Origin of the sequence: Pseudoalteromonas sp. UBA2102 (genome assembly GCF_002331165.1) — a bacterium.
Taxonomy (GTDB): domain Bacteria; phylum Pseudomonadota; class Gammaproteobacteria; order Enterobacterales; family Alteromonadaceae; genus Pseudoalteromonas; species Pseudoalteromonas atlantica.
The window spans coordinates 1-57671 of sequence record NZ_DCYU01000036.1 but is presented as its reverse complement, the minus strand read 5'-3'; the positions used below and the strand labels follow the sequence as shown (position 1 = coordinate 57671).

Genomic DNA, 57671 nt, shown 5'->3' with positions numbered 1-57671 from the left:
AAGAGCGCAACGCGATTTAGAAAACTGCGATATAAAAGCACCTTACGATGCGCTTGTTATAAGCCGCAATGTGGGGGTGGGCCAGTTTGTGGCTATGGGCGCACAAGTGGCCGATTTAAATAATATAGAAACAGCAGAGGTTATTATTCCTATTGCTGGTTTTGATAGCGTATTTTTACCGGAGCGAATTAAGGGCATTAAGGCCACTATTATTCAAAAAGGTTTAAACAGTTTTACACGTGAAGGCGTGATTGACCGCGACCTAGGTATTGTAGATAACGCGACGCGTATGAGCAGCTTAGTGGTACGTATTGAAGACCCATACGGCTTAAAAACACAGCAACCGGCTATTAAATTTGGCAGCTACGTGCAGGTTAATTTTGCAGGCGCCATGCTTAATAATATTTACCGCTTGCCGCAATCATTAGTTAATAACCAAACGGTGTGGATAGTTAACGAAAACCAAGAGCTTGAACCGCGCAAAGTAACCGTAGTGAGAGAAGAAGGCGAGTACTTTTATATTAGCAGCGGACTTAACGCCGATGATAAGTTGGTTACCACGTTACCTGAGTACCCACAAAAAGGCATGCAGGTTAAAGTGGCTGGCATGGGCGAGCCAAGTAACGCTAATACAAACACCGAAAGTAGCGCTGATGCGCAACAGTTGTAAGGTGTAAATTAATGAGCGAATCAATTGAAAAAAAACAAACCGGGTTAATAGCTTATTTTGCTAAAAACTCTGTTGCAGCCAACCTAATGATGGTTTTTATCATCATCATGGGGATTATTAGTTACTTAACCATTCAGCGCCAAATGTTTCCTAATGTAGAAATTAACTACATTAATGTTGAGGCAAATTACCCCGGTGCCTCACCACAAGAAATTGAAGAAAGCATTCTTATAAAAATTGAAGAATCACTAAAGGATGTGACCGAAATTAAAAAGGGCGTGTACCGCGCCTTTAGAAATGGCGGTAGAGCAAGCCTTGAAATTAACACCGATGCAGAGCTTACCGATGTACTTGATAAGGTAAAGCTGCGCGTTGATGGTATTGCAACCTTTCCTGCGGGCATGGAACCGGTCACCATAAGTCAGATTGAGTTTAGGCAAGATGTTATAGGGATGACCTTAGTTGCCGATTTGCCGCTGACAGAACTCAAACCAATTGCCAATCAAATTGAAGATGAGCTATTACAGCTATCAAACGTGTCGTTGGTAGAAAACGATGTGCCGCTTGATGAAATAGCCATTGAAATCGAACCAGACACTTTGCGCCAATACAACTTAACCCTAAGCGATGTAATGACCGCTGTGCGTAATTACTCTGCTAATTTTTCGGCGGGGCAACTAACAACAGATGCAGGGATTATTTCTGTTCGGGTTGAAAACCAGTATTACTCCGGCGATGAGTTTAGGCAAATTCCGGTAAAAATAGGCGACTACGGCGCTAAGGTATTGCTTCAAGACATTGCTGTTATTAAAGACCAATTTACCGAAGGCGAGCGCTACTTTAAATTTAATGGCGAAAACGCAGTGTATATGTCGGTAAAGGCAACGCAAGATCAAAACATGATCCCCGTTGCCGATTCGGTTAAAGCATTTATTGAGCAAAAAAATACCCAGCTGCCACCGGGCGTTAGGTTAGAGCCATTAATGGACATGACATACTACCTAAATGCGCGCCTTGATATGATGAAAGCTAACTTGTTTCAAGGGGCAATATTAGTCGCTATTATGCTTTCGTTATTCTTGCGCTTTAAATTAGCGCTTTGGGTAATGATTGGCTTACCAGTGTGCTTTTTAGGCGCCATGATGCTAATGCCTTTATTTGGTATAAGCATTAATATTATTTCGTTGTTTGCTTTTATTATGGTGCTCGGGATTGTGGTAGATGACGCCATAGTAATAGGAGAGGCCGCCTATACTGAGGTTGAAAAAAGCGGAGGTGGAGTTGAAAACGTCGTCCGTGGTGCTAACCGTGTAGCAACCCCTGCTACATTTGGCGTACTAACAACCATTGCGGTGTTTGCCCCGTTTACACTTTCGAGCGGGCCAGAAAGCGCCTTCTTTTACGGTATTGCTGTAGTAGTTATGCTGTGTTTAGTATTTAGCTTAGTTGAATCAAAACTTATTTTACCGGCGCACATTGCCCACACGCACTTTTCACCTATTAAAAAAGGGGGCTGGCGCGATAGGTTTAATACCCGCTTTTTTGGTTTTGTAAATGGCCCTTATAAGCGTTTTATATCGCGTTGTGTAGATTGGCGTTGGACAGTATTGTTTGGCTTTATTGCTATGTTTTTTATAAGCATTGCGCTGATCACATCAAATAAAGTACGCACTGTACCCACTCCTAAAGTGCCGCATGATTTTCCGCAAATTCAAATAGAAATGAATGACAATGTGTCTGATTTACAAACTATTGCAGCTATTCGTGAAGTAGAAGCCATGGTGTTAAGAGTTGATGAAGAAACAGAGCGTGAATTTGGCCAAAAAATAATTCGTGATGTACTGGTATTTAACCAAGGCAGAACGGAGTCTCAGTTACTTGCGCCGTTGGTTGATGAAGACTTACGCCCTTATAACGCGTTTGAGCTTTCGCGCCGCTGGCGAGAAGCTATGCCAACCATTGCCGGTATTAAATCACTCACTATTGAAGATGATGTTGGCGGCGGTGGCGGCACCGGCGAAGGCGAATTTGGTTATTTACTGTTTGGCTCTGATATAGAAACGCTTAATGCGGCAGGCCGTCGTTTTATTCAGCTATTGCAGCAACAAAAAGGCTTGTTTGATATAAGCTCAACCATTGACCCTGCTAGCAAAGAAGTGCAAATGAGCTTAAAACCTGTAGCTTACGATTTAGGGCTCGACCTTGCTAACATTGCAAACCAAGTAGGCGCTAGTTTTTATGGTGGCGAAGCGCAGCGTGTAATACGTAACGGCGAAGAAGTAAGAGTAATGGTACGTTACCCTAAACTGACTCGCGAAGCGTTTTCATCGCTAAAACACACTGTAGTTACTACACCGCAAGGGCGTGAAGTACTTTTAGGCGATGTGGTCGAATTAACCGAAACGCCGGGTATTAGCTATATTCGCCGTGAGGGCGGTTATCGTACTGTTTATGTGTACGGCAGTATTGATGAAGAAGTTATAGAGCCAGGCGAAGTGGTTTCGCAAGTAAAAGAAAACTTACTGCCGCAACTTAAAGAAGAATACCCAAGTGTAAAATCAGAGCTAGGTGGCGCAATAGAAGAGCAACAAGCGCAAGCTAATGAGCAGCTGCTGTTTTTTGTAGGCGGCATGATTTTAGTTTATATATTGCTTGCTGTACCACTTAAAAGTTATGCCCAGCCGCTTATTGTTATGTCGGTTATTCCGTTTAGTTTAACGGGGGCTATTTGGGGACACTTTTGGTTTGATTTAGACATTAGCTTAATGTCGGGCTTTGGTTTAATAGCCGCGGCCGGCGTAGTAATAAACGACTCGCTGGTAATGACCGACTACGTAAACCAAGTACGCCGAGAGGGTGTAACCGTTAAAAACGCGGTAATAGAAGCCGGTTGTGCACGCTTTAGAGCAATATTATTAACCTCTATTACAACCTTTGCAGGGGTTCTGCCCATAATGTTTGAAACCAGCTTACAAGCTAAGTTTGTAATCCCTATGGCAGTAGCGCTAGGCTTTGCGGTAATGTTTGCAACACTAATCACCCTTATATTGGTGCCGTGCTTGTACATTATTTTAGGCGATATTGGCGGCGTGTTTAAAATGGCTTTTCGAAAAGTATTTAGGCGAAAAGTCCCTATAAACCAAACCTCTTAAACTATTAAAAGCCAACTTTAACAAGTTGGCTTTTTAGTTATTTAGGGTTATATAAAAATCTCGGTTACATTCTTTTGTTTGAATAAGCTTTGCGCACGTTTTATAATCACTTTTTTCTGTTGGCAAATTAGTCGAAAGGCTAAGACGCAAAGTTTCCGGTCTAAGGTGTAAACTACGATAGCGGGGCTGCTGCATAATTTTTATACGGTATTGCTTGCCCTCAGTGTCGTTTTTGTGTATCCATATGATATGGATAAAATTTTGTGACTCTTAAGGTGTTACTGTGTTTATGCATACGTCGTTGGCCTGTGGAAAATGGTCAACTATAGGTTGTTTAAACCATCATACTCAATTGTTCATTGGGGATGTGGTTAGTGTAACCTTTTCAGACATGCAAGGAGTGCTTGTTGATTTATCGTTTGATTATAAAATTACCTCTTTAGAACAAGGTGAGCCTCATGCTTGGCCACGCTTAGTTGCTGAGTATATAAACGTGCATGTGCCCCTGGTAAGTGCAGGTAGAATGACCAAGCAAGGGTTGGTTGTTGGCTATCGAGATAACGAAATATTTGCCCTAGAAAGTAGCGGTATTAATAAGGCAAAGGTTGATTTTCATTGCATTGCAAAGTGCGATACCCCCGCTAAGTGCACCAACCAAGCATATGATTTTGTATACCCTAATGGGGGCGAACAATATAACGCGGGGACTCGCGTACTGCAGCCTAAAACAGGTTATATATACCAATGTAAGGCATGGCCATTTAGCCAATTTTGCAGAACCAATAATGATAAAGACCCAAGCTTTGAACCTGGTATCGGAAAAAGCTGGGCAATGGCCTGGACTAAGGTCTCTTAACGCTTTTAAAATAAAAACCATCTTCCCATGGGTGTAATGACAAGAATAAAATTGCAGTAATTTTAAAATTTGGACTTATACCTCAAGCCCACTCTCTATGAGTGGGCTTTTTTATTTTTATGATAAACTGCCTGCATTGTTATTTTTTATACGGTTTTGTTGTGTCTTTAAGTGAATTTTCTTCTCAATCATTAGCTCGTTTTCCTGTTGCTAAAAAGCAACCTTATCAATTAACTATGCACAATAAAACGCGCACCGATAACTACTACTGGATGCGCGATGATGAGCGCGAAAACCCAGAAATACTCGCCCATTTAGCGGCCGAAAATACATACTGCGATGAGCAACTAGCCGCAATAAAACCACTTCAAAGCAGTGTTTTTGAAGAACTAAAAGGGCGCATCGTAAAAGATGACAACACAGTGCCGGTTAAAGATGGCAAGTACTGGTATCACTCAGAGGTACGTGGTGACGATGAGTATTCGCGCCATTTTAGAAGCATAAGTATTAACACCGATAACAAGCAGTTACTTCTTGATGTGAATGCTTTAGCTCAAAACCATGAATTTTACGAACTAGGTGAAGTCGCGCTAAGCCCATGCGAGCAATTAATGGCATACAGCGAAGACACCGAAGGGCGCAGAATTTACAGCGTACATTTTAAAAACCTGCAAACAGGTGAAATGCTCAGCGATGTTTTAGAAAACACTGAAGGGCAAATTGTTTGGGCTAACGACAATAAAACCGTATTTTACGTTAAAAAAGACTTACAAACGTTACTGGGTTTTCAGGTGTTTAGGCATGAACTAGGCACAGCGCAAAGCCAAGATGTCATGGTGTATGAAGAGCACGATAAAAGCTTTTTTATGGGCTTGGGTAAAAGCCGAGACGAGAGCCTTATTATTATAGATTTGGCCACCACCGAAACAAACGATACCTGGGTGCTTGATGCCAATAACCCGCAGGGAGAATTTTACGCATTACTACCGCGCGAAGAAGGGCATGAGTTTGATATAGATAAACACGGTGATACTTATTACATAGTAACCAACTGGCAAGCTAAAAATTTCAGACTGATGACGGCAACAAGCGAAACGATTGCAGATAAAACGCAGTGGCAAGAGCACACCGCGCACCGTGAGCATGTGTTGCTTGAAGGCGTAGAGATATTTGACGACTTTTTAGTATTAACTGAGCGCGAGCAAGGTCAAGCTCGCTTTGTTGTTATTAACCAAGCTCAAGAGCGCATGGCGCTTGAATTTAGCGACCCATGTTACTATGCCGCTGTGGCGATGAACCCCGAGCCACAGGCGCGTTCGGTACGTATTTATTATTCAAGTCTAACCACGCCTGGAACGTTGTACGATGTTGATTTAGCCACGGGCAAAAAAACATTGTTAAAACAGCAGCAAGTACTGGGCGGGTTTGATAGTGCACTTTATGCCTCTGAGCGCTTATTCGTGACAGCACGCGATGGCGTGCAAGTACCTGTTTCGTTAGTTTATAGAAAAGACACCTTTACCAAGGATGGCACTAACCCACTGTTTCAATATGGCTATGGTGCATATGGTTACACGATAGATCCGAGCTTTTCGAGTACCTCATTGAGTTTGCTAGATCGCGGTTTTGTGTATGCGATTGCACATGTAAGAGGCTCCGAAATGCTAGGACGCCATTGGTACGAGCAAGGTAAAAAAGAGCATAAACAAAATAGCTTTAGCGACTTTATTGATATTACAAAGGCTCTTGTAGAGCAAGGCTACGGTGATAAAAACAAAGTATTTGCCTCTGGCGGCAGTGCAGGTGGTTTGTTAATGGGCGCTGTATTAAACCAAGCGCCAGGGCTTTACTTAGGTGTAGGGTGTCATGTGCCATTTTTAGATGTGTTAACCACCATGCTAGATGAAAGTATTCCACTTACCACTAACGAGTATGATGAATGGGGCAACCCAAACGATGAGCACTTTTATGATGTAATAGCCGCGTACTCACCGTACGATAATATTAGCGCCCAAGACTACCCGCATATTTTAGTCACCACAGGCCTGCACGACTCTCAAGTACAATATTGGGAGCCTATGAAGTGGGTAGCAAAAATGCGAGAACTCAAAACCGATAACAATATACTGGTATTCAAAACCGACATGGATGCTGGGCATGGCGGCGCATCTGGGCGTTTTAAAAGCCTTGAAGAAAAAGCCCTCGAAATGGCCTTTTTTATCGCGCTTATAAATTAACTGCAAAATACGCAAAATGTATTAAGCTTTAATGAAGCACTGATATATAAAAGGTTATTTATGTTTGGAGCACATGGAGAGTTTTATATTTGCTCTCAGCCACCCACCATGTATTTAAAGCTAATGGGTAGTTTTAATAATGAAGGAATTACTTTACTAACTAATGGCGTGGTGAACGAACTAAGTATGCACCCCAAAGGAGCGGTAAAGTGTGTTGTGGTTAATTTAGAAGAATTTGAGTTAATAACTGTAGATAGCATGGACTCGTTAGAGGCGTACTTTGCCAGCGTAAAAGAGCGTGGCTACGAACGCGTAGATTACTTATATGCAAACATTATTGCTAAAAATATGTTCGAGAAGGTCTGGAACAACAGCGATATTGAAGTTAACTTTTATAAAGACTCAGAAAGTTACCTACATCAACACCCAGACGATGAATACATTAAAACTCACTGGTAAATAGAATTACAAGCCCCTATGCTACGGGGCTTATAATGCTCTCTAGGCAGTTTTTGTACCTTCTTGATAAATTTAACGAGATATTGTTTTTAAGCTTCACTTTATAGTCGCCGCTGTCTGTTGGCATAAGCTCTTTTATGGCATGTTTTCTAACAAGCGTGGAGCGGTGAATACGTATAAAACCTTCAGGCTCTAGCTGTTGCTCAATGTTTTTCATGGTTTCACGGTGTAAAACGGGGGCGCTGTTACCATTAAAGTGCAGCTCTACATAATTACCCGCACCGTTTATCCATACAATATCGTTAATATCTATTAAACGTACCTTTCCTACATCTTTAACAACAATATGTGCAGCAATGGGTTGCTCGTTTTCAGATGCGGCTTTAAACAAGCGCTCGGCTTGTGTGGCTAATGGGCATAAATGAATAAGCTTATCGAAGCATTTTTCAAGCCTTGAAGCGGTTGCATCGACTGTTAAAAAATCGACTGCGCCGACTTCAAACGCAAAATTAGCAAATTCAGCCGACCTAGCAATCACCACCACTTTCATTGTTTTAGCCAATTCAGTTAGGTGCACTATTTGAGTAGGATCATTTAAATTAGATAATTCGTAAAAAAGCACATTAAAACGAGAGGTATCTATTTGATCTAAACGCTGCTCGGGCAGTTGCGTTTGCGAATCAAAGTGACGGTGAGCTTGCACCTGCTGAGTTAAGAATGTTGCAAATTTGCTCGTGCTAACTCTAATTAGTGCATGAAAGTAAGTAATCATAAAAAATCCATCTCTAGAGTGTGTAGTTATAAAGACCGTGTATTTAATAAAAAATGTTAAAAAAATTTAATCTAATTTATAACAATCTGGGATAAGTACCTTCATCCCATATATCCTGCTGTTTGTACCTGACTAAGTGCCTATTAAATAATGCGCATAGTGTCTTAAAATTATTCCACTTAATGTTGAAATGTTTGTAACCAACCAGTTACAAAAATAACATTTCAGGGACATTATAGTATGAAAAAAATAAATAACTTAGATAGTCGTACATTTAAAAAATCTTCATTGTCTTTAGCACTTAGTGCGACAGTGCTTGCTGGCTTTTCTTTTCAAGGTATAGCCGCAGAAGAAGACGAACTAGAAAAAATAGAACGCGTGCAAGTAACGGGTTCTCGTATTCGTTCAGCCGAGGCGATGTCATCTGCACCTATACAGGTTGTAAGTGGCGAGGCAATTGATGCATCGGGTTCTTTAAACATTCAAAACCTACTGCTAGAAAACCCAGCATTTGGTTCTCCAGCTATTAGCCGTACTAACTCTAACTTTTCAACTGCAAGCGCGGGTGTAGCTACTGTTGATTTGCGTAACTTAGGTTCAAACCGTACTTTAGTACTTGTGAATGGGCGCCGTTATGTATCGGGTGTACCTGGTAGCTCGGCAGTTGATTTAAATACCATTCCTAGTCAATTTATTGAGCGCGTGGAAATTATGACCGGTGGCGCATCATCAGTATATGGCTCTGATGCGGTTGCAGGTGTAGTTAACTTTGTACTAAAAGATGACTTTGAAGGCGTAGAGTTTGAAGGCCAATACGGCGAATCAAGCGAAGGCGATGATGAATCGCGCCAGTTTTCTTTTACCTCGGGTTTAACTACGGGTGATGGCAAAGGTCAAGCCATGTTCCACTTAGGCTACTCAGACCAAGGAGCTGTGTTTTCACGCGATCGTGAGCGCTCTGCAGTAGACCAATTTTCAGGTATTTATTTTGAAGACGATCCGGCGGCAAATCCGGGCTCTATTTTTGAAGCCGTTAACCCGTTTTTCTCATCATTTCCGCCACAAGGGCGTTTTGATGCAGGCGATACACGCTTTACTTACGATCCAAACAACAACTTACAAGACTCGTTTAGCACCAATGGCGGTGACGGTATAGATGCCAACGGCTTTAACCGAAGCGGCGTACGTACCATTGCTATACCAACAGAGCGCTACTTATTTGCCTCAAATGGTAGTTACGAGTTAACAGATAAACACAGCTTCTTTTTTGAAGGGACGTATGCATCTAGTACCACTATTTCAGAGTTAGAGCCTTTTCCGTTTGCCTCAGATGACATTTATGCCAATGGCCGCGTGCCAATTGAGTTTGACGTAAATGGTGAAATGCTCAGAAATGCCTTTGTGCCAGATGATATTTACAATGCAGCAACAGACACCGACGGTGATGGTGCTAGAGATATCTTTTTTGCAAAACGTTTAAGTGACGTAGGTAACCGTGGTGCCCGTGCAGAGCGTGATACATTCCGCTTAGCTGTGGGCTTTCAGGGTGAGATTAACGACAGCTGGTTTTACGATACCTACTATGTGTACGGTAAAACGAAAGAGTCGCAAGTATCAGGTGGCTTAGTAAATGTACAAAGCTTTCGCCAAGGTTTAGAGGCGGTAATTGATAGCCAAGATTTAGATGCGGATGGCATTACCGATGAAGCGATTTGTATTGATGCAACAGCGCGTGGCTTTAATTGTGCGCCAGTAAACATTTACGGATTTAATTCACTATTGCAAGGTGCAATTGATTTTGTAAGTGCGCCAAGTACGCTTTCTACGTCGGTAGAGCAAGAAATTATTGGCGGTAATGTCTCAGGTGATTTATTTGAGCTGCCTGCGGGTATGGTAGGTATTGCGGCTGGTTTTGAATACCGCGAAGAGTTTTCTCGCAGTGAATTTGATGCCCTACAGCAAGCAGGCTTAAATGCCGGTAATGCAATTCCTGCAACCGAAGGTTCTTTTGATGTAACTGAATACTATGTTGAGGCTAACATTCCTGTGCTGGATGCGGTAACAATGAACGCCGCAGTCCGTTTATCTGACTACTCAACAGTAGGTAATACAGAAAGCTGGAACGTAGGTGTTGATTGGGAAGTGATGGATAGCTTACGCCTTCGTGCTACCCGTGCTCGTTCTACACGTGCGCCTAATATTGATGAGTTATTTTCACCGCCTTCGCAAACATTCCCAAGTGGTTTAAACGATCCATGTATAGGTGTTACAAACAGTGGCGGTGGCGCTGTAGGTGATGCGTGTCGTGCCGATGCGGGTGTTGCAAATAATATTGCATCAAACGGTGAGTTTACCCTTAACCAGTCTGATTTACAGGGTATTAGTGGTTTTAACCGTGGTAACCCAGACTTAAAAGAAGAAGTGGGCGACTCTGTGACTGTGGGTGTGGTATTTACCCCAGAGGAGCTAATTTCGGGCCTTGACGTTACCCTTGATTACTTTGATATAGAAATCACAGATGCGATTGTATCTACACCGCGCCAATTTATTTTAGACCAATGTTATGGCGGTGGTGACGATAGCTTCTGTAGCTTTATAACTCGTCGTAGCGGCCCTTCTGGTAATAATAGTGCAGGTTCACTTGAGTTTATTGACAGTGGTGTATCAAATAGTGGTGGTTTAGGAACTGAAGGTGTTGATTTAACACTAACTTACTCTGCCGATATTGGCCCAGGCGCATTTAGAACTCGCCTTGCATACACTTACTTGATTGACGGTTACACTATTCCGTTACCGGGTGCGGATAAAGATGAGTTTGCAGGTGAAATTGGCGCATCTGAGCACAAAGCTAACTGGAACTTAGGCTATAAGCTTGATGACTTTGATTTTAACTGGAGCATGACCTACATAGGGGCTGCTGACTTTGATGATCAATTCTTAAGTGGCTTTGGTATACCTGCTGGCGGCGTGGGTATTGGCTCAGTAACCTACCATGATGTACAAGCAAGCTATCATATAAGTGACGCGGTAGAGCTATACGCCGGCGCTAACAATTTATTTGATAAAGAGCCTCCACGTATACTTTCAGGTGTTAGTGGCTCAAGCACAGGTACTGAAACCGACGCAGGTACGTATGACCCAATCGGACAAACCTTCTATATTGGTTTTAGAAGTAAATTTTAAGCAGTTAATACTGCACAATTGTCGTTTTTCCAGCTTCACTTAATTAAGGAGCTGGTATTAACAAAAGCCCCAGCCGTTGCTGGGGCTTTTTAATGCCAGCGCGAAAAGGGTGGGCTTGTTTGCTTTAAAATTATTTATGCTCCGCTTAAACCAAAAACAACGCCACTGGTAACAGTGGCGTTGTTTAGTCAATAGGGGGCGCTAATATAGTATCCGAATCGCAAAGAAATTTACGATTCTCCCTATTTGTAGCCCTCCCCTTTTGAGGGCTTATTTTTTAGCTTAGTCTAAGTACGCTTTTAACATCCATACTAGTTTTTCTTGCTCTGAAATATAATCACCCATTAATGACGCTGTACCTTCATCATCTGCATCACCTGCTTGAGTAAGTACTTCACGTTGCATTTTAATTAGTGTGCTGTAGCCAGCTAATAGGTTTTCTACGGCTGCCGTACCATCGCTAATGTTTTTAGCTTCTTTAATTTCACTTACTTCTAAGTAATCAGAAAACGCATGAAGTGGCGCGCCATCTAACGTTAAAATACGTTCAGCAATTTCATCTACTTTTTCAAGCAGAAGATTGTAAATCTCTTCAAATTTAATGTGTAATTCAAAAAAGTTACGGCCTTTAATATTCCAATGAAAACCACGCGCATTCATGTATTGAATTTGGTAGCTGCTCAATAATGTATTGAGTGACTTAACAATGTCTTCGCTTTTTGCGCTGTTTAAACCAATTGCATTTACCTGTGACATACCTTGCTCCTTGATGAACCGTTTATTTATGAACTGATGATCATTATTGCTCAGTGCTATTAATTAGTAAAATTGTTTAAACCAGTCAATGCAATAGGTTTTAACTATTAATAACGTGCAGCGCAATAAATCACTCATACAATATAGATGGGTTGAATTTATTAAAATTCTACCCCTTAACAATAAAATAAAGACAAAACATGGATAAATTATGATCTAAAACAAGTTTTCTACAAGGTTGAATATTAGCTATTTGATGTATTGATCTAAATCAGTAAATGCTTATAGCTGTAGCGCATAATTCACTCAAGAAAAATAAATATCTTAAATTTATTGGAGAGCGATTATGGATGCAAAAACAGTAAAACAAAATAAAGCAGAGTTAATTGTGGTAGGTATAGCCGTTATAGCATTTGTATTGGGGCTGGTGGCGCATTTAGCAGGCGCAAGTTTTGCTAATGCCGACACGTTTGGCTACATTGCCGCACCCATGCCACTTATTTTAGGGGTGATATTTTTAATCAGTTATAAAATAGCAGAGGCGGGCGAAGACTAGGCTGCTTCGTTAAGGCACTTAATAATGTACTCAAGCACTTGGCGAGAGTAAATCATACTGGTATGGCTTAAATGAAATACTTTATGCTCAGCCATGCCTTTAAGCTTGGTTTCGTCTAGTAAAACGGTGCCATCGGACTGACTGCCTTTGACAATTAACGGCATTAACCCAATGGGCAAATCGCCAGCAATACTGTAAAGCTTGGCCTTAAACGGCCAGTTACCATTTTTAGTGAGTAAAAACTCGACGCTGTTTTTTAAAAAGGTTTCAAACCCTTTTTGCTTCATCTTTTGCGCTATGTGGCTGCCTTGATGGGGTGTGCCAAGCGTAATCACTTTAGTGACATGGTGACTCGCTGGCGTGCCTGCCTCTAAGTAGGCGCGGGCAATTAATCCGCCCATAGAGTGACATACTAATGCAGAGGGCTCATCACCAATAAACTCATCTATTTGTTTAAATATGGTGCTTAAGTTTGGGTCGAGCGTATTGTAAGTGAGATTAAGTACTTTAACTCCAGACTGTTCAAGACGAGAGCAGAGCGGGCGCATAACAAAGCCCGACATATAAAGGCCGTGTAATACAATAACGTGGTTTATTTTCATACGCCCTTACCTACAATTTACATTAACCGTTGCGGTTTTATTTCGATATTAGCCGTATCAGAACTGACCCACACATCACCATCTTGAACGGTAATGGTAAGTTTTATATTGCGGTCGGCTAAATCTGCAAGTGCCTGAGTAGCGGCGTAATCAAGGCTAAAAATACTTAAGTTTTTAAAATCGTACAACTTAGGTTGATGTTTTTGCCACCAAATAGCTTGGTTGTTTTCGCCATAGGTATAAAGCACCACTTTTTTAGCTTTATTGCAGGCTTTTTTAAGACGCTTTTCATCTGGCAGGCCCAGCTCAATCCACAGCTCTATCTCTTCACTGTAGTTTACATGCCAAAGCTCAGGTTCATCGTCGGCACTTAAGCCTTTGGTAAACTCTAAGCCATCACAACTATTTAGTGCATAGGCTAATAAGCGAATCATCAGGCGTTGCTCGGTTTCAGAGGGATGCTGTGCCAACGTTAAATTAAAATCTTGGTACACGTGGCGGTCCATATCGCTTAACGATAATTGCGCTTTAATAATGGTAGATTTAAGAGCCATAATATCTAATCTAAAAAAATTTGCGCCAGTATAGCGCAATTAAATGAATTGCCAGTTAAAATAGCGTCAAATTATATGTTAGGAGTTAAAAATGGCTATCCAGTGGTTCCCTGGGCACATGAATAAAGCCCGTAATGAGATTAAAGAAATAATGCCGCAAATGGATGTGATCATTGAAGTGCTTGATGCACGCATTCCTTACAGTAGTGAAAACCCTATGGTAACTACGCTTCGTGAAGGCAAGCCGGTCATCAAAATTTTAAATAAGGCTGATTTAGCCGACCCTAAAATGACCCAAGCGTGGAAAGACTATTTTGAGCAAGAAAGTGGCGTTAAAGCCATTGCGTTTGGTCATGATAAAGCCGCTGAGGTGCACCGCATTAATGAGCTTTGTAAAAAGTTGGTGCCACATAAAGTGGGCGCCGATAAGCAAATTAAAGCCATGATCATGGGTATTCCAAATGTGGGCAAATCAACGTTAATTAACGTATTAGCTGGCCGCATAGTTGCAAAAACGGGTAACGAGCCTGCGGTAACAAAAGCGCAGCAACGTATTAAGCTTGAAGATGGCATTATGCTTTACGACACACCAGGTATGCTGTGGCCTAAAGTAGAAAACGAGAACTCGGGTTATCGTTTAGGTGCCACCGGTGCAATACGTGATACAGCACTTGAATACGAAGATGTGGCAAGTTATACCGCAGAGTATTTATTAAAAGCCTACCCAGAGCTTTTAAAAGCACGCTATAAAATAGATGAACTGCCAGAAAGTGACTGGGAGTTTGTAGAAATGGCCGGTAAAAAGCGTGGCTGTATTCGTGGCGGTAACCAAATAGACACCTATAAAATGTCTGAAATACTGATTAACGAATTACGTGATGGGATTATCGGCCGTATTACCATGGAAACCCCAGCCATGCGTGAGGAAGAAGAAATTATGGTAGCTGGCTTACGCGCCGCTGCAGAGGCCAAAAAAGCCGCTAAAGAAGAAGAGAAAAAACAGCGCCGTGCACGTGCACGTAAAAACCGCCGTTAATATGTGAATTTATGTGAGTATGTTACTTACTAAATTACAGACATAAAAAAAGCCCGTAAGGGCTTTTTTAGTTTCATATCTACCGTCACCGATATGAGCAATGTAGCAAGTAAAATAGTAGGGCGGTTACTTATCATCAACATCAAGGGGCGTTGCGGTTCATAACAAGTAACCATAGCTGTTTACGTGCGCCACACGTTGTTTCAGGGTCGAGAAACAAATTAGTTCATTCCGTCACAAGTGGGTATGCATTCCCGTCTTGTTGATATTGATTATCAGTTAGATCTAATAAACTGTCAACACCTAAATGCAAATAATTCTTATTTTATTAAGTGCGTTTTTTAGTCATCGCATAGGTGTACTTCACTACCCTTCTTATTAATTTTTGTTTATGTCTATTTTGTTCATGGTTTTTATGAACAAAATGTACTTTACCGTCATCAATGCACCTTTCCCTCAAAATATTTCGTTAATTTCACGTTAACAATAAGCTGTGCTTTAGATAGCAGTTTGTCGTCGCTTATCTACCTGACAATAAAGATACAAACACAGCGTGGAGAAAATAATGAAAGCAAGTAACACACAGCTCGCTTTAGCAATTACAGCAGCGTTGGCTAGCACATCAGCTTTAGCCGATAACGATACTCAAAAACTACAAGCACAATTAGATGCATTGCAAAAAGAAGTTAACTCTTTAAAAACATCAAGTGGCTTTAATTTGGAGTTTGGAGGACGAGTACAGCTTGATTACAACTATTTTGAAGGTGCCTATAACGCAGGCAATGATGGCTCAGGTGGGAGCGACTTCTTCCCTCGTCGTATTCGTACCTACGTAGAGAGCGAGCATGGAAACTGGGATCACAAATTACTTTTAGAATTTGGCGAAGGGGATGCCGAAATTGTACTTGCCCGCGTGCGTTACGCCTTTGAAAACGGTCTTAAAATTAAAGCGGGTAAAATCCGTGAAGACATGTCGCTAAACGCACTTACTAGCTCAAAGCACATTAATACTATTGAGCGTAGTACGCTTGCTAATACTTTCTCGCCTTTTTTCCGTTGGGGCGTATCTGCTTATCAATACTTTAAAGGCTCAGGTTTTCGATATGCCGTTGGGGTTTATAAAAATGATGCCTTTGGTGCAACGGGTAACGATGAAAACGACCGTCTAACGCTTGCTATTACAGGGCGTGCTACGTGGTCAAGTGCAGCACCTGGTGACGTGATTCATTTAGGTGCATGGCATTCATACCGTGATATGGGTGGCAATGAACTAGGCGAGCGTTTTGCGCGTGGTGAAGTGCGCGAAACTAATGTACGCCTTGTTAATTATACTACAGGCGGTACAGCGGTAGCACTGGATAGCTTATCGCAGTCTGGGCTTGAATTTGCTTTTCAGGCTGACTCTTTAACATTAGAGGCAGAATATGCAAGCCGTGCTTTAGATGCGCTCAATAGCAGCGATGATCTAGATGGCGAACGTTTTGACGGCTTTCATATCTCAGCAAGTTACTTTTTAGGGGGTGAGCAACGACAGTATAAAGCTGGCTCTGCTCTATTTGTACAACCTAAAAATATAAAAAATGCATGGGAGTTAGTTGCTCGAGTTTCGCAAATGGATGCAACGAGTAAAAACCAAGGTAGCGAAGTAACTACCTACACACTTGGTACAAGCTATTACGTTAGTAGTGACATTAAATTTATGGGCAATCTTATCTACAGCGATGTAGATGGCCCAGGTACCGCTGCGCTTGTAGGTGATGAAGACTCTGGTATGGGCTTTAGTGCACGTATGCAGTATTTATTTTAAGGGGACACACAATGAAATTATTTAAGTCAGTTAAAACAACATTATTAGCGGCATCATTAGTACTAAGCAGCCCTATGGCATTGGCCGATATTCACTTTTTAGTACCAGCAGGCCCAGGTGGCGGATGGGATACAACTGCGCGCGGTGTAGGTGAAGGTTTAGTAAAGGCAGGCATTGATAATAATGCGTCTTTTCAGAATATGTCGGGCGGTGGCGGCGGGCGCGCCATTGCCTACTTAATAGAATCAGGTACTAAAAAAGGCGATATATTAATGGTTAATTCAACGCCTATTGTATTGCGAGCCTTAACGGGGAAAATTCCCTATAGCTACCGAGATTTAACACCCGTAGCCAATATGATTGCTGATTTTGGTGCCTTTGTTGTTCGTAACGATTCGCCCTATAAAACCTGGCAGGATGTTATTAAAGCGCTTAAAGAAGACCCAAGCTCAATTAAAGTAGCGGGTGGTTCTGCCCGTGGCAGTATGGATCACTTAGTTGCTGCACAAGCGGCTAAAGCAGGCGGGGTTGATGGCCGCAGAATTCGTTACATTCCTTACGATGGCGGTGGTAAAGCAAAAGCTGGTTTACTCTCTGGTGAAGTAAACTTACTTTCTACCGGTTTAAGCGAGGCGTTAGAAGTTGCAAATGGCGGGCAGGCGAGGGTGTTAGCAGTTACATCGCCAGAAGCTTTAGCGGATTACCCTAAAATACCTACGTTAAAGTCGATGGGTTACGATATGGAGTTTGTTAATTGGCGCGGCTTTTTTGCTGCTCCTAATTTACCTGCCGATAAACTTGCTCAATACACCGAGAAACTTCGTAAATTACAATCAACTCCTGAGTGGGAAACTGTTCGCGCACGAAATGGCTGGTTAAATCTCTTTCAAGAAAAAGATGAATTTATCCAGTCACTCGAAAAACAAGAAGCGCAGCTTAAAGTGGCAATGCAAGAGCTTGGCTTTATTCGTAAAGCGGATTAATCGAGGTTTTTTATGATGAATCGCGAACTACTAGGGCCAAGTTTATTCTTGGCGCTATTTACACTCTACGCCATTGTGGCGTGGCAAATTCCACTATTACCATTTGAAGAATACGAAACGGTTACTTCTGCTACATTACCAAAAGTATACGCAGCTTTTGGCATTGTGGTGTGCTTGCTTTCTATCGGTTCTACTTTGCTTAAGCCAAACGAAAAAGCGGCAGAAAACCAGCCTCTAGAAAAGTCGCATGTCGTACGAACTTTAGGCTTATTAGTTTTAATGGTGATTTATAGTGCAATGTTGGAGCCTGTTGGCTTTTTAATCTCGACCAGCGCCTTTTTATTAGCGGGTTTTTTTGTAATGGGTGAAAGGCGCAAGAAGATTCTATTGTTTGCCTCTCTTCCTGTTGCCGTAGTGTTTTGGTTTTTGATGACTCAAGTATTAGGTATTTACTTGGTTCCGGGCGATTTATGGAGTTAAGTTATGTTTGATGGAATTATGCTTGGTTTGTCGACCGTGCTCGACTTTAATAATTTAATGTACGTGATAGCAGGCTGTTTGGTGGGTACATTTATTGGTATGTTACCTGGGCTTGGGCCAATAACTGCTATTGCATTGATGATCCCTATTACTTACAGCATAGGTGCTGATTCAGGGATGATTTTAATGGCTGGGGTTTATTATGGCGCTATTTTTGGTGGCTCTACATCATCCATTTTAATAAATGCGCCAGGGGTGGCGGGTACGGTGGCTTCATCTTTTGATGGCTATCCGTTAGCAAAGCAAGGGCATGCTGGTAAAGCCTTGGCTATTGCCGCTTACTCCTCATTTATAGGTGGAACTATAGGCGCCATACTACTTATGGTTGCCGCACCTCTACTAGCAAAGGTGTCATTGAGTTTTCAATCTCCTGATTATGTTGTGCTAATGTTTTTAGGTTTAACAGCTATTGCTGCATTTTCAAATAAAGGCCAATTTTTAAAAGCAATGATGATGACAGTATTTGGTTTAATGCTGGCAACGGTAGGTATAGATCCATCCTCGGGAACCGAGCGATTTACCTTTGGACAAGCCGACTTACTCGATGGTATTAGCTTTTTATTAATTGCAATGGCAACGTTTGCACTTGCTGAGGCATTAATTAATGTTGTTAAGCCAGAGAAGAAAGACGCTAAAAGTCTTAATGATTCAGATACGCCGCAAATAGGTTCAACTAAATTAACAAAAGACGAAGTTAAAGATATGGCGCCGGTTGTTGGCCGTTCGTCATTTTTAGGATTTATTGTTGGTGTTTTACCTGGCGCAGGAGCCACTATTGCAAGCTTTATGGCCTATGCCACTGAGCGAAATTTGGCACCTAAAGGCCTAAAAGAAAAATTTGGAAAAGGCTCTTTACGTGGTCTTGCCGCTCCTGAGTCTGCAAATAATGCAGCATGCACAGGTTCATTTGTACCTTTATTAACATTGGGGATTCCTGGCTCTGGCACGACGGCCATAATGCTAGGAGCATTAATAGCATATGGTATTCAGCCAGGCCCTATGCTCATGCAAGAAAACCCAAGTGTATTTTGGTCTGTCATTGTAAGCATGTATTTTGGCAACATTGTTTTATTGATTTTAAACTTACCTCTCATTCCTTATTTTGCAAAAGTATTGGCAATGCCAAAGTCGGTATTAACCATTATGATTTTGTTCTTTAGTTTAATAGGCGTGTACTTGGTGTCGTTTAACACATTCGACTTATTTATGATGGTTGGTGTTGCCTTGGTTGCGTTAATATTACGCCTATTGGCCTTTCCAATGGCTCCTTTGTTACTTGGCTTTATTTTAGGCGATATGATTGAGCGAAACTTTCGTCGTTCAATGATGATTTCGGATGGCTCTTTAAGCTTTTTATGGGATAGGCCACTCACATTAAGTATTTTTATACTTTCTATTTTAGTGTTGTTGTTCCCATTAAAAGATTATTTGAAGCAGCGCCGTGCGGATAAAACAGCTTCTAGGTTACAGCAAGAGCAAGCTTAATAAGGACGTTAATGACAAACACCAACAAACCAAGCCCATTGCAGAGCATGGTAAAAAAACCTAAACGATTAGAAACACGTTTAATTATTTGGGTAACTGGGCTATGTGTTTTACAAGCAATATTGTTTGGGGCGTTGGTGTATCAGCTTACGGCGCAAAGTTTACATAATCACATAGGTGATAAAGCACTCGCTGTAGCAAGTAGTATCGCAACACGAACTGATGTAATAAATGCGTTAGAGGGAAAAGGTGATTTAACAGCATTTAATTTGCAAATAGAGAGCCTTACGGAGCTAACAAGCGCTGATTTTATAGTAGTTGGCGATATTAATGCACTGCGTATTATACACCCTGATGAGCACAAAGTTGGCAAACCTATGGTTGGAGGTGATAGTCAGGAGGCCCTTCAAGGCGAGCGCTATATATCGGTAGCTCATGGCAGCATGGGGGAGTCAATTCGCGGTAAAGTACCTGTATATAATGCTAACAATGAAATTATAGGCCTAGTGTCTGTTGGTTTTTTGGTGCAATCAATTGATCCGCTTATTTTATCTCGTAGTGCTGAAATACTTATTTGGGGGCTGATGCTTGTTGGTTTAAGTATTATTGCCGCGGTTTATATTGGTCAACGAGTACGTAATGCTATATTTGGTTTGCAACCAGATGAAATAGCAAGATTATTTTCAGAGCAGGATGCTATTTTAAATACTGTGCGTAGCGGCATTATTGCACTGGAGCCTGATGGAACCGTGCGTAAACTAAATCAACGTGCCTGCGAAATTCTTGATAAGCCTACATCTACAATCCATAAAAACCTTACTCTAGAAGACCTATTGCCTGAGCATGCTGAGTTTTTACTGCGCAATCAAAGCCGCACAATTGTTGGGTTTGAGTTATTTGCTGCAGATAAACGAATTATTTTGTCGCGGTTTTCTTTACAAGTTCAAGGTCAGGATGATGGTATTTTGCTCAGTATGCGCCCGTCTGATGAACTGGAATATTTAAGTCAGCAGCTAACAAAAGTACAAGCATTTGCTGAGTTACTTCGTGTTCAAACACATGATTACTCGAATAAATTAAACCTAATTGGTGCTTTAGTTCAAATGGGCAAAAACGAGCAAGCAATTGAACTTATAGGGCAAGAAAGTCAGGGTTCTCAAGCACAAATTCACAACTTACTTGAGCGGATTCAAGACCCCGTATTAGCTGGTTTATTAGTGGGAAAATACCACAAAGCACGAGAGCTTAATGTTGCTCTTGAGCTTAACCAAGATAGTTTGCTTGGTGTTATAGAACGTAAGGATATGCTTGAACGAGTGGTTTCTATTTTAGGCAATTTAATAGATAACGCCATTGAAGCTGCTATTAGAGCATCTGATACTCGCCCTGCTAAAGTAAGGGTAACAGTTGACGAAACCAGTCAAACTTTATTGTTTGACGTGGAAGATACAGGGTTTGGTTTAGGCTCTGATCATGAAGTCATTTTTACGCCTCAATTTAGTTCTAAGTCTGGGGCGCAACACGGTATTGGTTTGTACTTAGTAAAAACCAATTTAGACTCCTGCCGTGGTAGTTTAGAGATTGGTGAGTCGGATTTATTAGGGGCGCGGTTAAGTGTTTATATTCCAAAATAATAAGAGTAATTAAGCAATGACCTATTCTGTAATTATAATTGAAGACGAAGTTGAAGTTGCACAGCTAATTGCCCAGTATTTATTACTGCCGGGGGGCGCTGCGGGAAGTCAAATTGCAAAACAGAGTTTACGCCAAGGACAGTACCAAGTGGTTGGAATTGCAGGTAATTTAAGTACTGCAACAGCTCTGTTGCAAGCGATAGAGGCAGATCTTATTTTACTCGATATACATTTACCTGATGGTAACGGACTCGATTTATTATCAGATTTACGGCGTCGTGAAATTAAGAGCGAAGTGATGCTACTAACGGCTGCCAAAGAAGTTGAAACACTTGAAAAAGCAATGCAACTTGGTGCCTGTGACTTTTTAGTTAAACCGTTAATGTTAAATAGATTAGACCAAGCTCTTTCGCGCTTTGAGGCGCGTCAACAGTGTTTTTCTGATGCAAACGAAGTGACCCAATCAATGGTTGATGTGTTATTCGGTTCAAAAGAGAAAAAGCAGGGTGCTATTAGGCTGCCCAAAGGCGTTGACCAGCTTACATTGCAAAAAATCCATGATGCATTCGTACAGCATGATTCAAGTGCATTTACTGCTCAGCAAATGGGCGATTTAGTGGGGGTAAGCCGCTCAACTGCTCGTCGCTATTTAGAGTTTTTATTAGAGTCTGAAAAGTTAAGTGCTGATCAAAGCTACGGTAGTATTGGCAGGCCAGAGCGTTGTTACAAAATAATTAAGTAACTGAGTGCTCTTCAGATTACGAGAATAAAACATAATCTTTTTAATGGGTTACATAATAATCAGTGCTATTTAACCAGTGCTTGATGTAAATCTAGAAAAATTTTATTGAATTGATTGCATTTTAAGCGACTTGTATGGTGATGTTCGCTTTAAGTAATGCTATACTCCCGCCGAATAATTTTTCGACTTTATTAAGAGTAAAATAATGGCAGATTTATCGAAGTACAGAAACATTGGTATTTTCGCGCACGTTGATGCGGGTAAAACCACTACTACTGAGCGTATCCTGAAGCTTACAGGTACTATCCATAAAACAGGTGAGGTTCATGATGGTGAATCTACTACTGACTTCATGGATCAAGAAGCTGAGCGCGGTATTACTATCCAGTCTGCGGCAGTAAGCTGTTTCTGGAAAGATCACCGTTTCAACGTTATCGATACTCCTGGACACGTTGACTTCACAGTTGAAGTTTACCGTTCACTTAAAGTATTAGACGGCGGTGTTGGTGTATTCTGTGGTTCTGGTGGTGTTGAGCCACAATCAGAAACTAACTGGCGTTACGCTAACGAATCAGAAGTTGCACGTATTATCTTCGTAAACAAATTAGACCGTATGGGTGCTGATTTTTACCGTGTAACTGAGCAAGTACGTAAAGTACTTGGTGCTGTACCACTAGTTATGACTTTACCAATCGGTATTGAAGATGACTTCGTTGGTGTTGTAGACGTTCTTACTAAAAAAGCATACGTTTGGGATGACACTGGTCTTCCTGAAAACTACGAAATCACAGACGTTCCTGCAGACATGGTTGACAAAGTAGACGAATACCATGAAATGCTTATCGAAACTGCTGTAGAGCAAGACGATGACCTAATGGAAGCGTACATGGAAGGTGAAGTACCTTCTTTAGAAGATATCAAGCGTTGTATCCGTAAAGGTACTCGTGACCTTGCTTTCTTCCCTACATTCTGTGGTTCTGCATTCAAAAACAAAGGTGTTCAACTAGTACTTGACGCTGTTGTTGATTACTTACCATCTCCTACAGAAGTTGACCCTCAACCTCTTATGGATGAAGAAGGTAACGAAACTGGCGAGCATGCAATCGTATCTGCTGATGAGTCTTTCAAAGCATTAGCATTTAAGATCATGGATGACCGTTTTGGTGCATTAACATTCGTACGTATTTACTCAGGTAAACTTAACAAGGGTGACACTATCCTTAACTCGTTTACTGGTAAAACAGAGCGTGTTGGCCGTATGGTTGAGATGCAAGCTGACGAACGTAAAGAGTTAACTAGCGCACAAGCTGGTGACATCATTGCAATCGTAGGTATGAAAAACGTTCAAACTGGTCACACTCTATGTGATCCGAAAGACAAAGTAACTCTAGAGCCAATGGTATTCCCAACTCCAGTAATCTCGATTGCTGTACAGCCTAAAGATAAAGGCGGTAATGAGAAAATGGGTATTGCTATCGGTAAAATGGTTGCAGAAGATCCGTCTTTCCAAGTTGAGACTGATGAAGATTCAGGCGAAACTATCCTTAAAGGTATGGGTGAGCTTCACTTAGATATCAAAGTAGATATCCTTAAGCGTACTTACGGCGTAGACCTTATTGTTGGTCAACCACAGGTTGCTTACCGTGAAACTATCACTCGTGAAATCGAAGATAGCTACACGCATAAGAAACAATCTGGTGGTTCTGGTCAGTTCGGTAAAATTGATTACCGCATCAAGCCAGGCGAAGCGAATTCAGGCTTCACGTTCACTTCATCAGTTGTTGGTGGTAACGTACCGAAAGAATTCTGGCCTGCAGTTGAGAAAGGCTTCAAGTCAATGATGAACGAAGGTGTTCTAGCTGGCTTCCCAGTACTTGACGTTGAAGTAGAACTTTTCGACGGTGGCTTCCACGCCGTGGATTCATCTGCAATCGCATTCGAAATCGCTGCTAAAGGCGCTTTCCGTCAATCGATCCCTAAAGCGGGCGCACAACTTCTTGAGCCAATCATGAAAGTTGACGTGTTCACTCCAGAAGATCACGTTGGTGACGTAATCGGTGACCTTAACCGTCGTCGTGGTATGCTAAGCGACCAAGAAGCTGGTTTAACTGGCGTTCGCATTAAAGCAGACGTTCCGTTATCAGAAATGTTTGGTTACATCGGTTCACTACGTACAATGACATCAGGTCGTGGTCAGTTCTCTATGGAGTTCTCACACTACGCAGCATGTCCACAAAACGTAGCTGACACTGTAATCGCTGCAGAAAAAGAGAAAAAAGCAGCTAAGTAATTAGCTCTGTAACTCTTTAAAAAAACCCGCACATGTTGCGGGTTTTTTATTGCCTACGATTTAATTACTCTTTGAGTTAGCGTCTCTCAAAAACAGTAATACCAACATTAGAAGCCTAAATAAAAGGCTGCTTAAAGCGGTGCGCAATATATGGTATTTAAAGCTGAAGTGACCGTAGGAGCAATGGCTGCTTAGCTTCGCACAGAGTGCGTAAGAGCGCTCACTTAATACAGTAAGTTACACATGGGTTAGTGAGGCGCAGTTATGAAAGGGAAGTTGTATAGCGGCTTATTTTAGGTATAAAAAAAGGAGCAATTATGCTCCTTTTTGTATTTAGTGCGTGCCCATTGCGCTAATTAAACTTCTTAATTGCTTTAGCTCTTAGCGCTTTCATCTTTGGCAAGCGAGGCTTATTAAAGCTTTGTATTGGCATAACCACTAAATGCTCTTGTGGCAGGGCTGGCACCGTTTTAGGGTATTGCCCAGGCTCTGGTACCGAAATCTCTTTTAAATGCACTTTAAGGTTGTTTAGCATAGGGTCGTTATCAACTTCGCTAGGGCAAATAAATATTCCCATTTTACGCAGTTGCACACCTAACTTAATGCTACTGGTGTAGCGTATTATTGGCGCTCCAAGTAATAGACCGAGTAATATAGGCGATAACCACCAAAAGAACACTGGCGTAAAGTAATAGGCTGTAGCGCCCCATACTATGGCAACCAAGGTAGAAAATAGTGTGTAATTAAACGCTTCTTTCCACGGTACCATGCGGCCTTCGCGCGGTTGTGCATCCCACTTAACTTTTTTACCCAAAAATACACACACTACAAAGTAAGCATGAAACACCATCATAAGTGGTGCCACAATAATGGCAAATACAGTCTCTATTATTGAGCCTAATATTAATTTAAACGAGCCGCCAAAGCGCTTATTTCTGTGCACTAGCGTAACAATTACACCCATTAATTTAGGCACCAATAATATAATAATGGTTAAATAAAGTAGTGAATCAATTAGGTCTGTTTTAGCTATTTGCCACGTTGGGAATAACTGATAAACCCGATTAAAGTACACATCGCTATTTAATGCACGTGTTACCGCATCTATGGTGCTTAGTGCCAGCATAGATAACCAAATAAGCGATGAAATATAAGCGGTTGCGCCTAATAAAAAGTGAAACTTACTCATTAACTTTAATTTAGACGAGCCTAATAAACCAAGATGCTGAATGTTACCTTGCACCCAACGTCTGTCGCGTATGGCATAATCTAAAATGTTACTTGGTACTTCTTCGTAGCTACCTTCAATATCGCTAAGTAATAGAACATCCCAGCCTGCACTGTGCAGTAGTGAAGCTTCTACAAAGTCATGACTTAAAATTTCGCCACCAAAGGGGGCATTGCCTTCAAGCGTAGGTAAACCACAATAGTTAATAAATGCTTCAACACGAATAATGGCATTGTGGCCCCAATAATTAGCTTTGTCGGTTTGCCAAAAAGCAGACCCCGTTGCCAGCATTGGGCTGTAAAGCACAGAGGCAAATTGTAAAAAACGACCAAAGTAGGTGTCTTGACGAACTGGAATAGGGATAGTTTGAATTAAGCCAGCTTGCGGGTTGTTGATCATGCTTGTGGTCAGCTCTAGCATACATTTGCCCGTCATTACGCTGTCGGCATCAAGTACAATCATGTGATCGTATTGGCTGCCCCAGCGCTCGCAAAAGTCGGTTAAGTTACCTACTTTACGGTGTTTATTATCTTCGCGGCGACGATAGAAAACCTGTTTTGCAGTATCGCCTAAACGCTCACATAAAGCATGCCATGCGCTTAGCTCGTTTTGTGCTATTTCAGGATCTTGCGTGTCGCTAAGTAAATAAAAGTCAAAATTGGCAAGTTGCCCAGTCTCTTTTAGCGATTGTAAGCTCACTTCAAAGCCGGCAATAACACGGTGCGTGTCTTCGTTATAGATAGGCATAACTACCGCGGTTTTTTGCTGTGCAAGCGCGGTATTGTCAAACTCAATAGGCTTAATGCGTCTTAGGGTGAGCGGGTCAATACGAAATAATTGCAGTACAAATCCTATCGTGCCGCTACAAAATGCCGTAACAATCCATGCAAAGGTTATTGAAAATAAAACCAATAGCGCGTATTCAAGCAAGGTCATTCCGTTTGAGCTTAAAATTTCAAACATAATGGAGATGCCGTACCCTGAAACAGTGAGTGCAGCAATAGCAAATAACCATACGCGCAGTGTTTTGAATGGCATGGGTGTGCCCTTTACTTTATTACTTGATGTCATTTGGGTACCAAACATAGCTCCATACCTCACTAATTTCTTTATCACGAAGTTTTAACGATAAACGCATATCTACGGGTTGATCGTCCTGTGGTGCAATTTTAAACGCTACTCGCCAACCAAGAGATTTAGGAAGTTTTTGCACTGTTACATCCCTTACTTCACCTGTTGTAAGCTGAATGTCGGCTTCAAGTGTTAGCTTTTCAGACAGGTTGTTTAAATCGGGGCCTGCAAAGTCAACGGTAAACTGGCGATGGCTTTGCGGTGGTGGATTATCTTCACCTGGCAGTGCTGCGCTACCAATACGTGTGCGTGTTACACGCGCCTTTTGGTGTTGAGTTAAATGGGCGTTAAAGGTGCTCATTTTGTAGCTTAGCTTTAATGAATCACCAGCTTTCATTGGCTTTTCAGGCACCCAGTAACTCACTATATTGTCGTTTGTTTCTGTGTCTGTTGGTATTTCTACTAGCTCAACCCGGCCATTTCCCCATTCACCTTTTGGCTCTATCCACAGACTTGGACGGTCGTGGTAGTGCGCTTCAGTGTCTAGGTAATTGTTAAAGTCACGGTCACGCTGTGCTAAACCAAACCCCTTAGGGTTGGTGTACGAAAACGAAGTAACGCTTAACTGTGTTGGGTTGTTAAGCGGGCGCCATACCCATTTGTTATCGGCTGACTGTGTTAACAAGCCGTCTGAGTCATGCACTTCTGGGCGGTAGTCATCAAAAAACTTAGTGCTGTTTTCACCGTGGTAAAACATACTTGTTAAAGGGGCTACGCCTAGCTTTTTAATATCTTTACGGGCAAAAATTTGCATATCAACTTCAACTAACATGCTGGTTGTTGGGTCAATATCAAATTTGTAAGCGCCTGATACCGAAGGGCTATCAAGCAATGCAAAAATAGTGATGTTAGTTTGCTCAGCCTGGGGCTTAACAAGCCAAAACTCTTTAAACATAGGGAACTCTTCACCCGATGTTTCCGCGGTATCGATTGCTAATCCGCGTGCTGATAAACCATATACTTGATTAGGACCAACAACTCTAAAATAAGAGGCCCCTTGAAACACCATTACCTCATCTTTGTATTCGTTTGTGTTAATTGGGTAATGTAAGCGAAAGCCTGCATGGCCTAGTTGTGTGCCGGCTACGCTTTTTGCTATTTCGTCTTTTAAAGGGGCGGCTGTGCCATCGTATTGATAAAAATCAGTACTAAAAGGTAGGCGGTTACGTTTTGAGTCGCCTTCTACGGTATTAATTGTTACCGGTGTTTTATATAAAAAACCAGGGTGAAAGAGTTGTAGCTCATACAGGCCTTCATCTTTCCACACTGATTTGTCCTGCTTAAATCGAATTGAGCGGTAATCTTGGTAATCAATGTTATTTAATGCTTCTAGCTCTATATTTTTTGGAGGTGCATATTCTTGTTCGGCTAGTTTTTTAGCGCGGGCGCTTATTACTTCAAATAGGCTTTCTTGCGGAATTGCTGCATCAACACTTGCTGCTATTGCCTGCGTGCTATAGCCCCAGCCAGAAAAAATAAAAAGTAGACCCAATAATGGCGTTGCTTTTTTCTGCCAAGTAGGAGGTGTTTGGGTTAATTGTTTCATTTCCATTCCTTTATAAAAACACGACTTATTTTTACGCTTAGGGTTTGTTACTTAACTACTACACAAGGGTGACGAACTTATAGTGCAACTTTTAATCCGTAAATAAAGTGTTTACATTTCAACAGTTAAATTTATTAAAAAGGGTTTTAACTACGGCTTATGTGTAAAAAATACTCATTTAATGTATTTGTTGCGCGGCTAATTCTATTAATAGTTAATAAACGGTATGGAAGATATTAAGGGTTGTTTACTGAAGCTTGTCTGAATTACATTTTTATAAGCATAAAAAAAGCCGCAAAAATGCGGCTTTAAAACAAATCACTCGTTATTTTTTCTTAAATCTGCGCACTAATGAAAGTGGCGCTAATAAAAGAGATAACCAAAGCAATGAGCCTGAGTCGTTATCGTCATCACCACGTAGGTTGTTTACTCTTACTACAACCGTTTGTGCTTCAGATACGTTACCTACACTATCCTCTGCTTGTACTGTAAGGGTAATACGATTTTCAAACTCGTAGTCTACTTCGCTTGCAACAATTAACTGACCTTGCTCGTTAATTGATACAGAATCGTTACCTGATACGATAAATTTAACCACAGGTGATACATCAGCGTTAGGGTCACTAAAATCAAGTGTGCCAATCACAGTGCCTACAGCGCTGTTTTCATCTACTGTGAATATTTGATCAGGTGCAATTACCGGTGTTTGCTCTTCAGGGGTAAGTACTACTTCAGATTTTATATCAACAATCACAGGGTCGTGATCAGATGCACGGTATGGTCCTTCTGCGTAAAGCGTAGATTGATGACCTTCGCTCTTAAACTCTAGGTTGTAATCAAGCACGATAGGCTCATCAGTATTGATATGCCAATCATTTGCTGCAACAACTTTGCTTAGTAAAGACTCGGTTGCTAAAGCATGGTCAAGTCTACCTGCACGGCCAGAGAAGCTATAAGAGTAGCTTAATGTATCGCCATCAAGCTCTGCGACTACGTTTTTATAGCCTTTTTCATCAAACTTACGGATTGGATCTTCCATTGCATAAGCGTTCATATCACCAACAAGAATGATATCTTCGTCATCTACGCCAGTAGGTTTGTTGTCTAACCAATCAGTAAACGCATCAGCAGCTTCGGTACGAATTTCATTCCAACAGCCTTGGCCATCACCTAGGTCGTCGTTGTTATCATCACCACAGCTCCCTTTAGATTTAAGGTGGGCTACAGAAACAGTAAATACTTCATCTGTTGAAAGTGACTTAAAGCTTTGCGCAATAGGTGCACGGTTGCTGTAATCAAACGGGTAATCAGTAGTAATAGCGGCTGTGCCTACTTCTTCTACTTTATCTGCGCGGTAAATAAGGGCTGTGGTGATTTCGTCGGTACCAATTTGGGCTACGTTAAAATCCACAAACGCGTAGTTGTTAGCGCTGTCAGCATCGTTTAATGCATTTACTAAACTTGCTATAGCACTGAACTCACCAAAGCCATCATTTTCAATTTCCATTAAGCCAACAACATCAGCTTGCATTGCACTAATAGCACTTACAAGTTTTGCTTCTTGACGTACAAACTCTTCTTCTGAGTCTGCACCACGGCTAGTAGGGAAACCACCGCCTTGGCCATCACCGTTAAAGTAGTTAAGTACGTTAAAGCTGGCGATTCGTAAATCGGCTTCTTCACTTTGCTCAGGCGCATCTTCACGTGCATTAGTCGCTATAAACTGTGGTGTAACTGTTGGGTGAATGCGATACGTGCTAAAGCTGTATGTAACTACCCCTGTTACCGCATTTACAGTATCGCCGGTACGTAGAGTATTTTCTGCCGATAGGCCTGGCGCTGGGTAAGCCGATGGATCTGAGTTTTGAGCTGTAGAGCCATCATCTAATAAGATTTTTTTAGTCAAGTTAGCCGCTTCAACAGCATTGGCTGCATCACCTGGCAATGCAACTTGAGTGCCTTGGTATAAACGCTCAGTGGCTAGTTCTACTTCACCATAGCGACCTAAGCCGAAGTTGTTAGTAACTACAAGTGTTTGATCTAGGCTCACTAGCATACCTTCATAAGCTTCTAGGTCAGCTTGGCTCTCTAAAGGTAAACTTATTGAGGTTGCAGAGGCCACTTCGTCAGTACCACATACAGCAATTTGTGTTACATCTGCTAGTTGTGTTGAATCATAGTATTCATCAACTGTGCCCTGTACGCGCACGTGGTCACCTACATTTACATCGGTATCAGTAAAGTAAACAAACAAACCTTCAGAGGTCATTGGATCGTTATCTACATCTGCAGCAAGCGAGCTCACAAAGAAACCATCTAAGCCATCTTCACCTTGAAAATCGGCAGTGACAATACCTTCAATTTCAACAAGGGTATCTACTAACGGGCTTGCTTCACCAGAACCTTGCACAGCGCTAATTAGCGTTTTATCTGCGCCACATACAAGCGGTTCTAATGGTTCTGGCTCAGGGTCTGGCGCAGGAGCCGTACCACCATCGCCAGCATGCGAGCCTAAGCCGTCAAAGGTATCCTCATCAAACTGTTCCCATTCATCGCTAGGATTAAAAGTTGCAGTTGAGTCAGTTCGACCCGTTGTGATGCTATTTTTTCTTCGTAAGGTTTTATTTTGAGTTTGTACGGTATCATCAGACCAAAAAGAGCCAGGATCAACACCCACTTGGCCAAAGCTATCAACTACCACACCATCTTTAGTTAAAACAAGGGCATCGTCACCATTGTAGTAAGTTACTGTGCTGGTTATGTCTGCAATATCAAGAATGGCAGCGTCTGCACCGGAGTTTGAAATTATATAGGTGGTATTGGCAGCCAATGTGCCTGATAAATCAATTGAGTTACCTACCGAACTACTACCATTTGAATAAAGTCCTAAAGTATAACCTTCAAGAGAAAGCTCGGTATCAGCATTGTTATAAAGCTCAATCGCTTTATTGTTGCTGCTGCCTTCGATGTATTCAGAAATGATTAGATCGGCGGAGGCTGGTGCACTGAGGCTTGCTAATACAAGCGCCAGTGGCGTTATTTTCGTTTTTAACATTTTTTATTATTCCCGTGTATTTAAATCCCAAAATGGGACACCAGTTTAGGCAATCTAAATGACAAAAAGAATACAAAAATGTTAATGATTGTAAAAAAATTAAGGCGGCGTACCGCCTTTGATAACATGTTTACTTATTTTGCAGCCATTGCGCGGCCTGCTTGGCAAAATACGTTAAAATACCATCCGCTCCGGCGCGTTTAAACGCCAGTAAAGATTCCATAATTGTGGCCTCTTCACTCAACCAGCCGTTATCGATTGCCGCTTTGTGCATTGCATATTCGCCACTGACCTGATATGCGAAAGTAGGTACACCAAATTCATCTTTAACACGACGAACAATATCAAGGTACGGCATACCGGGTTTCACCATCACCATGTCGGCGCCTTCTTGTAAATCAAGTGCTACTTCACGAATTGCCTCATCAGAGTTGGCAGGATCCATTTGATACGTTTTTTTGTCGGCCCCTTTCAAGTTACCTGCAGAGCCAACAGCGTCTCTAAACGGCCCGTAATAGCTAGAGGCATATTTAGCTGAGTAAGCCATTATGCGTGTGTGAATATGTCCATCTGCTTCAAGTGCTTCGCGAATAGCACCAATACGGCCATCCATCATGTCAGAGGGTGCAACCACATCTGCGCCTGCCTCGGCGTGCGAAAGCGCCTGCTTAACAAGAATTTCAGTGGTTATGTCATTAATTACATAACCTTCATCATCAATAATGCCGTCTTGGCCATGAGTAGTGAATGGGTCAAGGGCTACATCGGTAATAACCCCAAGCTCAGGGAAAGCTTCTTTTAAAGCACGAACAGTGCGTTGTGCTAAGCCATCTTCACTGTAGGCTTCTTCGGCCATCAAAGACTTTTTGTCAGCAGGGGTCACCGGAAAAATAGCGACGGCAGGTACACCTAAATCTACAAGCTCTTTAGCTTCTTCAAGCAATAAATCAATTGATAAACGTTCAATTCCTGGCATTGATTCAATTGCTTCGCGGCGGTTTTTACCTTCAAGTACAAATACCGGAAAAATTAAATCGTTTACCGATAGTTGGTTTTCGGCCATTAAACGGCGAGAAAAATCACTGCGGCGCATTCTACGCATGCGGGTATATGGGAAAAGGTCGAGTCCTGATTGGGCCATGTTACTAAGCTCCTACTGTGGAATTGGAAAACTAATTACTTGATTTCGGCCATGTTGTTTAGCGAAATAGAGCGCTTTATCTGCGTCGTCTGTAAATAGCTCAGGGTTACTAATATCGTTTACTACAGCGCTGTTTACGCCAGCACTAATGGTTACTTTTACGGATGTTCCGGCTACGTTTACGGTATTACTCTCTACGGCTTGGCGAATTTTTTCAGCAATATCAACAGCCCCCTCTTTTGGAGTGTTAGGTAGCAAAACAACAAACTCTTCGCCGCCGTAGCGAGCCACTTCATCCAACGGGCGTTTTAAATGCTGTTTTATAATGTCGGCTACAGCGCGTATTACTTGGTCGCCGGTTAAGTGCCCGTAGTTATCATTTACGCGTTTAAACCGGTCTATATCGAGCATAATCATACTCAAAGGCGTTTGTTCACGCCGAGAGCGACGCAGTTCCATCACTAATTTTTTATCAAAAAAGCGACGATTTTTAACGCCACTCAGCGCGTCTTCCATATTAAGTAGCTCAAGCTCGCGGTTTTTATCTTCTAGTTCACGCAAAGTGACTTGTAACTCAAAGGTGCGCTCATCAACTAACGACTCTAATTCTTTTTGTGTTTGGGCTTGCAGCGCGAGTCGCTCATTTAATAGTGTATCTTGGGCTGCATTTTCAGCAATCAAGGTTTGTTGAGCAATAACTTGTTCATCACGCTCTAAAATAAAGCGCTTCATAACGCCATAACATAGGCAAAATGTACTACCAAAAAAGCATATAAAAACAAAAGCTAAGCTACTTCTACCTAAAGGATATAAGCCAAATACAGCAATAATAAGGTACACCATAACAAGTAAAAATAGCATGAGTGCAATTAGCAGTGCTTGAATTGGTTTTGAAGGCGCGTTTTGCTGGCAGATGTAGGCGCTTACCAAGCAATAAACAATAACAATCGGGCTCGCCAGTAAGCTAAATGGGGTAAACACTGTGCTAGGTAAAGCCCACATAAACAGCAGGCTAATTGCGTAAATATTAGCAACAATGGTTTGCCATTTTAGTAGTTTAGAGGCTTTAGGTTGGCACAGTTGTTTTTGTAGCGGCACAAAAGCAAGCGTAGTGAGCATTAGTAAAACAGGTATCATTACTTGCTGTAATGAAGGCGAATTTGGATGAAAATAACGAGCGCCAAAACCGCATAAATAAGCCAGTAGCACACCTAAGGTCAGCGTAATAATGCCTGCATAAGCAAAATACAACTTGCGCGAAAACCCATACAAAACCAAGCAACTTATGGCCAATGAAAATAAAAAACCAATGAGTAAGCCATAAATTAAATTAAGCTTACCTTTATGCGCTAGGTAGGCATCTGGTTGCCATAAAGTCAGCGGGATGCGCAGCCCTGCACTGTTGTTAACCTTCATTATTACAGTGCTAATACTATTTGCTGGCAGCCTCAAGGTTGCTAATAAAGATTCACTTTTTATTAGCCGTGATGAGAGCTTAAAGTTATCGCCAGTTTGCGTGTGTGAGAGCAGTGCTGAATTATAAAAATGAAAAATTTGCGCTTCATTTAACAGCGGGTTATCGAGCGATAAAATAGGGCTTATATTGTTATTTAAGGTGTTTTTAACTGTAAACTTGACCCATACAGGGCGTTGTTCAAACCCTAAATTTAATGGCTTATCACTTACTGTTTGCCAGTCGTTAACCTCATGGTAGGCATTGTTTGCTGTGGTGGGCGTAAACGAATAGCTCAGGGTGTCTATTTTTATTGATTTAAAATTTTCAGAAATTACGGGGTTTGCAACACTGCAAAATGAACAAAGGAGCATAAATAGGCTAAATAGCGCCTTTGGGCTTGTCATTAGCGACCTGCTATATCAAATAAGCTATAAAAGTTAGCCGTACTATGGGTGGCAATAGTACTTGGTTCAACGTTATAAAGCTTAGCGAGTGTTTCACACACATAACTAAGATAGGCGGGCTCATTTTTACGTGATTTTGGTTTAGGGGTTATTGTGCGTGGAATTAAAAAAGGCGCATCGGTTTCTATTAATAACCGCTCAAGCGGGATACTTGGCACCAATTGTTGCAATGCTTTACCGCGGCGCTCGTCACACACCCACCCAGTAATGCCAATATAAAGGCCTAATTCTAAATAGTCTTTAAGTGCTTGGGCATTGCCTGTAAAGCAATGCAGCACACCACGTACGTTATAGTTAGCCAAAATATTTAGCATATCTTCGCTTGCGTCACGTTCGTGTAAATAAACAGGTAGGTTTAGTTTTTCGGCTAACGCTAACTGGCGTTTTAATACGCTGCGCTGAATATCGCGAGGAGAAAAATCGCGATTATAATCAAGCCCACACTCACCAATGGCCACAACGCAATCGTTACTAGCAAGCTGCGTTAAAGTGGTTTCAAGTTCATCGGTGGCGTCTTTAGCGTCATGTGGATGCACGCCAGCAGTAGAAAACTGATTATATTGTTTTGCTAATGCAAGCGATTGTTCGCTACTAGGCACATCGCAGCCGATCAGTAACATAGCTTGCACGCCCGCGGCATTTGCGCGGGCAATAATGGCCTGATGCTCACCTTCAAACTGGTGATTGGTTAAATTAACGCCGGCATCAACTAACGTGTAGGTCATTACTGAGTGCGCTTCACACGGATTGAGCGGTTTTGACCATCTTTACGAAGTAAAAAAGAATTAAATACACCGCGGCTAATAACCACTGTGTCTGACTCTTTTAATTTAAGACTGTCAGAGCCAATTTGACGCCATTGCTGATCGTTATCAAGGGTAATAATGAGCTCGCCATAAGGAGCTTTTCTAACTGATGATACTGACGCTGTGATATTTTCGTCTTTATCTTTAGTGATCTCTTTATGCTCAAGGCCAAAATCATCTGCTTTAGCAGCAGGCGCTGCTTTAGAAACAGCTGTAACAGGTGCACTTACGTTTGGCGATACATTGGTTACGGCTTTTGGTGGGGTAAGGGTTTTTTTCTCACTAGGTTTAGTAAGCGGTTTACCTGCCACTGTGTTGTCATAACATAGTAAACGGTTAAAGTCGTTTTCAATAAAGCTACATGCTTGCAAAGCTTGCACGTTAATTTCTTGCGCTGCAAACGTCGGTGCGCTTAGTAAAACCAGTAGTGAGAGTAGTTGTTTTTTCATTTTATTCCTCAGATTCCTGTTGTTCTTTAGCGCTATAAAATTTCGCTAAAATTAACCCTAGCTCAAATAAAAGCAGCATAGGAATTGCTAATAGTGTTTGTGATAACACATCGGGCGGTGTTAAAAACATCGCCACAACAAATACACCAACCACAATATAAGGGCGTTTTTGCTTTAAACTCTGCGTGGTTGTAGCGCCACTCCAACATAGCAACATTATGGCTACGGGTATTTCAAACGCCACACCAAATGCAAAAAATAGCTTAAGTACAAATCCTAAATAGCTACTAATATCCGGTGCTAGGGTCATCATTTGCGGCCCTACACTAGTAAAAAAGCCTAATATAATAGGGAGCACTATAAAGTAGCAAAAAGCGATACCGCCATAAAATAGCAAAATACTCGAGGCCAAAATTGGCATTAGCATGCGTTTTTCGTGTTGGTATAAGCCAGGTGCTATAAATCCCCAAATTTGATGCAATATCCACGGAATAGCGCCAAACAAAGCAACAAATAGCGTTAGTTTAAACGGTGCAAAAAACGGTGCCGTAACATCGGTAGCTATCATAGTGGCAGTGCTTGGTAAATGTGCGACTAAAGGGGCGGCTACAAACTCATATATATCATTGGCAAAATACACTAGGCCAATAAATATCACTAAAATACTAAAAAGTGATTTAATAAGCCGATCGCGCAGCTCAATTAAGTGAGCGACGAACCCTGATTTAGCTTGTTCAGACATTATTTTTTATACCACGTAATAAGTTGACCACAAATAGGGGAATTAATTTCACTTTTTTTCATCGAGTTGTTCGTTAGATGACATGCTTGAAGTGTTTTTATAGCTATGAGTAACCGACTGCGCTGCTTTTTGCAGTTGATCAACCGATTGTTGTAGCTCAGGGCTTAAATCTTTAAGCTCTTGTTGCTCTGCTTTTTTTAGGTTTTCGTGAAGCTCGTGTATGCGTAGCTCTTCACTCACTTCTGCTTTAACTGAGTTGGCCATCGACTTAACGGTTTTTACCCAGCGCATTACGGTGCGAATGGCAACCGGTAACCGCTCAGGGCCAAGTACCACTAGGCCAACAATAAAAACAACAACGAGCTCCCACATTCCCATATTGCTTAAACCTTAGTATCGTCTTTGGTTTTTTCAGTGCTTTGTGTCTGTGTTGGCGCTGCTTTTTGAGACTCTTGGATTTGCTCAGCTTTTTCGCTTTCAGTCTCTTTAGTTTGATCATCAGACATGGCTTTTTTAAACCCTTTTACTGCACCGCCTAAGTCACCACCCATGCCGCGTAGTTTTTTAGTACCAAAAAGAAGTACGATAATCGCTAAAACAATCAATAATTGCCAAATACTAATGCCACCTAAACCCATGGTTATCTCCAACTGATAAATGCTTAAATGTTTATTTTAAGTACTAATTATACGCACTGTGGCATAAATAGCACTTAGTTTATGTGTTACGCCACGCCACAATAAAGCTAATTGCAGACGCTGCTAATGTTACGCCTGCCGCTATGAGGTCGTGCTGCAGATAACACAGTGCCGATACAATTAGTGTAGCACTGCCAAATAGGCTAAGTACTAGCGCTTTGTGTGACACTTTACTTGGCTGAGAATGCTGCATTTGCGGACTACGTTTTAAATTTTGATAAATTAAATCAGGTAGTTCTGGCATTTTTTCAGCCCAAAATGGCAAGTTAGCATACATTTGTTTCATTACTGATAACGGTCCAACTTGTTGTTTTACCCAATCTTCTAAAAATGGCTTAGCGGTTTTCCACAAATCAAGCTGAGGATAAAGCTGACGCCCTAAGCCCTCAACGTATAATAACGTTTTTTGTAATAATACTAACTGCGGCTGTACTTGCATGTTAAAGCGGCGTGCGGTGTTAAATAAATTAACGAGTACATGGCCAAACGATATCTCAGCTAGCGGCTTATTAAATATAGGTTCGCACACGGTACGAATTGCAAATTCAAACTCTTCTATGCTGGTATCGGGCGGAACCCAGCCCGAGTCAACATGTAGCTGAGCAACTTGGCGGTAGTCACGATTAAAAAAGGCGATAAAGTTTTCTGCGAGATAGCGTTTATCTTCTTTGTTTAATGTGCCAACAATGCCACAGTCGATACCAATATACATGGGGTTTTCAGGGTGCTCGCGAGAGACAAATATATTGCCAGGGTGCATATCAGCATGAAAAAAACTGTCTCTAAATACTTGGGTAAAAAACACTTCTACACCGCGCTCAGCGAGTAATTTCATATTGGTATTTTGCGCAATTAACGACTCAGTATCTGAGACCGGGATTCCGTAAATACGCTCCATAACCAAAACGTTACTGCGGCTATAATCGCTATAAACAGCCGGGATATATAACGAATCAGAGCCTTCAAAGTTACGCTTAAGTTGTATGCCATTTGCGCCTTCGCGCATTAAATCGAGCTCATCTAACAAGGTTTTTTTATACTCTTTGACCACTTCGACAGGGCGTAACCTTTTTGCTTCGCTGTGTACATTGGCAAGTACTTTAGCGAGCTTTTCCATAAGTGCTAAGTCGGCATTAATTTGTGTTTTTATGTTTGGCCTAATCACTTTTATAACAACATCTTGGGTATTGTTATGAGCATCAACTAGCTTAGCAGTATGCACTTGTGCAATGGACGCTGAGGCCAATGGGGTTTGCGAAAACTCACTAAACAACTGGTTTATATCGCTAATTTCGAGCGCTTTTTCAATTATTTTTTGGGCAAGTTCGCCTTCAAAGGGCTCGACTTGGTCTTGCAAAAAAGCAAGCTCTAGCGCAATGTCGTGAGGAAGTAAGTCTCGGCGGGTAGAAAGCATTTGGCCAAACTTAATCCACACAGGGCCAAGCTCTTGCAAGGCTAAGCGCAGTCGCAAGCCCGCGGGCTTATTTTTGTGCTGGTTACGTAACCAAAACAAGCTACCACGCGCAATTTTAGCGTACCAAGGTATTTTTTGTTTTGGTATTAACTCATCTAGTCCGTAGCTAAGTAATGTTTTAGTGATGTAATACAATCGAGCAGTCGACACAAAAAATCCTTAGCGGCTGTTGGTGTTAGAAGAGTTGATTAATGCATTTATGCGTTGTTCAATAGCGGCCACTTGCCCTTTTAACACTCTGTTTTGTTGTTTAAATTGCTCAAGCTCTAAAGGGTGAATAGTTACAGCGAGCTCATCTTGGCATAGGCTGGTTAATGTGGTGCTAATTTGCTGACGTGCTTTACGCTCTTTACTGCGTAAAGCGTTTAGCTGTATGTAAAGTTGTTGTGCGGGCGCATCGCCAATATAGTGCGATAGTTGCTCAGGCCAATCTATATCTAGCCCAGAAAATGCGGCGCTGTAAGCCTGAGCGACGTTTAAGTCGCCTTGCAGGTCTAGCTTATCTTGACGAATGAGTTGTGTAAGCATGGCTGGGTCTTTAAGCGCCATAAGAGTATCTATATCTGCGCTGATCATACACTCTGCGCTATTTTCATCGCTGGCACTGTAAAGGTGTAATAGTTTACCATCAAAGGTTAATACTATTTGCTGCTGCCAATTGCGGATTTCGACCTTTAATGGTTTGTGCTTAACGGCACTGAGCTTATCTACTAAGGTGGCGTCGAGTTGCAGTACCTTATTAAGCACTCGCTCTATAAGCGAAAGTACAAAATTAGGTAACATAAAAAACTGCGAATCGGGTTTTGCTGCGATTACATGCTCGCTTTTTTGCTCAAACGCCATAACTGCCTGCCTTAATATTTAAAACCACGGTGCAGTGCAACAATACCACCGGTTAGGTTTTGATACGTTGTTTGTTCAAAGCCTGCTTCTTCCATCATTGCTTTTAAGGTTTCTTGGTCTGGGTGCATACGAATCGACTCAGCTAAGTATTGGTATGACTCGCTATCGTTCGCCACTACTTTACCCATAGTTGGTAATAGATTGAACGAGTAAAAATCGTACGCTTTACTTAAAATTTCATGCTCAGGTTTGGAAAACTCTAGTACTAATAAACGTCCACCTGGCTTTAATATACGGTACATAGAGCGAAGAGCTTTGTCTTTATCGGTTACATTACGTAGGCCAAAGGCAATCGTGATCACATCAAAGCTGTTATCTGGAAATGGCAGCATTTCGGCATTCATTTGCACGTAGTCGATATTGCCGACTAAACCCAAGTTGTGCAGCTTTTCACGGCCCACTTTTAACATTGATGAGTTAATGTCGCCTAAAACTACTTGGCCGGTGTCACCGACTAGCTGGCTAAATTTTGCTGTTAGGTCGCCAGTGCCGCCTGCTAAATCAAGGACGTGGTGGCCTTTGCGCACACCTGAGCTGGCTATAGTTTGACGTTTCCATAATCGATGTACACCAAAAGACATTAAATCGTTCATTACATCGTACTTTGCTGCAACCGAGTGAAATACGTCTGCAACCATTGAGGCTTTATCGTTTTCGGCTACGGTTTTATAGCCAAAATGCGTGGTCTTTTGCTCTGTTTCGTTCATGGTTAGTCTCTATCGTGGCAATAAAGACTAGTGTACTTGATTGTATACTGCAGGTGCAATTTGAATATGATTTATCAGGTAATTTAGCGTAAAACCTAGTGGCCAGCTGTAAAGCTACTTTGCCCCAGTGAGCGTGCTTTAAATGCCGCTTGCGAGGCTTTTTTAGCTAACTGGTTAAAGTCATCATTTTTGAGTTGCTGCGCTATGCCTAAAGATAAGTTAATGCCAGGCAGCTTAGTGCCGCTTTTTGAGCTAACAAAACGAAGTTTTTCTACGCCATTACGCACTTTTTCAGCAATAACATTGGCGGTTTCGGGGTCTATATCTGGCAGTAATACGGTAAATTGGTCCTTTGCTGTGCGCCCAGGTAAACCACTTTGAAAGACATATTTTTTTACTTGTTTAGCCACTTTGTTCAAAATAACTTCGCCAATTATATCGCCGTAATTATCTACAAAATGATCTAAATTATCTATTTGAATAGCAATTGCGCAAATTGATTTGTCTTGGTTGCTCCATAGTTGGGTTTGCTGTGTTAAATAATGACGTTTATACAGCCCCGTTTGTGAGTCAATAATGTGCTGCTTACGTAATTGCGCCAGCTGTTTTTGGGTTTTTTCGTGTAACTTTTTAGCTTTATATAGCTCGTGTTTAAAGTGCTTATGTTGCTCAAGTAACGTGGCTGATTGCGTGTTTAACGTATCGAGTGCTTGACGGCTTTGCTCTATATTATTCTCATCAAGCGTGTGCATGCACTCACTTACTTGGCCGGCAAAGCTAACAATTTGTTTTTCGGTTGATTGCGCATTGCGCGACAGTGAATCAATAACCCCATTTACGTTATTAATCATTGCCACTTGCGTGGTATGCCCTTCGTTTAAAAACTCAAAGTAGAGCTGCTCAATCAAAATACTATCAATTTGGGCTTTATTAGTAATGGCCTCGTCTATGGCGTTATTTAGCTGAGGATTTACTTTACTAATATAGGTATAGGCAACGTGGTAATTTAACGGAGAGGGAGGCAGCGTATGACGTTCTAAAAACAGGCATACATTCGTCATTTTTTCTTGAGCTACAGCCATGGAATCATGGAACATCATTTTAACTACCAACTAAGTACGCATTAAATTACACATTAAAATAACTCTTCAATGAGGCGGCAATGCATCCAAGCTTTATTATTTTTTTACTACAATAATCGTTAAGCAGGCTATTTAAAAGTAAAAACCAGTATTAGTGAACTTAAATTTTTACTTTTGCTGCCTAATAGCTGATTTTATCATCAAAGAGCACGTATTTAGCTTAATTTAGGCGGGTTCAGCTTATTTTACCCGCTCCAATTAAGCGTGTGTTATTGAGATTAATCGCATTTATCTTGCTATTTACTCAGCCTACGATAGTTTTGTGAAATCTATTGTATGGTTAAGTAAAACTAAAATGAATTATTCCTTACCCCCGCGAATTTGCCGCACACTGCTTGTGCTATCACTTTTTGGCACGCTAAGCGCATGTACATTAACAAGCCCCAACGCAAACACACAATTTGAACAAGTGGCGCAAAGTATTGTTGATTACCGCAAACGTGTTAATCCCTACACTCAGCCTGAAGGGGTTGATGGCTATTTATTACCCAATTTATCGGCTGAATTTTTAAAGCAGCAATATGAGGAAAAAACAGCATTATTAAGTCGTTTAGATGCAATTGATAGCGATGAGCTTTCAAGTGAAAACAGTATTAACCTCAGTATTATTCGTGCGCAAGTACAAAACAGTGTTGATGAATACGTATTTAATGCGCACTACATGCCGCTAACTTCTGAGTATGGGTTCCATTCTAGCTTGTCTTATATGATTAATAGTTCGCAGTACAAGCAACCGCAACAGTTAGAAACATATTTAGCCCGCCTTGAACAAGTGCCGCGCTTTTTTGAGCAAAACATACATTGGATGAAAAAGGGGCTCGAAACGGGGCTTACTCAACCACAAGCGGTATTAGCTGGGTATGAAGACTCAATAAGCGCTTACATAGTGGATGATGTAACGCAGTCAGACTTTTACTCCCCGTTTAAAACGAACACAGCAGGGCTAAGCGAAAACGACTTTAAAGCGTTACAGCAAAAAGCTAAACGCATCATAAAAAACGATGTTATTGCCTCTTACAAAGCATATTTAACATTTTTTACTACGCAATATCAGCAAGGTGCACGCACTACGATTGGTATTTCGCAAACCCCTAATGGCAAGGCATTTTATAAAAACCGCGCACAGTATTACACCACCACAAATATGAGCATTGATGAAATACATCAGCTGGGGTTATCTGAAGTGGCGCGTATCCGCAGTGAAATGCAGGCAATAATTAAAGAAGTTGGCTTTGAAGGCACGTTTGCCGATTTTATCCACTTTTTACGTACCGATCCGCAATTTTACGCCACCACTCCAGAGCAGCTATTAAAAGAAGCTGCTTATATAGCTAAAAAAATGGACGCGCAGCTGCCTAAGTTATTTCATACACTGCCACGTATGCCCTATGGCGTTGCACCTGTACCTGCAAATATAGCCCCTAAATATACAACAGGTCGCTATGTTGGCTCGAGCCGAAGCGATCAAGCAGGTTATTACTGGGTAAATACATATGCGCTAGATAAGCGCCCATTGTATGTATTAGAGGCGCTGACCTTACACGAAGCCGTACCAGGGCATCATTTACAAATATCGCTTAATGCAGAGCTTGAAAACTTACCAAGCTACCGACGTGATGCCTACCTTTCGGCTTTTGGTGAAGGGTGGGGGCTTTATTCTGAATACTTAGGTATAGAAGCAGGCTTTTACCAAGACCCATACAGCCGATTTGGCCGTTTAACCTATGAAATGTGGCGTGCAGCTCGTTTAGTGGTTGATACAGGTATGCACATGTACGGCTGGAGCCGAGAGCGCGCTATGAACTTTATGAGTGAAAACACGGCGCTTTCATTACACAATGTTAAAACCGAAACCGACCGCTATATTTCGTGGCCGGGGCAAGCTTTGTCGTACAAAATTGGCGAGCTGACTATTAAGCGTTTGCGCACAGAGGCCGAGCAAGCGCTTGGGCCTCGTTTTGATATTCGTGAGTTTCATCATCAAGTATTGCGTCATGGTTCTGTGCCGTTATCAGTGCTTGAAGAGCAAGTTCGTTTGTATATAAAAGCTGAGCTTGAAAACACGCAAAGCTAATTATCTAAAGGTATAAACCTTGAACAACGAAAGGTGTTGTGTCATTTTGACGCAACACCTTTTTTATTTTTAAAAACAGCCATCAAGGGGCCTTGGATGAGCGATTTTATTATTTTTAGTATTGATGTATTTGCGAGTATTTTTATTGTTGCATTAGGATTAATTGTACTTACCATTATTGTTTTTTATTTTCGTGATATTACTCAAACAAAGCATGCAATTAGGCGAAATTACCCGGTCATTGGTCGCTTTAGGTACTTTTTTGAGCGCCAAGGCGAGTTTTTTAGGCAGTACTTTTTTGCCCTCGATAGAGAAGAAATGCCGTTTAACCGAGCAGAGCGTAGTTGGGTGTATCGTGCTGCAAAAGATGTCGATCGTACCGCTGCATTTGGCTCCACGCAAAGCTTAGAGGTAACTGGTACAGTGATGTTTATGAACTGTGCTTTTCCAACCTTAGATGAAGAGGCGTTGGACCCAAGTAATGTAACGTTAGGCCCTTATTGTAAAACGCCGTACACCACTAACTCCTTGTTTAATATATCGGGAATGAGCTTTGGTGCGCTCTCAAAACCGGCTGTTAGAGCGTTATCAAAAGGGGCAAAATTAGCCGGCTGCTGGATGAATACTGGTGAAGGTGGGTTAAGCCCTTATCACTTAGAGGGCGGAGCCGATTTGGTGTTTCAAATTGGTACGGCTAAATATGGTGTACGTGACGAGCTTGGAAATTTAAGTATCGATAAACTTAAAGAAATTGCGGCGCATAAAAACGTAAAAATGTTTGAGCTTAAATTAAGCCAAGGTGCCAAACCAGGTAAAGGCGGTATGTTACCTGGTAAAAAGGTTAATGCTGAAATTGCTAAAATAAGGGGCATCCCTGAGGGTAAAGATTCAATTAGCCCAAATGGGCACCCAGAGATCAAAAAGCCAAGCGACATATTAGATATGATTGCCACAGTGCGAAACGCCACAGGCAAACCTACCGGCTTTAAAGCCGTTATTGGTGATTACACTTGGCTAGAAACACTATTTGCAGAAATAAACCATCGCGGGCTTGAATCAGCGCCGGACTTTATCACTATTGATAGTGCCGATGGCGGTACGGGCGCAGCGCCACAACCCTTATTAGATTCGGTAGGTTTACCGCTGCGCGAAAGCTTACCGCTGGTTGTTAATATGCTTGAAAAACATGGCTTAACAGGACGGGTTAAAGTCATTGTATCGGGTAAGTTAATTGTGCCCTCTAAGGTGGCATGGGCGCTTGCTTTGGGTGCTGATTTTGTTGTTTCTGCGCGTGGTCATATGTTTGCGTTAGGCTGTATACAGGCCATGCAATGTAATAAAGACACCTGCCCAACCGGTGTAACTACCCATAACGAGCGGCTACAGCGTGGTTTAAATGTTGCAGATAAAGCCCAGCGAGTTGCCAATTATAATAAATATATTCATTACGGCGCTGGCTTAATTGCCCACTCATGTGGTGTAACGAGTGCGCGGGAATTAAGGCGTAAACACGTGCGTATAGTGCAAGAAAGCGGGCTGTCGGAGCCGCTCGATAAAATTTACGAAAACTACCAATAATGGTATTGGTAGTAAAAAAGGCGCTTTGGCGCCTTTTTTAATTTAGCTGGCTTATTAATAAACTAAAAAAGGCATCTTTGTTGTCGCAGCTTTTGGCATTTAAAATAAGTTGCTCACCTAAGCTCAGCGCTTGTTTTTGTACTGCAAGGCGCGTATTTTCATCTTCAATGCTGTCAATATCTACCACATGCGCGAGCCCTATGGTGCGCCTAATTAGTTCTGTTCCACAATAACCTATGGCGTCTTGTAATACGGTTTTCATAAAGTACTGTGGGTAGCCCTCGGTATTAAGGGTGTTATCTGTGCTGTGGTTGGCAATTAAAGTTAACCATTGTTGCTCAAATAAATTATAGCTTTCAACAATGCAGCTAAGTAAATGCGTTTGATAGTTTCGCCGTGCTACAAACTCTTCAATATGCCCTGCTTGTGCGCAGTAATTTAATAGTAAATTGCCAATAAAAGAGCCTATATCAAAACCAACAGGGCCAAAAAAGCCAAACTCGGGGTCAATCACTTTAGTGGTATTGGTATCTACAAAAATACTGCCGCTGTGCATATCGCCGTGCAGCAATGTTTGCGGGTTAGATAAAAAATTAGCTTTTAATTTCGCAACTTCTAACTTAAGTGCCGTGTTATCACGCAAAGCGTGTACATGTGTAGTAAGTTGCTCGTCAAAGTGATTGCGTTCGTGATCTGTATACGGATCGCTAAAAAATAAATCTTCTGTAATTTGGCAAAGCTCAGGGTTAGTAAATTGCTGTACTAGGGCCTTTTTATGCTGGGCGGTTAGGTAAAAATCTGAATTATAAAACCCGGTATGGCTTAAATACGTAGCTACGTGCTCAGCTAACTTAGGAAATTGCTCCGCGTTATTTTGCGCAGTGCGCAATATTTTTAAGTGACCTAAATCTTCTAAAATAGTAAGTGCGTAAGCTTGGTTATAGTGCAGTACTTTAGCGGTGTTTTGTGGGCAAATAGCGCCATGGTTAAGTAACACTTGCGCCTCAATACGGGCTCTATCAAGCGTGAGCGGCCATGATTCACCTACACAACGAGCATAAGGCAGTGCTTGCTTTAAAATAATGCTGTTATGGTGCTCATCGCTAATTCTAAATACTAAATTAAGGTTACCGTCACCAAATTCGTACGCAGTTAAGTGTGCGCCAGCATTAAAAAAATCATACTGCTTAGAGTCAATTAGCGAGTTTACATATTCAATTGCGCGCTGCGCATTAAACGCGACATAGTTAGCCATAGTGAGTTCTCAAATAACCTTTTTGGGCATTCTATACCTTTAAATGTTTAGATGTCTACAAGTCTAACTTGAGAGTTATTCAAACTGATGTAAAATACCCTTACGCATTTTATTTAAGCAGCCTCACCATGCAAAACCTAATCGCAAGCAGTTTAAAATATGAAAACGGCACATTAAGTGTGCTTGACCAGTATTTACTTCCTCATCAGCAGGTATGGCACGAATGCCATAGTGTTGAGACGATGAAGGAGCTGATCATCAGTTTAAAAATTCGTGGCGCACCATTAATAGGCTTAGGTGCGAGTTTGCTGGTTGCTCATTTAGCGCAGCAGGGGGGAACTCAAGCGGCGCTTGCAAAAGCAATTGATGAGCTTGAAGCCACAAGGCCAACCGCTGTTAATTTAATGCATTGTATGGCTATATTAAGAGAAGCCCTTAAAAGCGATGACTTAGTAGCAGCAGTGGTGTGCAGCGCAGAGCGCCTTTTTATTGAAGACATTGCCCTATGTGAGCGCATGGCAACGCGCGGAGCTGAGCTTATAAACAGCGGCGACAATATTTTAACCCATTGTAATACTGGCGCATTAGCGACTGCTGGTATTGGTACAGCATTAGGCGTTATTTACAAAGCGCAGCAACAACACGGCAATATACATGTGTGGGTTGATGAAACGCGGCCTTTGTTGCAAGGCGGGCGTTTAACCGCGTTCGAACTTGAGCGCTGGCAAGTACCGTATACACTTATTTGCGATAATATGGCAGCAAGTTTAATGGCCGCAGGCAAGGTAGATAAAATAGTGGTAGGCGCCGATCGTATTGCTGCTAATGGCGACTTTGCTAATAAAGTGGGAACTTATAATTTAGCTGTATTGGCGCATTTTCATGATATTCCTTTTTATGTTGTCGCGCCTTTAACTACGCTTGATACACAAACAGCTTGCGGTAGCGATATAGCAATAGAGCAGCGAAATAGCGCAGAGGTACGCGGCGTAAGTGGCAGTTTTGGTGAGGCGCTGTGGGCACCCACTAATGCCAATGTGTATAATCCCGCATTTGATGTAACACCTGCAAAACTAATAACAGCTTGGGTGTTAGATACCGGTGTTTACAATAAAAGTGATGTAGAGAGTGGGGCGTTAACAGCGCTTAAGTAGTTTTTAAACATCGCTCCACTTATCCCTTTGTGGAGCGTATTACTTTTGCTATGCGAGCAACGGAAACTGCTTCGCAATTTCAGACTCTGTGCTTTTTGCAACCCAGCCCTCGGTATTATTAAATAATCGAATGGCGGTAAATTCTGGGTCGCTCCCCATATCAAACCAATGTGGGGTAAGAGTTGGGACCGAAATTAAGTCACCTTGCTGGCATAATACTTGGTAAATTTTGGCATCAATATGTAGGCAAAATAACCCTTGGCCTTTTACAAAAAAACGAACTTCGTCTTCACTATGGGTGTGCTCAAATAAAAACTTTTCTCGCATTTGTGCCGCTGCAGGGTTACCTTTTGCAAGTGAAATAACATCCACCGTTTGGTAGCCATTTTGCGCTTTTAAGCGCGCTATATCATTTTTATACGCTGCAATAATTTGCTCATTTGTGGTGTGCTCATTAATGGGTGCGGTTGCTTGCCATTGTTCAAAACGTACATTTACTTTTGCTAATTGCTGAGTAATTTCGCTTAAATCGCAGGTATTTACCAGCGCATTACTTGGATTGTTGTTAGCATAAATTGTTAATTGGCTCATGCAAATTGCTCCAATTTAACTGTGCTAAAGTCATGTACGTATGGGTGCGCGCTATGTGCTTGGCCATCACGTATTAAGTGCAAGGTTTTAAGCCCTGCGGCTTTAGCTGCATCAAGCTCACCTGCCACATCACTTAAAAACAAGATTTCGTTTGCACTAAAAGGGAGCTGATTAACTATAGTGTTATAGGCGGCTTGCTCTTGCTTTGCGCCGACTTTGGTATCAAAAAAATCGTTAAACAGGGGGCGAATATCGCCATAGTCACTGTATTTAAAGAGTAACTGCTGCGCCCTCACTGAGCCTGATGAATACACATAGAGTGCGGTGCCTTGAGCATGCTGAGCTTGTAAAAACTCAAACGCATCTGCGTATAGGTGGCCTTTAAAATCACCGTGCTCGTAGCCCGTTTGCCAAATTAGCCCTTGTATTTGCTTTAAAGGGGTAATTTTTTTATCTTCTTCAATCCATTTTAGTAACACGCTAATGACATTTTCTATATCGGCATCTGGCTCATTAATAATGGCTTTAACAGCCGCTATTTGCTCAGCGACATGGGGTTTATTTTCGTTTAAGCGCATAAACGTTGCTAGTTGCTTGGCTGCATACGGAAACAGCACCTCTTTTACAAATGAGATACGTGTTATGGTGCCTTCAATATCAGTTAAAATTGCTTTTATCATTATAGCTGTGCCCCAATACCTTCTATTTTTAACCGTTCCAGCTCGCAACTAAATAAAAACTCTAACCCTTCTAAATGGCGAAGTGCTTGCTTGTAATTACGCCCTACTACATAAACGCCATGCCCACGAATTAACACTGCATGCTCAATGGGTGTATGTAAGTGGTGATCACTAAGCAGCAAGCTTAAGCGGTCTATGTCTTGGTCGTTTTCAAAAATAGGAATGCTGAGCGTATCTAAATGCGAGGTTACCCCACTGAGTGACTTTTGCATTTCGTAACCGCTTAAATTTAATGCATGGCTTTTAATTACACGCGATAGTACGGTGGCTGCTACTGAGTGAGTATGCAGTACCACGTTTGCGTGCGGAATAAGCTTATACATGCCTAAGTGCAATTGCGTTTCGGCCGATGGGTTGCCAGCACCTTTAGTGCGATTACCTTGATGATCAAGCTCAATGAATGTGTGTGTACCGAGCTGACCTTTATCAAAGCCGCTAGCGGTAACCACATACCCTGTTGCGGTGCGCGCCGAAAAATTTCCGCCGGTGGCGGGAACCCAGCCTTTTTGACTGATCCATTTTCCGGCTTCAATAAGTTGCGAAATAGCGGTATTGTTGTGCATACATTCCTCACCAATGAGTGTAATACCAATGCGTAATAATACTTAATGCGTTTGAGGCGCTAAACCAAACGCGAGCTGCGTTTTTGCTACCTCAAAATAACTCAGTTAATTAAGCAAATTGATATAAAGCTATTTAATTTTAGACGGCTATACTTCTGTTTTAAGCAATGATAGCATCGCTTTAAGCGCAAAACCATCATTAAGGGCCTGTCGTGTTTGAAAGTAAATTACCAAATTTAAGTGTTAGTATATTTAGCCAAATGAGTGGCTTGGCAAGTCAGCATTCGGCAATAAATTTATCGCAGGGTTTTCCTGAGTTTGATGCGCCAGAACTACTGAAAAACCAGCTAAATTTTTATGTTCAGCAAGGGGTTAATCAATACTCGCCATCCAGTGGTGTGCCCCGTTTACATCAACAAATAGCAAATTTAGTTTCGCGTAAATACGCGGCTAACATTGATGCAGCTGAGCAAGTTACGGTAACGTCGGGCGCCACCGAAGCATTATTTGTGGCTATTCAAACTATAGTACGCCCCGATGATGAAGTCATTGTGTTTGACCCCGCTTATGACTCTTACCAGCCTGCCATTGAGCTTGCTGGCGGTAAAACAGTTCATATTGCATTGCATGCCCCCGATTACGCTATTGATTGGCAAGCTGTTCGCAGTGCAGTGAGCAAAAGCACGCGCGCTATAATTATTAATACGCCACACAATCCAAGCGGAAAAATACTTAAAAGCCATGATATAAACGCGCTCAAATCGTTAGTAAGCGACCACGATTTATATGTAATAAGTGATGAAGTTTACGAACACATTACCTTTGATGGCGATAAGCACTTAAGCATGCTTTGTGATGAGCAACTACGTGAAAAAAGCTTTGTTATATCAAGCTTTGGCAAAACGTTTCACAGTACCGGCTGGAAAATGGGGTACTGTATTGCGCCTGCACCGCTTGCTATTGAATTTAGAAAAATACACCAGTATGTTACTTTTTCAAGCTTTACACCTGCACAACACGCATTGGCCGACATGCTTGAACAACAAGGCGAACATGTCGATGAGCTGAGTAATTTTTATCAGCAAAAGCGCGACTTACTGGCACAGCACTTAAGTGACAGCCGTTTTAATATTTTACCAAGCCAAGGTACGTACTTTTTATTGCTCGATTACAGTGAGGTGTCTGATCTTAATGATGTGGATTTTTGCCACTGGTTAGTAGAGCAAGCTGGGGTTGCTGCTATTCCTTTAAGTGTGTTTTATAAGCAACCTTCAAATGATAAAGTGATTCGACTGTGTTTTGCTAAAAACGATGAAACCTTAATAGAGGCCGCGCAAATATTATGTCAACTTTAACGCTTACACTCGTTCAAAGTGCGCTGCATTGGCTTGATAAAGACGCCAATTTAGCCATGTTTGATAAAAAATTAGCAGCGATGAGCGCTCAACCTGATTTAATTTTACTACCCGAAACCTTCGCCACAGGCTTTGCTATTAATCTTGATTGCGCAGAGCCCGAAAATGGCAAAGTGTTGAGCTGGCTAAAAACCCAAGCACATAAACATAAAGCCGTTATTGCAGGTTCGGTTTTGGTTGCTCAAGGCGATAAAAAAGCGAATCGCTTTTATTGGGTGACGCCAAGTGGCGAGGTAAATTATTACGATAAACGTCATTTATTTCGCTTAGGCAGTGAGGGCGATTACGTTGTCGCAGGGCAAGCACGTAAAACGTTTGAAATTAACGGTTTTAAGTTACTGCCGCAAGTGTGTTACGACTTGCGCTTTCCGGTTTTTCAGCGCAACAATAATGATTACGATGTAATGATAAACGTTGCAAACTGGCCTGCAGTTCGTCGTCATATTTGGGATACGCTATTAATGGCGCGCGCTATGGAAAACCTATGTTATGTAGTAGCCGTTAACCGTGTTGGCGACGATGGCAATGGTGTTGCGCACAATGGCGGCACGGCTGTGTACGACTTTAAAGGCGATACGATCGCCAAAGCAAAAGACAATTCACAAGAGTTACTTACCGTAACACTTGAAAAAGCACCGCTCGATGATTTTAAAGCCTCATTTCCTGCTTATTTAGATGCCGACGCGTTTACCTTGGTATAAATCGCTAAGCATTAGCGCCTAGCCAATAAAGTGCTAAAATAGCCGCTGATATGTTTATTGGCGGCTTTATGAATACAACCCTTATAACACCGGTAATTTTAGCGGGCGGCATTGGCACACGGTTATGGCCGCTTTCTCGCCAAGCTATGCCTAAGCAATTTTTACCTCTGCTTGATAACAAACACTCACTATTACAAAGTACGTTAGCGCGTGTATCGGGCAAGGAGTTTGCAAAGCCAATACTTGTTTGTAACGAGCAGCACCGCTTTATTGCTGCTGAGCAAAGTGCACAGGCCGCTCCTCATGCACTTTTGTTAGAGCCCCAGGGTAAAAATACCGCGCCGGCTATTGCGCTGGCAGCACACTACGCTTTACAGCAAGGCATAACTGGGCCAATACTGGTGATGCCTGCCGATCATCATATATCCAACTTTACTGAGCTCACACTTAAATTAAACGATGCAATTGAATTAGCCCAGCAAGGTATGTTGGTCACGTTTTCAATTACACCAACACAGCCCCACACTGGGTTTGGCTACATTAAACAAGGTAGTAAAATAGCGGGCTCAAATTGCTATAAAGTGGCTGAATTTAAAGAGAAGCCAAGCTTGGCTACCGCTGAGCATTATTTAACTCAAGGCGGTTATAGCTGGAATAGCGGCATGTTTTTATTTACACCACAAGCCTATTTAAATGAGCTAGAACGCTTTGCACCAAAAATTGCACTCAGTGTAAGCGCGGCGGCTAATTTCTCTGACGATTTAGGGTTTACAAGGCCGATAAGTGAGCCACTTAAAACCTGCCCAAGTGACTCTATCGATTACGCCATTTTAGAGCGCAGTAATAATGTAGCAGTGCTGCCTGTTGCTCTTAATTGGAGTGATGTAGGCAGCTTTGGTGCTTTGGCTAGCCTTATTAAAAAAGATGCACATGGCAATAATGAAAACGACAGCCATACCGCGCAAAATAGTACTAATAATTTTGTTTTAAGCGAAGACGATCACAGCGTTGCTACCCTTGGGGTTAGCGACTTAGCTATTATTCATACCCACGATGCCACCCTCGTTGCCAATAAAAACAAGCTCGATGGTCTGCCTTTATTGCTCAAGCAATTAGCGGTTAGCCAAAGTGATAAACTCAATCACCATCAGGTTGTGTATCGTCCATGGGGTAACTACCGCACTTTAGTAACAGGGACAGGGTTTAAAGTTAAAAAAATAACCGTAAACAGCGGGGCTAAACTTTCAACGCAGCGCCATCAGTATCGTGCAGAGCATTGGGTGGTGGTATCGGGGGTTGCCGATGTACGTATTGATAAGCAAGCATTAACACTTAGCCACGACCAATCTTGCTACATTGCAGTAAAACAAATACACAGCTTAGCGAACAATCAAAAAGAGGCGCTAATTGTCATTGAAGTGCAAACTGGCGCCGTACTAGATGAAAGTGACATAGAGCGTTTTGATGATAAGTATGGAAGGTTAGGTATTTAAATAAAGTGGTTTTCTAGTGATAAACTTAAGTAGCGAGGATGTTGATTGAAATAAAAAGTTATTTAAAATACTATGTTGTCAGTTAAAATTATAGGGACGTTACATGGATAAATCTTTGATTACAGCTGTTCAAGTAGAACCTGGTGAACTCCTTCAAGGGTTACGCCAAAGTATAAGAGAGTCAGGTGTTATTTATAAGTTTAGAGACTCAGAAACACTTATTTCAAACGAGTTGGAGAAAACTTTAAAAGAGACCGAACGTAAACTTACTGAAGCTGAAATTGCTCAACATGCTGCTCGCCTTTATAATAAGATAGCTACTCGGAGTGTTAAGTTTGGTTTATTAGCATATTCTCGTTATGCAGAGATGGCAAATAGAACAACAACAGAAGCTCTTTTGAAAGAAAAACACCGGCCGCAAAGAATGGCAAGATATATGTCTGCAACAGGAGCTGGTAAAAAGCCACCAAATACGGCTACCCATGCGATTGTATCTGGTACTCATGAGCTGGCGCGAGCTGCTAGAAAGATACTTGCTAAATTTAAAATTCGAATAGATGATCCAAGTAATGGAGTCTTTTTGCCAAAGAACGAAAACTACGTTCCTCACCCAGCTATGCCTGACGCTTCTAATCATGCAAAAATTCATACAGAGTTATATTATCTAAATATTACTAATCAACTATCGTTAGCAAATACACGTAGTGAATGTGCAGCGATTTTACAATCAATTGCTATATCGCTACAAAATGGAGTTTATGGGTACTAATGAGTAAAGTTATTTATAAAATCACGCCAAACGTTAACCATTACAGAGTCATATTTCCTGATAGCGAATCTTTATGTGAGCCTGACCTATGGAAGCCTGATGGTTCATCAAAAGAGTCAACATTAATAAATTTTAGTGCGCATTACAATCAAGAAAAAAAGACACCTATAGGTGATATTACAGCAATAAATTTACAAGGCCTTGCTATAAAAGAGCACGTAGCAAATGAACTGGCAGATATTTTTGAAGATTCGGGAGAGTTACTACCTTTCTATGTAGGTGATGAAAACTGGTACTTTTATAATGTCACTAGAACAATAAGGGGATTTTTGGATGTTGAAATGAGTACTTTTATGCTACCAGGTTTAAATATTGGATTACAAAAAGCGGTATTCAAAAAAGAAAAACTACCAAAGCATAGTTGTATATTTAAAATTCCAGAGGATCGATTTGAAGGTACTTATGTTCTTGACTCTCGTGTAAGTGATAGAGACATTTCTCTAAATCTATTTTGTGCTTTGCAAGCGCACGGCTTTACTGGGCTAAGCTTTGAAGAAGTTGCCAGGTTTGAATAAATAAACTAAAGCATCCAAGGTATATGCTTTTCAATGCTAACCCAACTGCCCGCGCACGTACTTTAAGTATTGTTCTAGGCTGCGCTGCCATAGCTCTAACGCCTCATCTAGCAGGTTGTTATGAGGTTTGTTATCAAGCAAGCGGCGCTCTATTTTTTTAAGCTCAATACCGTAACGGTTAAAGCCTAATTGCAGCGCGGTGCTTGCTTGGCGGTGCAATAATTTAATGCACTGCTCTGGTTGCTGGTCAATAAGTTCTTGGCATCGGGTTAGTTTAGTCCGTGCTGAGAGTACAAATTCATTGTAAATCGACGACACTTCATCCTCACTAAATGAGCTGGTTAGCGTTTCTGCTGCGGTTTCGTCGTATAAGGTGTCTACTAGCTCTACAGCTATATTTGCAGTTTGATTGGATTGTGAATCACTCAGTGCTTGGCGAAGCTTTTGCTGCTTAATTGGTTTGCCTACTATGTCTTTTATTCCCAGGGCTAAGTATTCTTTTACCTCATCAGGGCTTAAGCTTGCTGTAAAGGCCAGTACGGGCGTGCGCTGGTTTTTATGCTCCAAACGCTGCAAACGTTTTAATACTTCTTGGCCGGTAAAGTCTGGCAGGTTCATATCCAGTAAAATAACGTCAAAGTGATGCGTTTGCAGCAGTTCAATAGCGCTTTTGCCATCTTTGGCGAGCTTTATTTTATGCTCATCTTCGGCCATAAACTCAATGGCAATTTTTTGATTTAAATCTAAATCTTCTACTAGCAGTACTTCAAGGCCAGTTAAGTAGTCTTTGTTTTGATGTCGCTGCTCTACCAAACTAAGCTCCCCTAGCGTAAAGGTGGTAGTAAAGCTAAATACGCTACCAGTGCCTAGTTGACTGGTTATTTCTAAACGGCTGCCTAGCTTTTCTAGTAAGCGGCTGGTGATGGCAAGCCCAAGGCCGGTGCCGCCTTTTTCTTTGCCGGCGCTACTTTGTACGTAGGGTTCGGTTAAGTAGGCTATTTCGTCTTTTTCGATACCAGGGCCTGAGTCTTTAACGCTAATTTTTATGGTGTGCTCAAGCTGCCTATCGCTTATTAAATCAACCTGAATTTTTACTATACCGTGGTCGGTAAACTTAATGGCGTTACCAACAAGGTTAATAATAATTTGCCTTAATTTTTGCTGATCGCAGTAGTAACAGGCTTGTTCAGGGATATTACATACCAGTTCAAACTTAAGTTGTTTTTGCTCCGCTAATGGGCTGAGCAATAAACATAAATTGTTTAACCAGGTTTTAAATTCAATGTCTTCTTCGTAAAGTGCTTCATCACTTTGATCTAGGCTTGCGTAGTCGAGCACTTTATCAACCAGTAAATTTAATGACTCGGCCGAATTAATAATGGCCTCACAATAGGCTTTATTGCGGGTGTCGGTGCTTTGGTTCATAACTAATTGGGCGCTGCCTAATATGCCATTAAGGGGGGTGCGAATTTCATGGCTAATCGTTGATAAAAACAGGCCTCTAATCTCTAGATCTTTTTGGGCTTTGTCGGCCAGCTTGTTAAGGTTTTTTTCTCTGCGTTCATTACACAAAAGCGCCATACCGGCGGCATAAAACATAGGTGCAATAACGCCATTTAAAAACAGTAAGCTGCTAAACCATGGGCTTTGCAATAGCAGGGGTTGTTCAATATTAACCATAAATAGTGAGCGGCTAATAAAGCTCAGGCCAACTAAAGTTAATATTAAAATGTAAACAATGGTGCCATTAGGGTAGGGCTTTCGGGCATATTTAATAAATAAAAACAGTAAAAAAGCGGCTTCTGCAATGTGCTGTACATCCGAGACGTAAATTCGCTCGCGTAAAGAAGGGTCAATAAACGAATAATATCCCAACATTACGGCGCTAAACGCGGTAAAGGAGCACAGTAGCTTAAACCCAATACCCCGATAATCTAAAAATTGGCATATAGCCAAGCTGTGCACAATTGATGCGCCAAACATCATACTGCTGGCAATACTAATCACAATAAGGTTGTGCGTTTTGCCAATAAGCGTAAAGCCAATTACTGCGCCTAGTAATAAAACCGGGTAAAAAATATAAAGCAGAGTACCTGGGGTACTTTTGTTGGTACGCCATGTTAAAAAGTTAAGAAGGGTCATTACAATAATAACGGCAATGCTGGCAAAAAAGAGGGTAAATGAGTCGAGCATAGAGGTTCCAGCAATGGGTACTTTAAATAGAGTAATAAAAAGCGATTAATTTAACAAGCATGCAGCATAAACAAAAACAGGCACCATAAGTGCCTGTTTTTAAATTACGAAATTGATTAACGAATTTCGTCTGGAATGTTTTGTTGAGCCCAAGATAGTAGCTCAATACGGTTACGACATTTAGTTTTTCTAAATGCGCTGTATAAATGTGTTTTAACTGTGTGCGGGCTGATGCTTAAATATTCAGCAATTTCTTTGTTTTTAGAACCCTTACTCATTAACGAGATTATTGCTTTTTCTCGTTTAGTGAGTTTAATTGGCTCTATATCGCCTTCGGTCAGCTTGTGTAGTGCGTCTTTATTAAACTGCAGCATGCGGTTTAATGCATTACACATAATGTCACGTCTGTACCAAAGCTGATCTTCTAAAAGTAAGCGAATACCTTTCATTAATACATCAGCGTTATCTGTCGTATAAAACACGCCACGAATACCGCTCAACAGCGCGCGGTTAGCGAGCTCTGGGTTTTCGTCTAGGTTAAATAATACGATATCGCACTTGGTGCGCAGGTTAACTAGCTGTTCTTTTAGTTTACCCCATGCATCGTTACTTGATGTTTCAATGAACAGTAATCGAGTCCCTTCTGGTACATCTAAAATATTTGTACCCGTGGTTACGTCAAGGCCTTGCGTTTTTAACAAAGGTTCTAAAACGTTAATGCCAATGGTGTTAATTGGCTCTTGATCTAATAACAAAAAGGCTGAACTGCTCATGTTTTTATACTCTTTTTATAAAGCTGACTAGTTAAGTTTATCACGACTTCCACACCTTTTGTATTAGAAAGTCGGGTTTCGCCTTGTGAACAAGTACGATTTTACGATTATTTAAACATAAAATGTTGCAAATAAGTAATTATTTTTCACTTTATATACATGATAAACCATAACATTTGTAACTAGCTAAATACTAATAATTCCAGTGAATTTTTATTATTAAATTTTTAATTTTTTAGCTTCTTGATACGGAGGCCAGCCCATTTCTTTGCCTGCAAGCATATGTAAATGTATGTGATACACGGTTTGCCCGCCGTGTTTATTGCAGTTCATTACTACTCTGTAGCCATCGTCACTAAAGTTAAATTGCTTGGCTAATTTAGCAGCAACCTCGTATAAATTTCCAACTAAATGTGAGTTTTCGCTATTAATATCATTAATCGTGGCAATTGCTTTTTTTGGAATAATTAACACATGAAAAGGAGCTTGCGGGTTTATATCTTTAAATGCAAGGGTAGTGTCGTCTTCGTAAATAATGTCG

48 protein-coding genes and 1 riboswitch (1 of these 49 running past the window's edge) are annotated in these 57671 nt (G+C 41.5%); of the genes, 23 read left to right on the top strand and 25 right to left on the bottom strand.

The features are described from left to right. The 5 genes from B2R65_RS04425 to B2R65_RS04405 form a co-directional block, all read left to right on the top strand. Positions 1-670 carry the 3' portion of an efflux RND transporter periplasmic adaptor subunit gene (locus tag B2R65_RS04425; RefSeq protein ID WP_138611253.1) on the top strand. The gene continues 515 nt to the left of window position 1, outside the view, so the window shows 670 of its 1185 coding nt (coding positions 516-1185); its start codon lies beyond the left edge, outside the window; its stop codon occupies positions 668-670. A gap of 11 nt (positions 671-681) precedes the next feature. Continuing rightward, the gene (locus tag B2R65_RS04420) at positions 682-3822 is read left to right on the top strand and encodes an efflux RND transporter permease subunit (protein ID WP_029772914.1); all 3141 of its coding nucleotides are present in this window, start codon (positions 682-684) and stop codon (positions 3820-3822) included. Between the two features lie 111 nt (positions 3823-3933). Beyond that, a riboswitch (cyclic di-GMP riboswitch) is annotated at positions 3934-4016 on the top strand. 95 nt (positions 4017-4111) lie between these two features. Further along, on the top strand, positions 4112-4678 hold the full coding sequence (locus tag B2R65_RS04415) for a hypothetical protein (protein ID WP_029772913.1): 567 nt from the start codon (positions 4112-4114) through the stop codon (positions 4676-4678). 119 nt (positions 4679-4797) lie between these two features. Next, entirely contained in the window at positions 4798-6915 is a 2118-nt protein-coding gene (locus B2R65_RS04410; protein ID WP_411157023.1) for a S9 family peptidase, read from the top strand. A 60-nt stretch (positions 6916-6975) separates the two neighbouring features. Then, positions 6976-7374: a hypothetical protein gene (locus B2R65_RS04405; RefSeq protein WP_029772911.1), complete on the top strand. Its 399-nt coding sequence runs from the start codon at positions 6976-6978 to the stop codon at positions 7372-7374. 16 nt (positions 7375-7390) lie between these two features. Here the strand turns inward: B2R65_RS04405 and B2R65_RS04400 are convergent, their stop codons facing one another. Further along, a complete protein-coding gene (locus tag B2R65_RS04400) occupies positions 7391-8146 on the bottom strand; it encodes a LytR/AlgR family response regulator transcription factor (protein WP_024033980.1) in 756 nt (251 codons plus the stop codon). 240 nt (positions 8147-8386) lie between these two features. On the opposite strand from B2R65_RS04400, the gene B2R65_RS04395 reads away from it, so the two are divergent. After that, positions 8387-11329 carry a TonB-dependent receptor domain-containing protein gene (locus B2R65_RS04395; protein ID WP_286741316.1) on the top strand — a complete coding sequence of 981 codons (2943 nt, stop codon included), beginning with the start codon at positions 8387-8389 and terminating at the stop codon, positions 11327-11329. A gap of 282 nt (positions 11330-11611) precedes the next feature. Here the strand turns inward: B2R65_RS04395 and B2R65_RS04390 are convergent, their stop codons facing one another. After that, entirely contained in the window at positions 11612-12085 is a 474-nt protein-coding gene (locus B2R65_RS04390; RefSeq protein ID WP_004585992.1) for a Dps family protein, read from the bottom strand. 346 nt (positions 12086-12431) lie between these two features. Between B2R65_RS04390 and B2R65_RS04385 the strand changes: the two genes are divergently transcribed. Next, positions 12432-12641 (top strand): hypothetical protein, encoded by a 210-nt coding sequence (locus tag B2R65_RS04385; protein WP_024033977.1) that lies wholly within the window; start codon positions 12432-12434, stop codon positions 12639-12641. On the opposite strand, the gene B2R65_RS04380 is transcribed toward B2R65_RS04385, so the two are convergent. Then, a complete protein-coding gene (locus B2R65_RS04380; RefSeq protein ID WP_004585990.1) occupies positions 12638-13243 on the bottom strand; it encodes a PGAP1-like alpha/beta domain-containing protein in 606 nt (201 codons plus the stop codon). The genes B2R65_RS04385 and B2R65_RS04380 overlap by 4 nt on opposite strands. A gap of 17 nt (positions 13244-13260) precedes the next feature. Then, entirely contained in the window at positions 13261-13797 is a 537-nt protein-coding gene (locus B2R65_RS04375; protein WP_029772909.1) for a YaeQ family protein, read from the bottom strand. A gap of 91 nt (positions 13798-13888) precedes the next feature. Between B2R65_RS04375 and ylqF the strand changes: the two genes are divergently transcribed. From ylqF to fusA, 8 genes are all read left to right on the top strand, one after another. Further along, positions 13889-14833, top strand: coding sequence for a ribosome biogenesis GTPase YlqF (ylqF, locus tag B2R65_RS04370; RefSeq protein ID WP_054983594.1), 945 nt, complete (start codon positions 13889-13891; stop codon positions 14831-14833). 565 nt (positions 14834-15398) lie between these two features. Continuing rightward, on the top strand, positions 15399-16640 hold the full coding sequence (locus tag B2R65_RS04365; RefSeq protein WP_286741315.1) for an OprO/OprP family phosphate-selective porin: 1242 nt from the start codon (positions 15399-15401) through the stop codon (positions 16638-16640). Between the two features lie 11 nt (positions 16641-16651). Further along, positions 16652-17623 (top strand): Bug family tripartite tricarboxylate transporter substrate binding protein, encoded by a 972-nt coding sequence (locus tag B2R65_RS04360; protein WP_138685049.1) that lies wholly within the window; start codon positions 16652-16654, stop codon positions 17621-17623. A 12-nt stretch (positions 17624-17635) separates the two neighbouring features. Next, positions 17636-18103, top strand: coding sequence for a tripartite tricarboxylate transporter TctB family protein (locus B2R65_RS04355; protein ID WP_286741314.1), 468 nt, complete (start codon positions 17636-17638; stop codon positions 18101-18103). Positions 18104-18106: 3 nt separating this feature from the next. Beyond that, positions 18107-19648, top strand: a complete 1542-nt coding sequence (locus B2R65_RS04350; protein ID WP_064385956.1) for a tripartite tricarboxylate transporter permease — start codon at positions 18107-18109, stop codon at positions 19646-19648. 11 nt (positions 19649-19659) lie between these two features. Further along, the gene (locus tag B2R65_RS04345; protein WP_286741313.1) at positions 19660-21282 is read left to right on the top strand and encodes an ATP-binding protein; all 1623 of its coding nucleotides are present in this window, start codon (positions 19660-19662) and stop codon (positions 21280-21282) included. A 16-nt stretch (positions 21283-21298) separates the two neighbouring features. Further along, the gene (locus B2R65_RS04340) at positions 21299-22024 is read left to right on the top strand and encodes a response regulator (RefSeq protein WP_004587464.1); all 726 of its coding nucleotides are present in this window, start codon (positions 21299-21301) and stop codon (positions 22022-22024) included. A gap of 205 nt (positions 22025-22229) precedes the next feature. Then, positions 22230-24314 carry an elongation factor G gene (gene fusA / locus B2R65_RS04335; RefSeq protein WP_024033968.1) on the top strand — a complete coding sequence of 695 codons (2085 nt, stop codon included), beginning with the start codon at positions 22230-22232 and terminating at the stop codon, positions 24312-24314. Positions 24315-24666: 352 nt separating this feature from the next. Here fusA and mdoH read toward each other — a convergent pair whose 3' ends face one another. From mdoH to B2R65_RS04265, 14 genes are all read right to left on the bottom strand, one after another. Beyond that, positions 24667-26628: a glucans biosynthesis glucosyltransferase MdoH gene (gene mdoH, locus B2R65_RS04330; protein WP_286741312.1), complete on the bottom strand. Its 1962-nt coding sequence runs from the start codon at positions 26626-26628 to the stop codon at positions 24667-24669. Next, positions 26600-28219, bottom strand: coding sequence for an OpgD/OpgG family glucan biosynthesis protein (locus tag B2R65_RS04325; protein WP_286741311.1), 1620 nt, complete (start codon positions 28217-28219; stop codon positions 26600-26602). Before B2R65_RS04325 ends, mdoH begins: the two co-directional genes overlap by 29 nt. 325 nt (positions 28220-28544) lie before the next feature. Then, a complete protein-coding gene (locus B2R65_RS04320) occupies positions 28545-31274 on the bottom strand; it encodes an ExeM/NucH family extracellular endonuclease (RefSeq protein WP_029772897.1) in 2730 nt (909 codons plus the stop codon). A 130-nt stretch (positions 31275-31404) separates the two neighbouring features. Further along, on the bottom strand, positions 31405-32415 hold the full coding sequence (gene hemB, locus B2R65_RS04315) for a porphobilinogen synthase (RefSeq protein ID WP_029772896.1): 1011 nt from the start codon (positions 32413-32415) through the stop codon (positions 31405-31407). 12 nt (positions 32416-32427) lie between these two features. Next, entirely contained in the window at positions 32428-34275 is a 1848-nt protein-coding gene (locus B2R65_RS04310; RefSeq protein ID WP_273609935.1) for a sensor domain-containing diguanylate cyclase, read from the bottom strand. Further along, on the bottom strand, positions 34275-35060 hold the full coding sequence (locus B2R65_RS04305) for a TatD family hydrolase (RefSeq protein WP_024033962.1): 786 nt from the start codon (positions 35058-35060) through the stop codon (positions 34275-34277). The genes B2R65_RS04310 and B2R65_RS04305 overlap by 1 nt, the downstream gene beginning before the upstream one ends. After that, positions 35060-35590: a hypothetical protein gene (locus tag B2R65_RS04300; protein ID WP_286741307.1), complete on the bottom strand. Its 531-nt coding sequence runs from the start codon at positions 35588-35590 to the stop codon at positions 35060-35062. Before B2R65_RS04300 ends, B2R65_RS04305 begins: the two co-directional genes overlap by 1 nt. Position 35591: 1 nt before the next feature. Further along, entirely contained in the window at positions 35592-36332 is a 741-nt protein-coding gene (gene tatC / locus B2R65_RS04295; protein ID WP_029772892.1) for a twin-arginine translocase subunit TatC, read from the bottom strand. A 48-nt stretch (positions 36333-36380) separates the two neighbouring features. Then, entirely contained in the window at positions 36381-36704 is a 324-nt protein-coding gene (tatB, locus tag B2R65_RS04290) for a Sec-independent protein translocase protein TatB (protein ID WP_223230557.1), read from the bottom strand. Between the two features lie 11 nt (positions 36705-36715). Then, positions 36716-36970, bottom strand: coding sequence for a Sec-independent protein translocase subunit TatA (gene tatA, locus B2R65_RS04285; RefSeq protein WP_004587475.1), 255 nt, complete (start codon positions 36968-36970; stop codon positions 36716-36718). 79 nt (positions 36971-37049) lie between these two features. Continuing rightward, positions 37050-38654 carry a ubiquinone biosynthesis regulatory protein kinase UbiB gene (gene ubiB, locus B2R65_RS04280; RefSeq protein WP_029772890.1) on the bottom strand — a complete coding sequence of 535 codons (1605 nt, stop codon included), beginning with the start codon at positions 38652-38654 and terminating at the stop codon, positions 37050-37052. 9 nt (positions 38655-38663) lie between these two features. After that, the gene (locus B2R65_RS04275; RefSeq protein WP_138611249.1) at positions 38664-39347 is read right to left on the bottom strand and encodes a ubiquinone biosynthesis accessory factor UbiJ; all 684 of its coding nucleotides are present in this window, start codon (positions 39345-39347) and stop codon (positions 38664-38666) included. A gap of 11 nt (positions 39348-39358) precedes the next feature. Further along, positions 39359-40114 (bottom strand): bifunctional demethylmenaquinone methyltransferase/2-methoxy-6-polyprenyl-1,4-benzoquinol methylase UbiE, encoded by a 756-nt coding sequence (gene ubiE, locus B2R65_RS04270; RefSeq protein WP_004587478.1) that lies wholly within the window; start codon positions 40112-40114, stop codon positions 39359-39361. Positions 40115-40209: 95 nt separating this feature from the next. Next, positions 40210-41196 (bottom strand): GGDEF domain-containing protein, encoded by a 987-nt coding sequence (locus B2R65_RS04265; RefSeq protein WP_055019619.1) that lies wholly within the window; start codon positions 41194-41196, stop codon positions 40210-40212. A gap of 355 nt (positions 41197-41551) precedes the next feature. Here B2R65_RS04265 and B2R65_RS04260 point away from each other — a divergent pair, with 355 nt between their 5' ends. Together B2R65_RS04260 and B2R65_RS04255 are read left to right on the top strand one after the other, a co-directional pair. Beyond that, complete coding sequence (locus tag B2R65_RS04260) at positions 41552-43330, top strand: DUF885 domain-containing protein (RefSeq protein WP_286741301.1); 1779 nt, start codon at positions 41552-41554, stop codon at positions 43328-43330. Between the two features lie 96 nt (positions 43331-43426). Continuing rightward, positions 43427-44908 carry an FMN-binding glutamate synthase family protein gene (locus tag B2R65_RS04255; RefSeq protein ID WP_138685038.1) on the top strand — a complete coding sequence of 494 codons (1482 nt, stop codon included), beginning with the start codon at positions 43427-43429 and terminating at the stop codon, positions 44906-44908. A gap of 37 nt (positions 44909-44945) precedes the next feature. Here the strand turns inward: B2R65_RS04255 and mtnK are convergent, their stop codons facing one another. Beyond that, positions 44946-46163 carry an S-methyl-5-thioribose kinase gene (gene mtnK, locus B2R65_RS04250; RefSeq protein WP_286741298.1) on the bottom strand — a complete coding sequence of 406 codons (1218 nt, stop codon included), beginning with the start codon at positions 46161-46163 and terminating at the stop codon, positions 44946-44948. A gap of 128 nt (positions 46164-46291) precedes the next feature. On the opposite strand from mtnK, the gene mtnA reads away from it, so the two are divergent. Continuing rightward, positions 46292-47317: an S-methyl-5-thioribose-1-phosphate isomerase gene (gene mtnA / locus B2R65_RS04245; RefSeq protein WP_286741297.1), complete on the top strand. Its 1026-nt coding sequence runs from the start codon at positions 46292-46294 to the stop codon at positions 47315-47317. 48 nt (positions 47318-47365) lie between these two features. On the opposite strand, the gene B2R65_RS04240 is transcribed toward mtnA, so the two are convergent. Genes B2R65_RS04240 through B2R65_RS04230 form a run of 3 tightly spaced genes read right to left on the bottom strand, consistent with a single transcriptional unit; the run spans position 47366 to position 49211 of the window. Then, positions 47366-47908 carry a 1,2-dihydroxy-3-keto-5-methylthiopentene dioxygenase gene (locus tag B2R65_RS04240; protein ID WP_029772882.1) on the bottom strand — a complete coding sequence of 181 codons (543 nt, stop codon included), beginning with the start codon at positions 47906-47908 and terminating at the stop codon, positions 47366-47368. Continuing rightward, the gene (gene mtnC, locus B2R65_RS04235; protein ID WP_256851603.1) at positions 47905-48588 is read right to left on the bottom strand and encodes an acireductone synthase; all 684 of its coding nucleotides are present in this window, start codon (positions 48586-48588) and stop codon (positions 47905-47907) included. The genes B2R65_RS04240 and mtnC overlap by 4 nt, the downstream gene beginning before the upstream one ends. Further along, a complete protein-coding gene (locus B2R65_RS04230; RefSeq protein ID WP_004587487.1) occupies positions 48588-49211 on the bottom strand; it encodes a methylthioribulose 1-phosphate dehydratase in 624 nt (207 codons plus the stop codon). Before B2R65_RS04230 ends, mtnC begins: the two co-directional genes overlap by 1 nt. Positions 49212-49423: 212 nt before the next feature. On the opposite strand from B2R65_RS04230, the gene B2R65_RS04225 reads away from it, so the two are divergent. The 5 genes from B2R65_RS04225 to B2R65_RS04205 all read left to right on the top strand — a co-directional run bounded on the left by B2R65_RS04225 (position 49424) and on the right by B2R65_RS04205 (position 54164). Further along, positions 49424-50566, top strand: coding sequence for a methionine aminotransferase (locus tag B2R65_RS04225; RefSeq protein ID WP_286741294.1), 1143 nt, complete (start codon positions 49424-49426; stop codon positions 50564-50566). After that, positions 50554-51327: an amidohydrolase gene (locus B2R65_RS04220; protein WP_024033950.1), complete on the top strand. Its 774-nt coding sequence runs from the start codon at positions 50554-50556 to the stop codon at positions 51325-51327. The genes B2R65_RS04225 and B2R65_RS04220 overlap by 13 nt, the downstream gene beginning before the upstream one ends. 68 nt (positions 51328-51395) lie before the next feature. Further along, positions 51396-52820 (top strand): mannose-1-phosphate guanylyltransferase/mannose-6-phosphate isomerase, encoded by a 1425-nt coding sequence (locus tag B2R65_RS04215; protein ID WP_286741293.1) that lies wholly within the window; start codon positions 51396-51398, stop codon positions 52818-52820. A 103-nt stretch (positions 52821-52923) separates the two neighbouring features. Then, positions 52924-53589 (top strand): AHH domain-containing protein, encoded by a 666-nt coding sequence (locus B2R65_RS04210; RefSeq protein WP_096740310.1) that lies wholly within the window; start codon positions 52924-52926, stop codon positions 53587-53589. After that, positions 53589-54164 (top strand): hypothetical protein, encoded by a 576-nt coding sequence (locus B2R65_RS04205; RefSeq protein WP_096740309.1) that lies wholly within the window; start codon positions 53589-53591, stop codon positions 54162-54164. Before B2R65_RS04210 ends, B2R65_RS04205 begins: the two co-directional genes overlap by 1 nt. A 36-nt stretch (positions 54165-54200) precedes the next feature. Here B2R65_RS04205 and B2R65_RS04200 read toward each other — a convergent pair whose 3' ends face one another. From B2R65_RS04200 to B2R65_RS04190, 3 genes are all read right to left on the bottom strand, one after another. Further along, complete coding sequence (locus tag B2R65_RS04200; protein WP_256851607.1) at positions 54201-56357, bottom strand: response regulator; 2157 nt, start codon at positions 56355-56357, stop codon at positions 54201-54203. 116 nt (positions 56358-56473) lie between these two features. Then, positions 56474-57130: a helix-turn-helix transcriptional regulator gene (locus B2R65_RS04195; RefSeq protein ID WP_286741288.1), complete on the bottom strand. Its 657-nt coding sequence runs from the start codon at positions 57128-57130 to the stop codon at positions 56474-56476. Between the two features lie 219 nt (positions 57131-57349). Continuing rightward, positions 57350-57671, bottom strand: a 322-nt coding sequence (locus tag B2R65_RS04190) for a histidine triad nucleotide-binding protein (RefSeq protein ID WP_286741286.1), incomplete at its 5' end; no start/stop codon positions are given.

What these genes read in the sequence shown, in the direction of transcription:
- B2R65_RS04420 (WP_029772914.1), top strand. Translation starts at nt 682, where the DNA reads ATGAGCGAATCAATTGAAAAAAAACAAACCGGGTTAATAGCTTATTTT.
- B2R65_RS04415 (WP_029772913.1), top strand. Translation starts at nt 4,112, where the DNA reads ATGCATACGTCGTTGGCCTGTGGAAAATGGTCAACTATAGGTTGTTTA.
- B2R65_RS04410 (WP_411157023.1), top strand. Translation starts at nt 4,798, where the DNA reads ATGATAAACTGCCTGCATTGTTATTTTTTATACGGTTTTGTTGTGTCT.
- B2R65_RS04405 (WP_029772911.1), top strand. Translation starts at nt 6,976, where the DNA reads ATGTTTGGAGCACATGGAGAGTTTTATATTTGCTCTCAGCCACCCACC.
- B2R65_RS04400 (WP_024033980.1), bottom strand. Translation starts at nt 8,146, where the DNA reads ATGATTACTTACTTTCATGCACTAATTAGAGTTAGCACGAGCAAATTT.
- B2R65_RS04395 (WP_286741316.1), top strand. Translation starts at nt 8,387, where the DNA reads ATGAAAAAAATAAATAACTTAGATAGTCGTACATTTAAAAAATCTTCA.
- B2R65_RS04390 (WP_004585992.1), bottom strand. Translation starts at nt 12,085, where the DNA reads ATGTCACAGGTAAATGCAATTGGTTTAAACAGCGCAAAAAGCGAAGAC.
- B2R65_RS04385 (WP_024033977.1), top strand. Translation starts at nt 12,432, where the DNA reads ATGGATGCAAAAACAGTAAAACAAAATAAAGCAGAGTTAATTGTGGTA.
- B2R65_RS04380 (WP_004585990.1), bottom strand. Translation starts at nt 13,243, where the DNA reads ATGAAAATAAACCACGTTATTGTATTACACGGCCTTTATATGTCGGGC.
- B2R65_RS04375 (WP_029772909.1), bottom strand. Translation starts at nt 13,797, where the DNA reads ATGGCTCTTAAATCTACCATTATTAAAGCGCAATTATCGTTAAGCGAT.
- ylqF (WP_054983594.1), top strand. Translation starts at nt 13,889, where the DNA reads ATGGCTATCCAGTGGTTCCCTGGGCACATGAATAAAGCCCGTAATGAG.
- B2R65_RS04365 (WP_286741315.1), top strand. Translation starts at nt 15,399, where the DNA reads ATGAAAGCAAGTAACACACAGCTCGCTTTAGCAATTACAGCAGCGTTG.
- B2R65_RS04360 (WP_138685049.1), top strand. Translation starts at nt 16,652, where the DNA reads ATGAAATTATTTAAGTCAGTTAAAACAACATTATTAGCGGCATCATTA.
- B2R65_RS04355 (WP_286741314.1), top strand. Translation starts at nt 17,636, where the DNA reads ATGATGAATCGCGAACTACTAGGGCCAAGTTTATTCTTGGCGCTATTT.
- B2R65_RS04350 (WP_064385956.1), top strand. Translation starts at nt 18,107, where the DNA reads ATGTTTGATGGAATTATGCTTGGTTTGTCGACCGTGCTCGACTTTAAT.
- B2R65_RS04345 (WP_286741313.1), top strand. Translation starts at nt 19,660, where the DNA reads ATGACAAACACCAACAAACCAAGCCCATTGCAGAGCATGGTAAAAAAA.
- B2R65_RS04340 (WP_004587464.1), top strand. Translation starts at nt 21,299, where the DNA reads ATGACCTATTCTGTAATTATAATTGAAGACGAAGTTGAAGTTGCACAG.
- fusA (WP_024033968.1), top strand. Translation starts at nt 22,230, where the DNA reads ATGGCAGATTTATCGAAGTACAGAAACATTGGTATTTTCGCGCACGTT.
- mdoH (WP_286741312.1), bottom strand. Translation starts at nt 26,628, where the DNA reads ATGTTTGGTACCCAAATGACATCAAGTAATAAAGTAAAGGGCACACCC.
- B2R65_RS04325 (WP_286741311.1), bottom strand. Translation starts at nt 28,219, where the DNA reads ATGAAACAATTAACCCAAACACCTCCTACTTGGCAGAAAAAAGCAACG.
- B2R65_RS04320 (WP_029772897.1), bottom strand. Translation starts at nt 31,274, where the DNA reads ATGTTAAAAACGAAAATAACGCCACTGGCGCTTGTATTAGCAAGCCTC.
- hemB (WP_029772896.1), bottom strand. Translation starts at nt 32,415, where the DNA reads ATGGCCCAATCAGGACTCGACCTTTTCCCATATACCCGCATGCGTAGA.
- B2R65_RS04310 (WP_273609935.1), bottom strand. Translation starts at nt 34,275, where the DNA reads ATGACAAGCCCAAAGGCGCTATTTAGCCTATTTATGCTCCTTTGTTCA.
- B2R65_RS04305 (WP_024033962.1), bottom strand. Translation starts at nt 35,060, where the DNA reads ATGACCTACACGTTAGTTGATGCCGGCGTTAATTTAACCAATCACCAG.
- B2R65_RS04300 (WP_286741307.1), bottom strand. Translation starts at nt 35,590, where the DNA reads ATGAAAAAACAACTACTCTCACTACTGGTTTTACTAAGCGCACCGACG.
- tatC (WP_029772892.1), bottom strand. Translation starts at nt 36,332, where the DNA reads ATGTCTGAACAAGCTAAATCAGGGTTCGTCGCTCACTTAATTGAGCTG.
- tatB (WP_223230557.1), bottom strand. Translation starts at nt 36,704, where the DNA reads ATGTGGGAGCTCGTTGTTGTTTTTATTGTTGGCCTAGTGGTACTTGGC.
- tatA (WP_004587475.1), bottom strand. Translation starts at nt 36,970, where the DNA reads ATGGGTTTAGGTGGCATTAGTATTTGGCAATTATTGATTGTTTTAGCG.
- B2R65_RS04275 (WP_138611249.1), bottom strand. Translation starts at nt 39,347, where the DNA reads ATGGCGTTTGAGCAAAAAAGCGAGCATGTAATCGCAGCAAAACCCGAT.
- ubiE (WP_004587478.1), bottom strand. Translation starts at nt 40,114, where the DNA reads ATGAACGAAACAGAGCAAAAGACCACGCATTTTGGCTATAAAACCGTA.
- B2R65_RS04265 (WP_055019619.1), bottom strand. Translation starts at nt 41,196, where the DNA reads ATGGCTGTAGCTCAAGAAAAAATGACGAATGTATGCCTGTTTTTAGAA.
- B2R65_RS04260 (WP_286741301.1), top strand. Translation starts at nt 41,552, where the DNA reads ATGAATTATTCCTTACCCCCGCGAATTTGCCGCACACTGCTTGTGCTA.
- B2R65_RS04255 (WP_138685038.1), top strand. Translation starts at nt 43,427, where the DNA reads ATGAGCGATTTTATTATTTTTAGTATTGATGTATTTGCGAGTATTTTT.
- mtnK (WP_286741298.1), bottom strand. Translation starts at nt 46,163, where the DNA reads ATGGCTAACTATGTCGCGTTTAATGCGCAGCGCGCAATTGAATATGTA.
- mtnA (WP_286741297.1), top strand. Translation starts at nt 46,292, where the DNA reads ATGCAAAACCTAATCGCAAGCAGTTTAAAATATGAAAACGGCACATTA.
- B2R65_RS04240 (WP_029772882.1), bottom strand. Translation starts at nt 47,908, where the DNA reads ATGAGCCAATTAACAATTTATGCTAACAACAATCCAAGTAATGCGCTG.
- mtnC (WP_256851603.1), bottom strand. Translation starts at nt 48,588, where the DNA reads ATGATAAAAGCAATTTTAACTGATATTGAAGGCACCATAACACGTATC.
- B2R65_RS04230 (WP_004587487.1), bottom strand. Translation starts at nt 49,211, where the DNA reads ATGCACAACAATACCGCTATTTCGCAACTTATTGAAGCCGGAAAATGG.
- B2R65_RS04220 (WP_024033950.1), top strand. Translation starts at nt 50,554, where the DNA reads ATGTCAACTTTAACGCTTACACTCGTTCAAAGTGCGCTGCATTGGCTT.
- B2R65_RS04215 (WP_286741293.1), top strand. Translation starts at nt 51,396, where the DNA reads ATGAATACAACCCTTATAACACCGGTAATTTTAGCGGGCGGCATTGGC.
- B2R65_RS04210 (WP_096740310.1), top strand. Translation starts at nt 52,924, where the DNA reads ATGGATAAATCTTTGATTACAGCTGTTCAAGTAGAACCTGGTGAACTC.
- B2R65_RS04205 (WP_096740309.1), top strand. Translation starts at nt 53,589, where the DNA reads ATGAGTAAAGTTATTTATAAAATCACGCCAAACGTTAACCATTACAGA.
- B2R65_RS04200 (WP_256851607.1), bottom strand. Translation starts at nt 56,357, where the DNA reads ATGCTCGACTCATTTACCCTCTTTTTTGCCAGCATTGCCGTTATTATT.
- B2R65_RS04195 (WP_286741288.1), bottom strand. Translation starts at nt 57,130, where the DNA reads ATGAGCAGTTCAGCCTTTTTGTTATTAGATCAAGAGCCAATTAACACC.